This window comes from Streptomyces caeruleatus, assembly GCF_001514235.1.
GTDB lineage: Bacteria > Actinomycetota > Actinomycetes > Streptomycetales > Streptomycetaceae > Streptomyces > Streptomyces caeruleatus.
The window spans coordinates 476,660-532,847 of record NZ_KQ948924.1 but is presented as its reverse complement, the minus strand read 5'-3'; the positions used below and the strand labels follow the sequence as shown (position 1 = coordinate 532,847).

Here is a 56,188-nt window from a genome sequence, read left to right as displayed (position 1 = left end):
GCCGGCATCTACCTCCGCCTCCTCGACCGCATCGAGCGCGACCCCGAGGCCGTGCTGCGCGGCCGGGTCTCGCTGCCCGGGCGGGAGAAGGCGTACGTCGCCGTGCGCGGCCTGTCCGGTCTGGACGCCCGGCATGTGACCCGGCGAACCGTCAGTCGTACCGTCAGGAGGCGCGCCTGATGGACATTCCGGCCCAAGGTGATGCCACCGGCGAAAAGCGGCGGGCAACCCTCCGCTGCCGGGTCGCGTCCCTGACTGAGACGACCGGCCGTGCACCGTTCAAGTACCGGCACGGCGGTCGCGCTGGGGAGGGTGCACGATGACCGACGGCACGCGACCGGAGGGGTCGCTCGCGGACATCCCGGGAGACGGTGCCGGGAAGGACGCCGTCGTGGTCGGCGGCGGGCTCGCCGGCATCACCGCCGCGCTCGCGCTGGCCGACGCCGGAGTGCGCGTCACCCTGGTCGAGGGCCGGCCGAGACTGGGGGGCCTGGCCTTCTCCTTCCAGCGCGGCGACCTGACCGTCGACAACGGACAGCACGTCTATCTGCGCTGTTGCACCGCCTACCGCTGGTTCCTCGACCGTATCGAGGGCACGGCGCTGGCACCGCTGCAGGACCGTCTCGACGTACCCGTGGTCGACCTGGCGCGGCCCGTGGGCCGCCGGCTCGGCAGGCTGCGGCGCGACGCGCTGCCCGTACCGCTGCACCTGGGCCGGAGCCTGGCGACATATCCGCATCTGTCGCTGGCCGATCGCGCGAAGGTCGGGCGTGCCGCGCTCGCGCTCCAGGGGCTCGACCTCGCCGATCCGAGCCTGGACGCAACCGACTTCGGCAGCTGGCTGACCGCGCACGGCCAGTCGGCGCGTGCCGTCGAGGCCCTGTGGGACCTGGTCGGGGTCGCCACCCTCAACGCGGTCGCGGGTGACGCCTCGCTGGGGCTCGCCGCGATGGTGTTCAAGACCGGTCTGCTGTCCGACCCGGGCGCGGCCGACATCGGCTGGGCGCATGTCCCGCTGGGCGAACTGCACGACCGGCTGGCCCGCAAGGCGCTCGACTCCGCGGGCGTGCGTACCGAGGTCCGTACACGCGTCACCTCCATCTCCCCTGACGAGAACGGACGTTGGAGCGTCCAGGTTCCCGGCGAGACGCTGCGGGCGGACGCGGTCGTGCTCGCCGTGGCCCAGCGCGAGGCCTACGACCTGCTGCCCGAGGGTGCCCTCGACGCCCCGGAACGACTGCTGGAGATCGGCACCGCGCCGATCCTCAACGTCCATGTCGTGTACGACCGCAAGGTGCTCAGCAGCCCGTTCTTCGCGGCGCTCGGTACCCCGGTGCAGTGGGTGTTCGACCGGACCGACGCCTCCGGGCTCAGGGAAGGGCAGTACCTCGCGCTGTCCCAGTCGGCCGCGCAGGACGAGATCGACGAGCCGGTCGCCGGGCTGCGCGAGCGGTATCTGCCGGAGCTGGAGCGGCTGTTGCCCAGGGCGCGCGGTGCTCGGGTGAAGGACTTCTTCGTGACCAGGGAGCGTACGGCGACGTTCGCTCCCACCCCCGGCGTCGGGCGGCTGCGGCCCGACGCCCGTACCAAGGCACCCGGCCTCTGGCTGGCCGGAGCGTGGACCGCCACTGGGTGGCCCGCGACCATGGAGAGTGCGGTCCGCAGTGGCGTGAGCGCGGCCGAAGCCGCGCTGGGCGCTCTGGGCCGGCCCCGCCCCCGTCACCTCTTCGATGTCGAGGAGGCGGCGTGATGCTGAACCAGCGCCCGGCGGCAGGCCCCCGCACCCCCGGTACCGCAACAAGAGGAGAGACCGTGCCCACTGTGCCCCCGGCCGAGAAGGCCGCTCGAGAGACCGCGGTGGACGTGGCCGCGCTCCTGGAGCGCGGGAGGACCCTGGCCACACCGGTACTGCGGGCGGCGATCGACCGCCTGGCCGCTCCCATGGACACCGTTTCCGCCTACCACTTCGGCTGGATCGACGCCGACGGCAAGCCCACGGCCGGCGACGGCGGCAAGGCCGTACGCCCTGCCCTGGCGGTGCTCTCCGCCGAGGTCACCGGCGCCACGCCCGAGGTCGGCATCCCCGGCGCCGTCGCCGTCGAACTGGTCCACAACTTCTCCCTGCTCCACGACGACCTGATGGACGGCGACGAACAGCGCCGCCACCGCGACACGGTGTGGAAGGTGCACGGCCCGGCCCAGGCCATCCTCGTCGGCGACGCCCTGTTCGCCCTCGCCAACGAGGTCCTGCTGGAGCTCGGCACCGCCGAGGCCGGCCGCGCCACCCGCCGTCTGACCACCGCCACCCGCGCCCTGATCGACGGCCAGGCGCAGGACATCTCCTACGAGCACCGCGACCGGGTCAGCGTCGAGGAGTGCCTGGAGATGGAGGGCAACAAGACCGGCGCCCTGCTCGCCTGCGCCAGCTCCATCGGCGCGGTGCTGGGCGGCGCGGACGACCGCACCGCCGACACCCTGGAGAAGTACGGCTACCACCTGGGCCTCGCCTTCCAGGCCGTCGACGACCTCCTCGGCATCTGGGGCGACCCGGACTCCACCGGCAAGCAGACCTGGAGCGACCTGCGCCAACGCAAGAAGTCCCTGCCGGTCGTGGCCGCGCTCGCTGCGGGCGGCTCCGCCTCCGAGCGGCTCGGCGAGATGCTCGCCGCCGACGCCAAGAGCAGCGACTTCGAGAACTTCTCCGAGGCGGAGTTCGCGGCCCGCGCCGCCCTCATCGAGGAGGCGGGCGGCCGCGAGTGGACCGCCGACGAGGCACGCCGTCAGCACGCCGTCGCCGTCGACGCGCTCGACGCCGTCGACATGCCCGACCGGGTGCGGGCGCGGTTCACGGCGCTCGCCGACTTCGTCGTCGTACGGAAGAGATGAGCACCAACGGGCGAAAAGAGATGATCAGTATCGGTCGAATAGCCCTCGCGTAGTCGCCGGCCGGTGTGGTGGGAACCAGCACACCGGCCGACGGCGGACCCACAGCAGACGCAACTCCAGGAGCACTGCACGAAGGGGAAGCCATGACAGCGACGACCGACGGAAGCACCGGGGCTCTCCCGCCCCGGGCAGCCGCGGCCAGCGACACCGACAGTGAGACCCCCGTGGCGGCCGGGGTGCACGAGGCCGCCCAGCGCGCGGTTCGGCGCGCCACCGACTTTCTGCTGACGCAGCAGGACGCCCAGGGCTGGTGGAAGGGCGACCTCGAGACGAACGTCACCATGGACGCCGAGGACCTGCTGCTCCGTCAGTTCCTGGGGATCCGCGACGAGAAGACCACCCGGGCCGCCGCGCTCTTCATCCGCGGTGAGCAGCGCCGGGACGGCGCCTGGGCCACCTTCTACGGCGGTCCGGGCGAACTCTCCGCCACCGTCGAGGCGTACGTCGCCCTCCGGCTGGCCGGCGACGCGCCGGACGCACCGCACATGGCCAGGGCGTCGGCGTGGATCCGTGAGCGGGGCGGGATCGCCGCCTCCCGGGTGTTCACCCGGATCTGGCTGGCCCTGTTCGGCTGGTGGAAGTGGGAGGACCTGCCCGAACTCCCGCCGGAGCTCATCTACTTCCCCAAGTGGGTGCCGCTCAACATCTACGACTTCGGCTGCTGGGCCCGGCAGACCATCGTCCCGCTGACGATCGTCTCCGCGAAGCGCCCGGTACGGCCCGCGCCCTTCCCGCTCGACGAACTGCACACCGATCCCGCCGACCCCAACCCGCCCAAGCCCCTTGCCCCGGCCGCGAGTTGGGACGGGGCCTTCCAGCGGCTCGACAAGGCACTGCACCAGCTGCGCAAGGTCGCTCCGCGCAGGCTGCGCAGAGCCGCCATGAACGCCGCCGCCCGCTGGATCATCGAGCGGCAGGAGAACGACGGGTGCTGGGGCGGCATCCAGCCGCCGGCGGTGTACTCGATCATCGCCCTGCATCTGCTCGGCTACGACCTCGAACACCCCGTCATGCGCGAGGGGCTGGCGTCGCTGGACCGTTTCGCCGTGTGGCGAGAGGACGGGGCGCGGATGATCGAGGCGTGCCAGTCGCCGGTCTGGGACACCTGCCTCGCGACCATCGCGCTCGTGGACGCCGGGGTGCCGGCCGATCATCCGCAGCTCGTCAAGGCCGCCGACTGGATGCTGGGCGAGGAGATCGTCCGGCCCGGCGACTGGGCGGTCAAGCGACCCCAACTGCCGCCCGGCGGCTGGGCGTTCGAGTTCCACAACGACAACTACCCCGACATCGACGACACCGCCGAGGTCGTCCTCGCACTGCGCCGGGTCAAGCACCACGACCCGGAGCGCGTCGAGAGGGCCATCGGGCGCGGGGTGCGCTGGAACCTCGGGATGCAGTCGAAGAACGGGGCCTGGGGCGCCTTCGACGTCGACAACACCAGCCCGTTCCCCAACCGGCTCCCGTTCTGTGACTTCGGCGAGGTCATCGACCCGCCGTCGGCGGACGTCACCGCGCACGTCGTCGAGATGCTCGCGGTCGAGGGCCTGGCCCACGACCCGCGCACCCGGCGCGGCATCCAGTGGCTGCTCGCCGAGCAGGAGCCGGACGGCTCGTGGTTCGGACGCTGGGGCGTCAACTACGTCTACGGCACCGGGTCGGTCGTACCCGCCCTGGTGGCGGCCGGTTTCCCCGGCTCGCACCCGGCGATCCGCCGCGCGGTGGCCTGGCTGGAGTCCGTCCAGAACGACGACGGCGGCTGGGGCGAGGACCTGCGCTCCTACAAGTACGTCAAGGAGTGGAGCGGCAGGGGCGCCTCCACCGCCTCGCAGACCGCGTGGGCGCTGATGGCGCTGCTGGCGGCGGGGGAGAAGGAGTCCAAGGCCGTCGAGCGCGGCATCGAGTGGCTCGCGGCCACCCAGCGGGAGGACGGCTCCTGGGACGAGCCGTACTTCACGGGCACCGGCTTCCCCTGGGACTTCTCGATCAACTACCACCTCTACCGTCAGGTCTTCCCGCTCACCGCACTCGGCCGGTACGTCCACGGAGAGCCCTTCGCCGACAAGGCCGGTGCGGCTCTCGCCGAGGTCAAGGGGAGCTGATGAGCCCAGAGCCCGCCCCGGCCCCGCTGCTGATCGCCTGCGCGCTCGGCATCGAGCAGTTCGCCCTGCGCGCCGGTGACCGCGGCGGGGCCGACGGGCCGGTGACCGTCCTACGGACCGGCATGGGACCCCGGGCGGCGGAACGCTCCGTCACCCGGATGCTGGCCGACCCGGCCCTCAGCGGGGCCGCCGTGCTCGCCACGGGCTTCTGCGCGGGGCTCGCCCCCGGGATGCACCCCGGTGACCTGGTGGTCGCCGAGGAAACCCGGGATCCGGCGGGAACCGTTCCGTGCGTCGGAACCGACCTACTCGTCAAAGAACTCAGGCGTGCCGTCCCCGGCCGCACCGTCCACACCGGACCGCTCACCGGCTCGGATCACATCATCCGAGGTCAGGAGCGGTCCGATCTGCTCACGACCGGCGCAATCGCGGTCGACATGGAGTCGGCGGCCACGCTCCTGAGCGCCGTACGCGCGGGCGAGCGCCCGGTTGCGGCCGTCCGGGTGGTCGTGGACGCTCCAGAACATGAACTCGTCCGGATCGGCACGTTGCGCGGTGGAATATCGGCTTTCCGCGTCCTTCGTGTCGTTCTACCCGCATTCTACGAATGGCACCGTTCTTTGCTGCTCCCCAGGAGGTGAGCCAGATGGCCATGCCGCTGCGTCAGTCCATCAAGGTCGCTACTTACTTGGCCGAACAGAAGCTTCGCAGGCGTGACAAGTTCCCGCTGATCGTCGAGCTGGAACCGCTCTTCGCCTGCAACCTCAAGTGCGAGGGTTGCGGCAAGATCCAGCACCCGGCCGGAGTCCTGAAGCAGCGCATGCCGGTGGCCCAGGCAGTCGGGGCCGTGCTCGAATCCGGTGCGCCGATGGTGTCCATCGCCGGCGGCGAACCCCTGATGCACCCGCAGATCGACGAGATCGTGCGGCAGTTGGTGGCCAAGCGGAAGTACGTCTTCCTGTGCACCAACGCCATGCTGCTGCGCAAGAAGATGGACAAGTTCACGCCCTCGCCCTACTTCGCCTTCGCCGTGCACATCGACGGCCTGCGCGAGCGCCACGACGAGTCGGTGGCCAAGGAGGGCGTGTTCGACGAGGCCGTGGAGGCGATCAAGGAGGCCAAGCGGCGCGGCTTCCGAGTCACCACCAACTCGACCTTCTTCAACACCGACACCCCGCAGACCATCATCGAGGTGCTCAACTACCTCAACGACGACCTCAAGGTCGACGAGATGATGATCTCGCCCGCCTACGCCTACGAGAAGGCACCCGACCAGGAGCACTTCCTCGGCGTCGAGCAGACCCGCGAGCTGTTCAAGAAGGCCTTCGCGGGCGGCAACCGCAGGAAGTGGCGGCTCAACCACTCGCCACTGTTCCTCGACTTCCTCGAGGGCAAGGTCGACTTCCCGTGCACCGCCTGGGCGATCCCCAACTACTCCCTCTTCGGCTGGCAGCGCCCCTGCTACCTGATGAGCGACGGATACGTCCCCACGTACCGGGAGCTGATCGAGGACACCGACTGGGACAAGTACGGCCGCGGCAAGGACCCGCGCTGCGCCAACTGCATGGCGCACTGCGGCTACGAGCCGACCGCAGTCCTCGCCACCATGGGCTCGCTGAAGGAGTCGCTGCGCGCGATGCGCGAGACGGTCTCCGGGAACCGGGAGTGAGGCCATGACCGCCATCTCCTTGGGCGTCCCCGAGGTGCCGGCCCGCCCGATCGCCGAGCGGCGCGTGTCGCGGCAGATCCAGGTCGGGCCGGTGGCGGTCGGGGGCGGGGCCCCGGTGTCGGTCCAGTCGATGACGACGACGCGTACGTCCGACATCGGCGCGACCCTCCAGCAGATCGCCGAGCTGACGGCGTCCGGCTGCCAGATCGTGCGGGTGGCCTGTCCGACGCAGGACGACGCGGACGCGCTCTCGACGATCGCCCGCAAGTCGCAGATCCCGGTGATCGCGGACATCCACTTCCAGCCGAAGTACGTGTTCGCGGCGATCGAGGCCGGCTGTGCCGCGGTGCGCGTCAATCCCGGGAACATCAAGCAGTTCGACGACAAGGTCAAGGAGATCGCGCGGGCCGCCAAGGATCACGGCACCCCGATCCGGATCGGCGTCAACGCGGGCTCGCTGGACCGGCGGCTGCTGCAGAAGTACGGCAAGGCGACGCCGGAGGCGCTCGTGGAGAGCGCGCTGTGGGAGGCGTCCCTCTTCGAGGAGCACGACTTCCGGGACATCAAGATCTCGGTCAAGCACAACGACCCGGTCATCATGATCGAGGCCTATAAGCAGCTGGCCGCCCAGTGCGACTACCCGCTCCACCTCGGCGTGACCGAGGCCGGCCCGGCGTTCCAGGGCACCATCAAGTCGGCCGTCGCCTTCGGGGCGCTGCTGTCACAGGGCATCGGCGACACGATCCGGGTCTCCCTGAGCGCCCCGCCCGCCGAGGAGGTCAAGGTCGGCCTCCAGATCCTGGAGTCCCTGAACCTCAAGCAGCGGCGCCTGGAGATCGTCTCCTGTCCGTCGTGCGGGCGGGCTCAGGTCGACGTGTACAAGCTGGCGGACGAGGTCACGGCCGGCCTGGAAGGCATGGAAGTGCCGTTGCGGGTAGCCGTCATGGGCTGCGTCGTCAACGGCCCCGGCGAGGCGCGGGAGGCGGACCTGGGGGTCGCCTCCGGCAACGGCAAGGGGCAGATCTTCGTGAAGGGCGAGGTCATCAAGACCGTCCCCGAGTCGAAGATCGTCGAGACCCTGATCGAGGAGGCGATGAAGATCGCCGAGCAGATGGAGCAGGACGGGGCCGCATCGGGCGCCCCCGCCGTCACGGGGAAACCGGCCGTGACGGTGAGTTGAGGCAAGGCACGGACCGAGAGGGGGCCCGAGCGTGACGATTCTGGAGAGCATCCGGGGACCACGTGACCTGAAGGCGCTGTCCGAGACGGAACTCGGTGATCTGTCCCATGAGATCAGGGAGTTCCTGGTGCACGCGGTCGCCAGGACCGGCGGACATCTCGGGCCCAATCTGGGGGTGGTGGAACTCTCCATCGCGCTCCACCGGGCCTTCGAGTCGCCGGTCGACCGCATCGTCTGGGACACCGGTCACCAGAGCTACGTACACAAGCTTCTGACAGGGCGTCAGGACTTCTCCAAGCTGCGCGGCAAGGGCGGCCTGTCCGGCTACCCCTCGCGCGAGGAGTCCGAGCACGACATCGTCGAGAACAGCCACGCCTCCACCGCGCTCGGCTGGGCCGACGGCCTCGCCAAGGCCCGCGAGGTACAGGGGGAGAAGGGCCATGTCGTCGCGGTGATCGGCGACGGGGCGCTGACCGGCGGTATGGCCTGGGAGGCGCTCAACAACATCGCGGCCGCCAAGGACCGACCGCTGATCATCGTCGTCAACGACAACGAGCGCTCGTACGCCCCGACCATCGGAGGGCTCGCCAACCACCTCGCGACCCTGCGCACGACCGACAGCTACGAGCGGGTGCTGGCCTGGGGCAAGGACGTACTGCTGCGGACCCCGCTCGTCGGGCACACGATCTACGAGTCGCTGCACGGCGCGAAGAAGGGCTTCAAGGACGCCTTCGCACCACAGGGCATGTTCGAGGACCTGGGCCTGAAGTACGTCGGCCCCATCGACGGGCACGACATCGGGGCCGTCGAGTCGGCGCTGCGCCGGGCCAAGCGCTTCCACGGGCCCGTACTGATCCACTGCCTCACGGAGAAGGGGCGCGGCTACGAACCCGCCCTCGCCCACGAGGAGGACCACTTCCACACCGTCGGGGTGATGGACCCGCTGACCTGCGAGCCGCTCGCGCCGTCGGGCGGGCCCTCCTGGACGTCGGTGTTCGGCGAGGAGATCGTGCGGATCGGTGAGGAGCGGGAGGACGTCGTGGCGATCACGGCGGCCATGCTGCACCCGGTCGGGCTCGGCAAGTTCGCGGAGCGGTTCCCGGACCGGGTCTGGGACGTCGGGATCGCCGAGCAGCACGCGGCGGTGTCGGCGGCCGGGCTCGCGACGGGCGGGCTGCACCCGGTCGTCGCCGTCTACGCCACCTTCCTCAACCGGGCCTTCGACCAGCTGCTGATGGACGTCGCGCTGCACCGCTGCGGGGTGACGTTCGTGCTCGACCGGGCCGGCGTCACGGGCGCCGACGGGGCTTCCCACAATGGCATGTGGGACATGTCGATCCTCCAGGTCGTGCCGGGGCTGCGGATCGCCGCGCCGCGCGACGCCGACCAGCTGCGGGCACAGCTGCGGGAGGCCGTGGCGGTGGACGACGCGCCGACCCTCGTACGGTTCCCGAAGGAGTCCGTCGGCCCGTCGATCCCGGCCGTCGACCGGCTGGGCGGCCTCGACGTTCTGCACCGGGACGCCGGCGATCCGGAGGTGCTGCTGGTCGCCGTCGGCGTGATGGCGCCGGTGTGCCTCCAGGCCGCCGAACTGCTCCAGGCGCGCGGCATCGACTGCACCGTCGTCGACCCGCGCTGGGTGAAACCCGTCGACCCCGCACTCGCGCCTCTCGCCGCCCAGCACCGGCTGGTGGCCGTCGTCGAGGACAACAGCCGCTCCTCCGGCGTGGGCGCCGCCGTGGCGCTGGCGCTGGGCGACGCCGATGTCGACGTGCCCGTACGACGGTTCGGCATCCCGGAGCAGTTCCTCGCGCACGCCAAGCGCGGCGAGGTGCTCGCCGACATCGGGCTCACACCCGTCGAGGTCGCCGGACGGATCAGCGCGAGCCTTGCCCTCAAGGACGCCGAGGGCAGCCTGCCTGGCCCTGAAGAGGCCGTCGGCGGCCAGGACGGCCGTACCGTCGCGCCAGTCAAGGAGAAAGCCGAATGACCACGGAGTTCGACCTCGGCCACCTCCTCGCCGAGCGCGGGGCCGAGCGCTACGAGCTGCACGGCAGGTACCTGAACCACCAGCTCCCGCGCATGCTGCACACCATCGGCTTCGACAAGGTGTACGAGCGGGCCGAGGGTGCCTACTTCTGGGACGCGGACGGCGACGACTACCTGGACATGCTCGCCGGGTTCGGGGTGATGGGCCTGGGACGCCACCACCCCGTCGTCCGCAAGGCGCTGCACGACGTCCTCGACGCCCAGCTCGCCGACCTCACCCGCTTCGACTGCCAGCCGCTGCCCGGACTGCTGGCCGAGAAGCTGCTCGCGCACAGCCCGCATCTGGACCGGGTCTTCTTCGGCAACAGCGGCACGGAGGCGGTGGAGACCGCGCTGAAGTTCGCCCGGTTCGTCACCGGGAAGCCGAGGGTGCTGTACTGCGACCACGCCTTCCACGGGCTGACCACCGGTTCCCTGTCCGTCAACGGCGAGTCCGGCTTCCGGGACGGCTTCGCCCCGCTGCTGCCCGACACGGCCGTACCGCTCGGCGATCTCGACGCCCTGGCACGGGAGTTGAAGAAGGGCGACGTGGCCGCCCTGATCGTCGAGCCGATCCAGGGCAAGGGGGTGCACGAGCCCCCGCCCGGCTATCTGCGGGCCGCCCAGGAACTGCTGCACCGGCACAAGGCGCTGCTCATCGCCGACGAGGTGCAGACAGGGCTCGGCCGTACCGGCGACTTCTACGCCTACCAGCACGAGGACGGGGTCGAGCCGGACCTGGTGTGTGTGGCCAAGGCGCTGTCCGGGGGCTATGTGCCGGTGGGCGCCACCCTCGGCAAGGACTGGATCTTCAAGAAGGTCTACTCGTCCATGGACCGGGTGCTGGTCCACTCGGCGAGCTTCGGGTCCAACGCGCAGGCCATGGCGGCCGGGCTCGCCGTGCTGTCCGTCATGGAGAACGAGCAGATCGTCGCGAACGCGCGGGCGACGGGCGAACTGCTCAGGTCCCGGCTCGCCGCGCTGACCGACAAGTACGAACTGCTCGCCGACGTGCGTGGCCGGGGGCTCATGGTCGGCATCGAGTTCGGCCGGCCCGACTCGCTGAAGCTGCGCGGTCGCTGGACCATGCTCCAGGCCGCCCGCAAGGGCCTGTTCGCGCAGATGGTCGTCGTCCCGCTGCTGCGGCGGCACCGGATCCTCACCCAGGTCTCCGGCGACCACCTTGAGGTGATCAAGCTGATCCCGCCGCTGATCATCGGCGAGCGGGAGGTGGACCGGTTCGTCGACGCCTTCACCGATGTGATGGACGACGCGCACAGCGGTGGCGGGCTGATGTGGGACTTCGGGAAAACACTGATCAAGCAGGCGGTCGCCAACCGCTAGCCACGGCTCTGAGACGGTGAGTCCGCACCGCCTTTTGCCTGAGAGGCAAGAAATTTGCCGCAGAGGCAAGGCTCGGGCTGAATGGGGAGCATGAGCTCTCCCGAAAACGAGCCGGAGGCCGATGCGACGGGGCCGGTCGACGCCCTGCCCGTCGTCGCGCCCCAGCTCCGCGCGCTGCGCCGCCGCGCCTCCCTCACCCTGGAGGCCGCCGCCCGCTCAGCCGGGCTGTCGCCCGCGCATCTCTCCCGTCTGGAGACCGGGCAGCGCCAGCCCTCGCTGCCGATGCTGCTCGCGCTCGCGCGTATCTACGGTACGACGGTCTCCGAGCTGCTCGGCGAGACGGTCGCCGACCGGGACGCCGTGGTGCGCGCGGCCGACATGGAGCCGACCGCGGCCGGCGGCTGGACGTACTGGCAGGCGGGCGCGCCCGGGCGCGGGATGCAGGCCCTGCGGGTCCATGTGCCGTACGGCTCGCAGGGCGACATCGTGCGTGTGCATCCGGGGGAGGAGTGGCTCCACGTCCTCGACGGCAGGCTGCGGCTGCGCCTCGGGGACACCACGCACCGGCTCGCGCGCGGCGACAGCGCACACTTCGACTCGCTCACCCCGCACCGCATCGCCGCCCAGGACCCGGGCGGGGTCGAGCTGCTGTTCGTCCACACCCTGCTGCAGAGCCCCACGGCCACGCTGTGCCTCGGCCCCACCCCTGGAGAGATGCCATGAGCAACCTGGAGGAGAAGTTCCCGCGCGCCCTGTGGGTGCGGCTCATCATCTACATCGCGGTGGGGCACGTCTTCGCGGCCTTCATCTACCTGCTGTTCGAGGTGGGCGCGAAGTAGGCGCAGGCGTGTGGCCGGACGTCGTCAGTCGAGCAGGCGCTCCCGCAGCCGCTCCCGGAGCTCCGGGGTGATCCCCAGGCCCTGCTCCAGATAGGCGTCCACGCCGCCCCACGTCTCGTCGATCGTCTCGAAGGCCGCCGCCAGATACTCGGCCCGGGCGTCGAACAGCGGGCTGAGCAGCTCCATGACCTCGGGTGAGTAGGCCGCCGCGTCGCTGCCGCTGCGGCGCACCTTGTAGCGGCGGTGCTTGGCGTTGGACTCCAGGTAGTCGGCGATGATCGCCTCGCGCTCGACGCCGAGGGCGAGCAGCGTCACGGCGATCGACAGGCCCGCGCGGTCCTTGCCGGCCGCGCAGTGCATCAGCGCGGGGACGCTGTCCTCCGCGAGCGCGTGCAGTACCTGGGAGTGCTCGGCGGTGCGCTCCTTGATGATCGTCCGGTAGGAGGCGATCATCCGGCCCGCGCCCTTGCCGTCCGCGAGGATCTGCCGCAGCTGTTCGATGTCGCCGTCGCGGACCATCTTCCAGAACTCCGCGCCGTCCGCGGGGTCGGACAGCGGCAGGTTCACATTGCGCACCCCCGGCAGCTCCACATCGGCGCCTTCGAGCTTCTGGTCCGCCGCGTTGCGGAAGTCGAAGATCGTGTGCAGCCCGAGGGAGCCGAGGAAGGTCGCGTCGTCGTCCGTCGCGTGCGCGAGGTGGCCGCTGCGGAACAGGACCCCGTGCCGCACCCGCCGTCCGTCCACGGTCGGCAGTCCGCCCACGTCGCGGAAGTTACGAACTCCGGCCAGTTCGGGCTCGGTCGACGGGATCTGCTGCGTCACGGGGGCTCCTCCCAGTCGTCCCCGGCGGCGCGGCTCGGCAGTGCGGCCGACGGGGTGCGCTCTCGACCATACGACATGGCTTCCTGGGGCAATGAGTTGTCCACAGGCGTTGCCTCAGGAGCGCGCGGGCCTTGATGATGTTGGTACTTGATCGCACCTGTTCGTCTCTGTGAGGGCTTGATGCTGGAGATCTCCGACAACGGCCGTACCTGGCTCCTGACCGGGCCGACCAGCAGTTACGCCGTCCATCTGACCGACGCCGACGAGCTCCTGCACCTTCACTGGGGACCGCGGATCGCGCTCGCCGACGCCGAGGCCCTCGCCGTACGGCCGCTGCCGGAGTACTGGCCCTTCGAGTCCCCGCTCGACGGACGCGAGGAGTACCCGGTCGAGGGCGGCCCCCGCTTCGTACGACCCGCCCTGTCCGTGCGCACCGAGGAGCGGCGCGGCACCGAGTGGGGTTTCGAGCGGTACGAGACCGAGGGCGACGAGCTGCGGTTGCGGTTCTGTGACGACGGGCTGACCGTCACCCTGCACTACCGGATGCGCGGGGACGTCGTGGAGCGCTGGGTGACCCTGGACAACCAGGGGCCCGCCCTGGAGCTGCTGCGCGCCGACTCGGCCACCTGGACGCTGCCGGACCGGGAGGAGTGGCGGCTGTCCCAGCTGCACGGCCGCTGGGGCGCCGAGTCCCGGCTGGCGCGGGCTCCCCTCACCTACGGTGAGAAGGTCATCGGCAGCCGCCGCGGGCACACCGGCCACCAGCACCTGCCGTGGGTCGCCCTCGACACGGACGCCACCGAGGAGCGCGGCGAGGTCTACGGCTGCGCCCTCGGCTGGTCCGGGTCCTGGCGCATCGCCGTCGCACAACTCCCCGACGCGCGCGTACAGATCACCGGCGGGGCCGGACACGACGACTCGGGCCTGCTGAGGCTGGCGCCGGGGGAGTCCTTCACCACGCCCGTCTTCGCCGGTCTGTGGAGCGACGGCGGCTTCGGCGGGGCGAGCCGCGCCTGGCACGCGTACCAGCGCGCGTACGTGATCCCGGACGCCGACCAGGACCGGCCGGTGCTGTTCAATTCCTGGGAGGCGACGGAGTTCGACATCTCCGAGGAGCAGCAGAGTCTGCTCGCGCGGCGGGCCGCGGCCATCGGTGTCGAACTGTTCGTCGTCGACGACGGCTGGTTCGGGACGCGTACCAGTGACCGGGCGGGCCTCGGCGACTGGACGCCCAACCCGGACCGCTTCCCGTCCGGTCTCAAGCCGCTCGCCGAGTACGTGCACGCGCTCGGCATGCAGTTCGGCATCTGGGTCGAGCCGGAAATGGTCAATCCGGACAGCGAGTTGTACCGCGCCCATCCGGAGTGGGTTCAGCATCAAACGGGACGAAAGCGGACGGAATTCCGCAATCAGCTCGTACTCAACCTCGCGCGTGACGACGTCCAGGAGTACCTCTGGGAGCGGCTCGACCAGATCCTCTCCAGTGCCCCGATCGACTATGTGAAGTGGGACTTCAACCGCTGCTTCACCGACGCCGGCTGGCCAGGCGAGCCGTACCCGCAGCGTCTGTGGGTCGACCATGTGCGCGCCCTGTACGGTCTGCTGGACCGGCTGCGCGCGGCCCACCCCGGCGTCGCCTTCGAGTCCTGCTCGGGCGGCGGCGGACGGATCGACCTCGGCGTGCTGAGCCGCACGGACCAGGTGTGGACCTCGGACAACACCGACCCCCTGGACCGGCTCGCCGTCCAGCACGGCTTCAGCCAGCTCCACCCGGCCCGGGCCATGGCCGCCTGGGTCACCGACAGCCCGAACGCCATGCTCAACCACCGGGCCAGCTCCCTGCGCTTCCGGTTCGTGAGCGCCATGGCCGGGGTGCTCGGCGTCGGCGGCGACCTCACCCGGTGGACCGAGGAGGAACTCGCCGAGGCCCGGGAGTGGGTGACCCTCTACAAGGAGATCCGGCCTGTGGTGCAGCGCGGCGACCAGTACCGGCTGCGGGAGCCGCGGGGCGGGCTGAGTGCGGTGCAGTACGCACTTGGGGATGAAACGGTCGTTTTCGCCTGGCTTCAGGCGCAGAGCTTCGGCGAGCCCGTCCCGGCACTGCGCTTGCGCGCCCTCGACCCGACAGTGTCGTATGAATGCCTTGAAACGGGCGAAATTCACCGAGGTGCCGTACTGGCGCATCACGGACTTCGCACCGGCTTGCGTGGCGACCTTGATGCGACGGTTATCCGGCTGCGTCGCATCTAGGGTTTCTGTCCGAATTGGCGCCTTCGTTCCAACTCGCTCTGGAGTAAAGGAAGGTGGAGCCACGTCACGTGAGGAGCGTCATATCCGTGACCGTGCGTCGCCCGTCATGTCCATGTAATGCACGTGCTTTTCAAGGGGTTTTGGGTCCGGCGAAGCCCCGATAATTCACGCAGGGTGACGGGTAATTCCCACAAGGGATCAACAGGAACGCATTCGGACGGAACCCCTCACTTGTTCCCTTGCGTCTTCCTCGCTTACGTTCGCCACCAATCCGGACGGACGCCGAATCCTGCCGCCGACCGGAGTCCGCGCAAACTCACCCGTGAACGGCAGGAGCGGGGGACCCACAGGTACAACCGCCTGTTCCGGTCTCCTGGAACAGGCTTGGGGTCAAGTCGCGTCCCGACGTGACCGGGCATCTCCAGCCCGCACCCGACAGCTCACCTCGTAGGCGCCGGAGAGGAATTCGCCATGCCCGCGAAGGGTAAGCACCGCCGCCCGAAGTCCCTGCGCTTCACCCGCTCCATCGCCGTCGCCGGAACCGGTGGAGCCGCTCTCGCTCTCCCGCTCATCGGTGCCACCGGCGCCCACGCCGCTCCCTCGCAGTCCGTTTCGGAAAAGGCCGTTCAGTCCCTTCCGGCCGCCGAGAAGAAGGCCGTCGAGAAGAAGGCCTCCGACAAGAAGGCCGGCCCGCGGACCTATTCGGTGAAGGTCGGCGATTACCTCTCGAAGATCGCCGACGAGCAGAACGTCACCGGTGGCTGGAAGAAGCTCTACGCCGACAACCGCGAGGCCGTCGGCGCCGACCCGTCGCTGATCCACCCCGGCCTGAAGCTCTCGCTCAGCGGCAAGAAGGCCACGACGAGCGCCCCCAAGTCGTCGTCTTCCTCCTCGTCTTCCTCCTCCGAGTCGTCCGCCGACTCGACCGCCTCGAAGTCCTCCGCGGCGCAGAAGACCACGACCACCCAGAGCGCCGAGAACGCCGCCACCTCCAGCGGCTTCTCCGCCCCCGTCTCCGGCGCCTCCGTCGGCACCGGGTACAAGGTGGCGGGCAGCATGTGGTCGAGCGGCTACCACACCGGCGTCGACTTCGTCGCGCCCACCGGCACCCCGCTGAAGGCGGTCGGCGCGGGCACCGTCGTCTCGGCCGGCTGGGGCGGCGCGTACGGCAACCAGGTCGTCATCCAGCTCGCCGACGGCTACTACGCCCAGTACGCCCACCTGTCGTCGCTCTCCGTCTCGAGCGGCCAGACCGTGACGGCGGGCCAGCAGATAGGCCTCTCCGGCGCGACCGGCAACGTGACCGGCCCGCACCTGCACTTCGAGATCCGCACCACGCCGGACTACGGCTCGGACCTCGACCCGGTCGCCTACCTCCGCTCGAAGGGCGTCGCCATCGGCTGACGCGGCACGCCGCCCGAACCACCTGCCTGACACGCAACCGAAGGCCGGACCTCGATCCCCGGGTCCGGCCTTCGGTGCGTGCGGAAGAGGTGGCCCGGGACCGGTCGGGATGTCGACAGCGCGGGGGTGATGAGGGGAGAGTGATCTCCGATCGGTTGGAGCAAGCGCTTTCTACGTCATCGCCCCAGCGAAAGAGCCCTTCCCGTGACGACCACGCGCAGAGCATTCGGAGTCCTGGTCGCAGGTGCCGCCCTCGGGGCGCTCGCCCCGCCGGCGCGGCGAGTGCGGCCCCGGCCCGCCGCCGGCTGATCGCCCACGACGACTTCTGCCACGGCCTCGGCCAGTGGGTGACCGAGTTGCAGGACGGCGGCACCGTCACCGCCGCACGCGGTGTGCTGGAGATCGACGTACCGAGCGGGGCGACGGTGTGGTTCAAGAAGCGGCTCGAAGGACCGTACGTCCTCGAGTACACGGCCACCGCCGTCTCGGCCGGCGGTCCCAACGACCGTGTCTGCGACCTCAACAACTTCTGGAACGCCCTCGACGTCCGCTCCCCGGACGACCTCTTCGCCACCCCGCGCAGCGGCGCGCTGGAGGACCACGTCAAGACGTACTACGCCGCCTACGGCGCCAACTACAACACCACGACACGACTGCGCCGGTACGTCGGCGAGGCCGGGGTCCGGCCGCTGATCTTCGACTACACCGGCCAGGAGCCGTACACCAGTGGGCACTTCGCCTTCCGGACCGTGTGGAGCCACTTCCGGGTCAGCGACTTCCGAGTATGGCGGCTGCGCCCACAACACCCCTGATCGGAGGGATATTCCACGTTTGGTGAACCCTTTAGAAGTGGCTTATCTCACCGCTAGTCAACCCTTGCCTACGGTCGCGTAGGTCACATTCGAAGGTGAATCATGTGCCGATGTGGCAGACGATTCGAAGAGTGACAGCAGATCAGTGATCGGGTCGTACGTTGCGGTGGGGGACAGCTTCACCGAGGGCGTCGGCGACCCCGGCCCCGACGGGGCGTTCGTCGGCTGGGCCGACCGGTTCGCGGTCCTGCTCGCTGACCGGCGCCCCGAGGGCGACTTCAATTACACGAACCTCGCCGTACGCGGCAAACTGCTCGACCAGATCGTCGAGGACCAGCTTCCGAGGGCCGTCGAACTGGCCCCGGACCTGGTCTCGTTCTGTGCGGGCGGCAACGACATCATCCGACCCGGAACCGACCCCGACGAGGTGGCCGAGCGCTTCGAGCGGGCGATCATCCGGCTCACCTCCGCCGTCGGCACCGTCATGGTGACGACCGGCTTCGACACCCGTGGCGTGCCCGTGCTGAAACATCTGCGCGGCAAGATCGCCACATACAACGGTCATGTGCGGGCCATCGCCGACCGGTACGACTGTCCGGTGCTCGACCTGTGGTCCCTGAAGACCGTTCAGGACCGACGGGCCTGGGACGGCGACCGGCTCCACCTGTCTGCCGACGGGCACACGCGCGTGGCGCTCCGCGCGGGCCAGGTCCTCGGCCTGGAGGTGCCGGCCGACCCCGACCAGCCCTGGCCGCCGCTCCCGCCCCGCGGCACCCTGGAGATCCGCCGGGACGACGTCCACTGGGCGCGTGAGTACCTGGTGCCGTGGATCGGGCGGCGCCTGCGCGGCGAGTCGTCGGGGGACCATGTGACCGCCAAGGGCGCGCTCTCCCCGGACGACATCAAGATGCGGATCGAATCGGTGGCTTGAAGCGCCGCTTCGTTCAGGTGGGGGCCGTGTCCTGTCCGGGGGCGCGGCCCACACGGCTGTCGTGGCCGCGATGAACCGGCCGCGCGTTGATCGACGACCTCACCGCGCCGACGCCGTCAACGCCTCCCGCTCCAGCCCCAGTTCCCGGGCCAGCGCCTCGTCCACCCACTCCTGGGCACGCGCGCGTGACACCGCGCCGCGGTACGACGTCAGCTGTACGGCGAGCCCGTCGAGGAGGGCCGTGAGCCGCAGGGCCGTGCCGGTGGGGTCCGCGCAGACGAACTCGCCCGCGGCCACGCCCTCCGCGATGACCTCGGCGATGGCGCCCTTCCACTGCCGGTCCAGGTCCCGCGTGACCTCCTGCAGCGCGGGCTCACGCAACGCCCCCGCCCAGCCCTCGATCCACAGCCGCCAGCCCTTGGCCTGACCGGTCGGCGCATACCAGCGCACGGCCGTCCGCAGCCGTCGCAGCGCCGTCGTACGGCGGCCGAGGATCTTGCGCAGCTGGGTCAGGTCGCCCTCCGCCGCGTGGGTGAACGCGGCGGCGACCAGCTTCTCCTTCGTGGCGAAGTGATAGAGCACCAGCGCGTTGCTCACGCCGAGCGCCGAGGCCACGTCGGCGATCCGCACCGCCGCCACGCCCCGCGCCTCTATCTGCTCCACAGCGGCCCGCAGCAACTCCTCGCGCCGCTCCGCCACGCTCAACCGCACTCTCGCCACCCGGTCACCCTAAGGCCTCGCCACGGGCGGTTCCCGGGCCGAGGCCGGGGCAGGGCCCCTCGACCTGCGTCACCGATGCCGGCCGAACCGCTCGGCGATCACCGGCAGCCGGTCCTCCGCGATGGCGTGCGCGGCCGCCCGGGGCGTCGTGCCGTCGGCCTCCGCGCGGGCCAGGGTGAGGTCGGTCAAGGCGCGCATCGAGCGCCGGGTGTGGGCGAACGCCTCCTCCGCGGAGGGGCCGATGTCGCCGAACAGCGTCCACCACCACCAGGCGTTGGTGCACGAGTTGACCACGACGTCCGGCAGCACCGTGACGCCCCGCGCGGCCAGCGCCTCCTCCGCGTCCGGCCGTACCGGCATGTTGGCCGCCTCCGCGATCCAGCGGGCGGTGACGCGCCCCTGGTTCGCGGCGTCGATCGCATACGAGACGGCCGCCGGGACCAGCACCTCGGCCTCGACCGACAGCCAGGCCTCGCCCGGCAGTTCGCGGTCGCCCCGGCGCAGCGCGGCGCGGTCGACAGTGCCGTAAGCGTCCCGCGCCGCCAGCAGGCTCTCGACGTCGAGACCCGCCGGGTTGGCGATCGTGCCCTTGATGTCGGCGACGGCCACGACCGTGAGCCCCGCGCGCGTGAGGAAGCGCGCCGTGGCCCCGCCCATCGTCCCGAGGCCCTGCACGGCGACACGGGTCCGCCAGCACGGCACACCGGCCCGGTCCAGCGCCGTGAGCACCGACTCGGCGACCCCGCAGCCGCCGACCAGCTCGTCCAGCCCGATGCCGTCCACCTCGACCGCGAACGCCTCCGCGAGCCGCCGACGCGCGCCGGCCTCGTCGTCCAGCAGCGGATACACGGCCTGCACGGACGAGACGAGCCCCGCCTCGGCCGCCGCCCGGTCGACCACGTCCTGGGTGAGCCCGAGGTCCTCACCCGTCGTCCAGAAACTCTCGATGTACGGCCGCATCGTCCGCAGATAACGCACCAGGAGCCCGTACGCCTCCGGATCCCGGGGATCGCAGTCGATGCCGCCCTTGGCGCCGCCCAGCGGGACGTACCGTGCCTCGGGGTCGTAGTGCAGCGCTTCCTTCAGGCTCATGCCGCGGGCGAGCCCGGCGACCTCGTCCGACGTACAACCCGGCCGCATGCGCAGCCCACCGCTGCACACACCGCGCACCAGCCGGTCGATGACCAGGAAGCCCTGGCGGCCGGTGACGTCGTCGGTCCAGGTGAGCGACAGCAGGGGGGTGGTCATGGGGTCTCCGGGGGAGGGGCGGGAGCCGCGTGCCGCGCGCTTACTGAACGATGGGTCAGTATCGGAGGTGGGTGGGGACATGTCAACGTAGGGGCGGAGCGGAATGGACCAGGGGGTGTCCGGGGTTGTCGGAGGGGCCGACCATAATGGAATTTCTCACCGACTCCACCTGGAGGTACCGTGGCCGGTTTCCGTTTCCCGAGCTCCGGGCTGCGTGCCCTGCGGCCCGAGGCCTTCGGTGTGGACCCGAGCGGTGAGCGCATGGCGCGCATCCGCAGATCGCCGCACTTCCGGGACGGGGTCTTCCAGAACCCCGGGGGCGTCGCGCGCACCAGACCGTCCGGATCGATGCTGGAGTTCGCCAAGGTCTTCTTCGACCGGGACACCCGGCCCCGCCGCGCTCCGAAGTCCCCCGTGCCGATCCACCCCACCACCTACGCCGACCTGGCGAAACCGCCCGTCGGCGGACTGCGCCTGACCTGGATGGGGCATTCCAGCGTCCTCGCGGAGATCGACGGGCACCGGGTGCTCTTCGACCCCGTGTGGGGCGAGCGCTGCTCGCCGTTCCCCTTCGCCGGGCCCAAGCGGCTGCACCCCGTGCCACTCCCTCTCGCCGCGCTCGGGCCGGTCGACGTCGTCGTCATCTCGCACGACCACTACGACCACCTCGACCTGCCCACGATCAAGGCGCTGGTCGGCACGGACACGCTGTTCGCCGTACCGCTCGGCGTCGGCGCCCACCTCGAACACTGGGGCGTTTCGGCCGACCGGCTGCGCGAGCTGGACTGGCACGAGACGACGAAGATCGGCGGCCTCACCCTGACGGCCACCCCGGCCCGCCACTTCTGCGGCCGGGGCCTGCGCAACACCCAGCACACCCTCTGGGCGTCCTGGGTCGTTGCCTCGGACGAGCACCGGATCTACCACAGCGGCGACACCGGATACTTCGAGGGCTTCAAGGACATCGGCGCCGAACACGGCCCGTTCGACGCCACGATGATCCAGTTGGGCGCCTACTCGGACTTCTGGCCCGACATCCACATGACGCCGGACGAGGGCGTCCGGGCCCACCTCGACCTGCAGGGCGGCGATCCGGCCGCGGGCGTCATGCTGCCCATCCACTGGGGCACCTTCAACCTGGCGACGCACCCGTGGGCCGAACCGGCGGAGCGGACCATGCGGGCCACGCACAAGGCCGGGGTCACCATGGCGGCGCCCGTCTGCGGCGAGCCCTTCGAGCCCGCCTCGGTGCCGCCCGTGACGCCGTGGTGGCGTGCGGCGGCCGAGGAGCCCGCCGGGGGATGGCCGACCTGGCCGCCGGTCGCGCCGGGGCCGGACGCGACCGACGCGACCGACGCGCCTGACACGCCGGACACTCCGGAGAAGCCTGACAGCGTGGCGGTCGGGTAGCGCGCCCCCGGCTTTGGCGGGCCCCGTCGGTTGTGCACCGGCAGGGCCCGCCGTGGTGTGTGCGGGCAGTGCCGGACTCGTTCGGGCGCCCCATCGGGCGCCCGCTGTTCTTCCGGCGCCCTTCCGAAGTGGTTCGCGCGGGGCGCGTGGGAGCTCTTCAGGGCGCTCGCACAGTCTTGTGCGCGGATACGGCCCGTGACGTGACCGGGGTCGCTGAACGGTGCGCGTGCAGTGCTGAATCGTCCCGGCCGGGGCTGCCGCGGCGAGGGAATCAGGGGCCCGCGACGCATGCGGCGGCTGAAGCGCCCCGCCGCTCGACTTTGCTTCCTGAGCACTTCTGACCAGGTCCGATCGTTCGATAGCTCGTTGTGGGCGAACGGTGGAGCTGGTTATCGGTCTGTCGTACGAGACCTCATACCAGAGCGGGACGCTGCCTGCGGGACTTTGTCAACTGCCCACCGCACTTGATGCGGAGGCGACTACTGTCAGTGTCCGTTGGGCGACACGGAGCCGAATTCGTCGGCTCCGTCGACCGACATCGCGATGGCGCATGCCCCGGGCCGCGCAGACCGCGCGCACTCCCAAGGCCCCGACCGACGGACCAGTACGAGGACCCTGATGTCTCAACTCCGCGCCCCGGCCGCGCGCGCAGACCGCCGTGAGGGCGGACGGCACGGGCGCCCGGCCGCCCGCACCGCCACCGCGCTGCCCGAGACCCATATACGGCCCCAACTGCTGCGCCTGGCAGTGCTGCCACCAGTCGCGGTGACCCTCAGCGCCTGCGCGGCCGTGCTGTTCGTCGTGCGCTCCACCGGGGCACGGCCGAGCCTCACCCTGTGGGCCGTGCTGGCCGGCGCTGTCTCGGTGACCGTGGCGGGCATCCTGATCGCCGCGGTCGCCGCCAACCGCACCGCCAGATCAGTGAGCGACCGCATCGGAGCACTGCGCCGCAACAGCGCACGCGGCGAGGCCGATCTGCGCACCCTCGTCGAAGCACTGCGCCGCGGTGACGGCCCGCCGAAGCGCAAACCACGTAGCGGTCCGCCCGACGGCGCCGACGACTTCGAACTGCTCGCCTCCGACCTGGCCCGCGCCCACGACGGCGCCGTCAGCGCGGTGGTCCAGGCCTCACAGCTCTCCAGCCAGGCGGGCAGCGAACAGAAACTCGAGGTCTTCGTCAACCTCGCCCGGCGCCTCCAGTCGCTCGTCCACCGCGAGATCTCCATCCTCGACGAGCTGGAGAACGAGATCGAGGACCCCGACCTGCTCAAGGGCCTCTTCCACGTCGACCACCTCGCCACCCGCATCCGCCGCCACGCCGAGAACCTCGCCGTGCTCGGCGGCGCCGTCTCCCGCCGCCAGTGGAGCAACCCGGTCTCCATGACCGAGGTGCTGCGCTCGGCCATCGCGGAGGTCGAGCAGTACTCTCGGGTCAAGCTCGTGCCGCCCATCGACGGCACCCTGCGCGGACACGCCGTCGCCGACGTCATCCACCTGCTGGCCGAACTGGTCGAGAACGCCACGGTGTTCTCCGCCCCGCACACCCAAGTGCTGCTCCGGGCCAACCTCGTGACCTCGGGCCTCGCCGTCGAGGTCGAGGACCGCGGGCTGGGCATGCCCGTCGGTGAGCAGAACCGTATGAACGCCTTGCTCGCCGACCCCGACCAGGTCAACGTCGCCAGCCTGCTGGCGGACGGACGCATCGGACTGTTCGTCGTCTCCCAGCTCGCCAAGCGGCACGGCATCCATGTGCGGCTCCAGACCAACATCTACGGCGGCGTCCAAGCCGTACTCGTCGTGCCGCAGGGGTTGTTGGGGGCGGAGCCGGAGGGCCGGCGTGGCGGTGCGCCGCGGGCGCAGGATCCGGCAGGGGTGGCCGGTGGCCGTGCGGGTGCCGGTGCCGGTGGCGGTGGCGGTGTCGGCCCGGGTGCCGGCGGGGCCGTACCGTCGCGCCCCACGCAGCAGGCGCGTTCGCAGCAGGCCTCCGTGCCGCCGCAGCAGCATCGGCAGCCCACGTCGGCCGGATCCGCCACCTCCTCCGCCGCCGCGGCATCGGTCGCGTCGGAGGGCGGGCAGCGGGGTGTGGCCGAGACGTCGGCGGGCGTGCCACCTCGGCAACAGCCGCAGCCCCAGCCCCAGCCCCAGCCGCAGCCGCAGTCCGGTGGCTGGAGTGCGCCCTCCGGCGCTCACAGCAACGGGCCGGCCCCGCTGCCCGTGCGCGGCGCTCGTGAGGAGCGGGCCAACCCGGCGGAGGCCGTGCCGGGCATCAGGCCCGACGAACGTCGGATCGTCGCCGAGAACACCGTCGCGCCGCCGACCCCGCGCACCGGAACCGTCCGCGGCACCATGGGCAAGCCCCAACTGCCCCGGCGCCGGGCCCAGGAACACATCGTGCCCCAGCTGCGGAGCGCGCCCGTGCCACGTCAGGAGACCGACGAGCCTGCTGGGCACGACCCGGGACTGATGGCCGCGTTCCAGCGGGGAATCGGGCTCGCCGAGACGCAGCAGCACATGGAGTCCGCGCAAGGGGAGTCGGCGCACATGGAGTCGGCGCACATGGAGTCGGCCCACATGGACGCAGCCCACATGGACTCGGCACACACCGCCAGCACTCAAGGCACCACGTCCGCCTACACCCCCTCACCGAACCAGCCCCCCGCCCCGGATCCGACCCGCCTGGAGTTCATGCGCCCGGCGTCGGTCCACCTGGAGGCGACGGGCCTCGACGCGGGGCGGGTGCAGCCAGCTCAGCAATCACAGCCCACACATCTGCGCCCGGCGTCCATGGACCCGTCCCACCTCACCGAGACCCACCCCGGGCCCACCCCCGGCCCCGACCACACCCCCTGGCACGACGGGAGCGCACCGGCCGGATGACCACGACCGTGACCAGCTCGACGTCCGCCTGGCAATCCACCCCCACCCCCACCCCCAGCGCTCCCGCTGACCTTCGTACCTCAAGGAGTCGATCCATCATGGCGAGCGAAGCGCCGACCGCTCATGTCTCCGATCTCGACTGGCTGATGAGCGGCCTCGTGCAGCGTGTCCCGCACACCACCAGTGCGGTGCTCCTCTCCTGCGACGGGCTCGTGAAGTCGGTTCACGGCCTCGACCCGGACAGCGCGGACCACATGGCCGCCCTGGCTTCCGGCCTGTACTCCCTGGGCCGCAGCGCCGGGGTCCGGTTCGGCGACGGCGGAGACGTGCGCCAGGTTGTCGTCGAACTCGCTTCGACCCTGCTCTTCGTCACGACCGCCGGTTCCGGCACCTGTCTCGCCGTGCTGGCCGGCCGCGAGGCCGACGCGGCGGTGCTGGGCTACGAGATGGCGATGCTGGTCAAGAGCGTCCGCCCCTACCTGGTCACCGCACCCCGGCAGCACTCCGTCGAACCCTCGGCGATGAGGCCTTGAACGTGACGGCGGCCGGCGACGGGCCCTGGCTCGACGACGCGGCCGGACGGCTGGTGCGCCCTTTCACGGTCAGCAACGGCCGTACCCGGCCCACCATCGCGCTCGATCTGATGTCGCAGGTCATGGCCACCGGGGCGACCCCCCTCGGCTACCTCGGCCCCGAGCACGAGCAGGCACTCGACCTGTGCCGCGCCCCCGTCTCGATCGCCGAGGTCGCCGCCCACCTGAAGCTGCCGGCCGCGGTCACCAAGGTGCTGCTGTCGGACCTCGTCGACTGCGGGGCGCTCACCACCAAGCCCCCCGAGTTCCACCACAACCCGACTGACCGGGCCCTTCTGGAGGCAGTGCTCGATGGACTACGACGACAGCTCTGACCCCTTCCCCACCGCACTGAAGATCTTGGTGGCAGGAGGGTTCGGGGTCGGCAAGACGACTTTCGTCGGCGCGGTGAGCGAGATCGCGCCACTCAGCACGGAGGAGCTGCTCACCACGGTCAGCGCTGCGACCGACAACCTCGAAGGCATCGAGAACAAGGTCGAGACGACGGTGGCCATGGACTTCGGCCGCATCACGCTCGATCCGGAACATGTCCTGTACCTGTTCGGCACGCCCGGACAGGAACGGTTCTGGTTCATGTGGGACGAGCTCTCGGAGGGCGCGCTCGGCGCGGTCATCCTCGCCGACACCCGGCGCCTGGAGGACTGCTTCGCCGCCGTCGACTTCTTCGAGCAACGAGGCCTCGGCTTCATCGTCGCGATCAACGAGTTCGACGGCTCCCACCGCTACGACCCGGAGGAGGTCCGAGCAGCGATCGATCTCGACCCGCAGATCCCGGTCGTCCGCTGTGACGCCCGGATCTCCAGCTCCGGTGTCCAGACCTTGCTGACCCTGGTCCGGCACCTCATCGCCCACGCGCCGGCACCCGCGCCGAGTCACGGCGCCCACATGTGACATCCGCACACACCAGCACGGAGCCGCATATGACCTACGCCCACAGCGACGGAATCCGCCCATGAGCCACGGCCCACCCCACCCGGTCGCTCGCCTGCTGCTCACCCCCGAGGACAAGGAGGCCCCCGCCCGCGCACGGCGGCTGTTCCAACTGGGTCTGGGGGAACACCCCGATCCGGCCCTGGACGTCTTCGCGGACCACCTCGCCGAGCTCACCGGGGCGCCGTACGCCATGGTCAACTTCATCGGCGAGAACCGGCAGTTCTTCGCCGGTCTGCATGTGCGGCCGACCGTGAGCCTCGCCCGGAGCGACGACACCAAACCGCAGCTGGGCCGCCATATGGCGCGCGACCATGGGTTCTGCCCCCATGTGGTCGTCCGACACAAGGCGCTGGTGCTGGAGGATGTCCGCGACTATCCGAGGTTCGCCGGGAACCCGATCGTCGACGAGTTCGGCATCCGCTCCTATCTGGGTGCCCCGCTCATCGACTCCACGGGGATGGCGCTGGGCACGGTGTGCGTCGTCGACGTGGAGCCGCGGCCGTGGGGGAAGGCGGGCCTGGAGACCATCAAGGCGTCCGCCGCGGAGCTGGCGATGCGGCTGGAGCGACGGGCGGCGGACGGGCTGCCCCTCTAGCAGCCGGGGCCGGGGCCGGGGCTGAGGGCGTCCTTCGAGGGTGGGCGGAGGGCGTGAAGGAAAGCTGTGGCGCCGCTTAAGAAAACCTCGATGGACCTGGGCGCCGCCGTACGGCAGATTCAGGTGCGATTCCACCCCCCTCCCCGGCCGCGGGCGCCTTCGGCATGCCCGCGGCCGGGACTCACGCACAGGAGCCGTACCGTGAAGGCGCTGGTCAAGGAGAAGGCGGAGCCCGGGCTCCGGCTCGCGGACGTGCCGGAACCGGCCGTCGGACCCGGTGACGTACTGATCAAGGTGCTGCGCACCGGCATCTGCGGCACCGATCTGCACATCCATGCCTGGGACGGCTGGGCACAGCAGGCGATCCGCACTCCGCTCGTGCTCGGGCACGAGTTCGTGGGCGAGGTCGTCGAGGTGGGTCGCGACGTCGGTGACATCGCCGTCGGCGAGCGGGTCAGCGGCGAGGGCCACCTGGTGTGCGGCAAGTGCCGCAACTGCCTGGCCGGACGCCGCCATCTGTGCCGGGCCACGATCGGCCTCGGGGTCGGACGGGACGGTGCCTTCGCCGAGTACGTCGCGCTGCCGGCCGCCAATGTGTGGGTGCACCGGGTGCCCGTCGACCTCGATGTGGCCGCGATCTTCGACCCGTTCGGCAACGCCGTGCACACCGCGCTCTCGTTCCCACTGGTCGGCGAGGACGTCCTGATCACCGGCGCCGGCCCGATCGGCCTGATGGCGGCCGCCGTGGCCCGGCACGCGGGCGCACGCAACGTCGTGATCACCGACGTGAGCGAGGAACGGCTGGAGCTGGCCCGCAAGATCGGCGTGAGCCTCGCGCTGAACGTGTCGGAGGCGACCATCGGCGACGGGCAGCGCGCCCTCGGCCTGCGCGAGGGCTTCGACATCGGCCTGGAGATGTCCGGCCGTCCCGAGGCGATGCGCGACATGATCGCCAACATGACCCACGGCGGACGTATCGCCATGCTCGGCCTGCCGGCGCAGGAGTTCCCGGTCGACTGGGCCCGGATCGTCACCTCGATGATCACCATCAAGGGCATCTACGGCCGGGAGATGTTCGAGACCTGGTACGCGATGTCCGTGCTGCTGGAGGGCGGCCTCGACCTCGCCCCCGTGATCACCGGCCGGTACGGCCACCGCGACTTCGAGGCGGCGTTCGCCGACGCGGCGAGCGGCCGTGGCGGCAAGGTCATCCTCGACTGGACCGTCTGAGCCACCGCGCACGCCTTCCCCGCGTAAGTCATCTGCTTTTTCTAGGAGCTTTCCGATGTTCGACTCCGTGCGCGACGACCTGCGCGCCACCCTCGACGAGATCCGCGCCGCCGGTCTGCACAAGCCCGAGCGGGTCATCGACACCCCGCAGTCCGCGACCGTCAACGTCAGCGCGGGCGGTCGCCCCGGCGAGGTCCTCAACTTCTGTGCCAACAACTACCTCGGCCTCGCCGACCACCCCGAGGTGGTCGCCGCCGCCCACGAGGCGCTGGACCGCTGGGGCTACGGCATGGCGTCGGTCCGCTTCATCTGCGGCACCCAGGAGGTGCACAAGCAGTTGGAGGCACGGCTCTCCGCGTTCCTCGGCCAGGAGGACACGATCCTGTACTCCTCCTGCTTCGACGCCAACGGCGGCGTCTTCGAGACGCTGCTCGGACCCGAGGACGCGGTCATCTCCGACGCCCTGAACCACGCGTCGATCATCGACGGCATCCGGCTGTCCAAGGCCCGCCGATTCCGCTACGCCAACCGCGATCTGGCCGATCTGGAGCGGCAGTTGAAGGACGCCGCCGCCGCCCGCCGCCGCCTGATCGTCACCGACGGCGTCTTCTCCATGGACGGCTATGTGGCGCCGCTGGCCGAGATCTGCGACCTCGCCGACCGCTACGACGCCATGGTCATGGTCGACGACTCGCACGCCGTCGGCTTCGTCGGCCCCGGCGGCCGCGGCACCCCCGAGCTGCACGGCGTCATGGACCGCGTCGACATCATCACCGGCACCCTCGGCAAGGCGCTCGGCGGCGCGTCCGGCGGCTATGTCGCGGCCCGCGCCGAGATCGTCGCCCTGCTGCGCCAGCGCTCCCGGCCGTACCTGTTCTCCAACACCCTCGCCCCGGTGATCGCGGCGGCCTCCCTCAAGGTCCTCGACCTGCTGGAGTCGGCGGACGACCTGCGCGTCCGGCTGGCCGAGAACACCGCGCTGTTCCGCCGCCGGATGAACGAGGAGGGCTTCGCCATCCTCCCCGGCGACCATGCCATCGCGCCCGTGATGATCGGTGACGCGGCGGTCGCCGGCCGGATGGCGGAGCTGCTGCTGGAACGCGGTGTCTACGTGATCGGCTTCTCCTACCCCGTGGTGCCGCAGGGCCAGGCCCGCATCCGCGTCCAGCTGTCCGCCGCGCACTCGACGGACGACGTCAACCGCGCCGTGGACGCCTTCGTCGCGGCCCGGGCGGAACTGGAAGGCTGACGTCCGGCTCGCTCCGGATCTTGCGATAATCGATCTCATGATCGAAGCGCGGCGGCTCCACATCCTGCGTGCGGTGGCCGACCACCGCACGGTGACGGCGGCTGCCGCCGCGCTGTATCTGACCCCCTCGGCGGTCTCCCAGCAGCTCACGGCCCTGGAACAGGAGACCGGCCACCGCCTCGTCGAGCGCGGCGCCAAAGGCGTACGGCTGACCCCGGCCGGCGAGATCCTGCTCAACCACACCAACGCCGTCCTCGCCCAGCTGGAGCGGGCGGAGGCGGAGCTCGCGGCGTACGACTCGGGCGCGGCCGGCACGGTCACCGTCGCCTCGTTCGCGACCGGCATCGCCCAGGTCGTCGCCCCGGCGGTGACCCGCCTCGCCGGGACGTCCCCGGGCATCCGCATCCGCGTTCAGGACGCCGAGGGTGACGCCAGCCTGCCGATGGTGCTGGACCGGCAGGTCGACATCGCGGTGGCCGTCGAGTACCGGGGCGCACCGCCCGCCGACGACCCGCGCCTGGCGCACGTACCGCTGTACGCCGAGCCCTTCGACGCGGTCGTCCCGGTGAGCCACCGGCTCGCCGACACCCCCGAGGTCCCTCTCGCAGAGCTGGCCAAGGACCCCTGGATCGGCCCGTACCCCGGCAATCCCTGCCATGACGTGGTCGTCCTGGCCTGCGAGAACGCCGGGTTCCAGCCCCGCCTCGAACATTCCTCGGACGACTTCCGAGCGGTCGTCGCCCTCGCCTCGGCCGACGCGGGCGTGGCCCTCGTGCCGCGCTCGGCGCTGCGCGGCATGGACCTCACTGGGGTCGTCGTACGTCCCGTGGACGGGGTGGCGCCCACGCGCCGGGTGTTCGCGGCCGTACGGCGAGGCGCCGAGGGGCACCCGTTGATCCGGCCGGTACTCGCGGCGCTCGGCGAAGTCGCGGGGGAGTGAGCGGCCCGTAACACCGGTGTCTCATATCTGGGATAGCTTCCCGGATATGAGACAGGTGGATATGAAGCAAGGAAGTGCGGACGGAGTCGAAGGCATGGACCCCGTCGATGCCCGTCTCGGCGGGCGTCTGGCCGAATTGCGGGCCGAACGGGGCTGGTCCCTGGGCGAGTTGGCCGAGCGCAGCGGCATCAGCCGCTCGACCCTCTCCCGTGCGGAGCGTGCCGAGATCAGCCCTACCGCCTCGCTGCTGAACCGCCTGTGCCATGTGTACGGGCGGACCATGTCCCAGCTGCTCAGCGAGGTCGAGGCCGAGACGGCGCTGCTGGTGCGGGCGGCCGAGCAGCCGGTGTGGGAGGACCGCACCTCCGGGTTCGTACGCCGATCGGTGTCACCGCCGCACACCGGGCTGCGCGCCGAACTCGTCGAGGGACGGCTCGGAGCGGGCGCCGACATCGCCTACGACCGGCCGCCCGTGCCGGGGTTGGAGCAGCACATCTGGGTGCTGGAAGGGGCCCTCGATGTGACGGTGCAGGAGACCGGGCACCATCTCGACGCCGGGGACTGTCTGCGAATGCGGGTATGGGGGGCCATGCGGTTCCGGTGCGCCGGGCCCGAGGCGGTGCGGTACGTGCTGGCGGTGGTGCTGCCGTGATCGTGACACGACTGGACGAGGTCCAACTCCTGGGGCTGACCGAGGACTTGGCCGACCTGCTGGTGGACACCGTGACGGACGGGGCCTCCGTCGGATTCCTGGGCCCCCTCGACCGTACGGCGGCCATGGCCTGGTGGAAGGAGCGCGCCGCCGCCGTGGCCACCGGTCAGCTGGCCGTGTGGGCGGCACACGAGGACGGGCGGACCGTCGGCACGGTCGGTCTGGCCTTCGCCGACAAGCCCAACAGCCGCCACCGGGCCGAGCTGGTCAAACTGATGGTGCACCGGGACGCCCGGGGCCAGGGCCTCGGCCGCACCCTCCTGACGACCGCGGAAGAGGCGGCGATCAGCGCCGGGGTCACCCTCCTCCACCTGGACACCGAGACCGACAGCCTCGCCGAGCGCCTGTACGGCTCGGCCGGCTGGACCCGGGCCGGAGTGATCCCCGACTACGCGGCCAGCCCCGACGGAGTTCTGCGGCCGGCGACGATCTACTACAAGCACGTGTGACCCGGCGAGGCAGGCGCGGCGGGGCGAGGTGGCAGGGACGGGCGCGGTGGCAGTGCCGCGTGGAACACTCGGCGCCGTCGATCGACCACACGGCAGCCGTACACCGAGGGGGATTGACTGCCATGGGCGTGAGCATCTCGTTCGTCAGCGCGACGACGGAGGAGCTGGACAGGGCTGAGGAGGACCCGAGTTGGGCCGACCAGTTCCCTTGCGACCTGTACTCCGGCCGGTTCCCGATACCCGGTCGCCTCTACGGCGGCCCCGGCACTACGACCCGGAGCGGATGGCGAAGGCGTTCATGAACTTCAGCTTCTAGGACCCCGTTCGCGGAAATCCCTCTCACCAGGTGATTGTCAGTGCCGGCGGCTACCGTGCGTGTCATGCCGGATGCCGAAGACGTACGCCGTATCGCCCTCTCTCTGCCGGACACGACGGAGAAGATCGCCTGGAGCATGCCCACCTTCCGGGTCGCGGGCAAGATGTTCGCCACGCTGCCCGAGGAGGAGACGTCCATCGCCGTGCGCTGCCCGAAGGAGGAGCGCGACGAACTGGTGATGGCCGAGCCGGGCAAGTTCTGGATCGCCGACCACGAGGCGCAGTTCGCCTGGGTGAGGGCCCGGCTGACCGCCCTGGAGGGCGAGGACGAGCTGCGTGACATCCTCGCCGACTCCTGGCGTCAGGCGGCACCCACGAGGCTGCTGGACGCGTATCCGGAATTGGGGCTGCCGACGGGGGAGTGAAGAGCCGAAGCACACCCGGTGTGGCCGCGCGACCTCGGCCTGTTCTCAAGCCGGTGGGCACGCGGTGGGCACGCTGCGGCCGGCGAGCTCGCTGAGGTCGGTGGCCGCGCATAAAGGAGTGCGCGACCACCGACCCGAGTGCGGTACTGTTTCCATGCACGTTCGGCCGGGGGAAACCCCAGGTCAGGCGGGCACCGGGACGTGGCGCAGCTTGGTAGCGCACTTGACTGGGGGTCAAGGGGTCGCAGGTTCAAATCCTGTCGTCCCGACGGTGCGAAGGGTCTTCGCAGGCGAGAGCCTGTGAGGGCCCTTTTTGCTGGGCGGCCGCGCGCTCAGTCCGTCGCGGCGCCGAACCAGGTGGGCAGATGGATGAGCAGCTCCCGCTGGTCGTCGCCGACCCACGCGACGTGGCCGTCCGGCCGTAGCAGTACCGCGGGCACGTCCAGCTCCTCGCTGACGTCGACGACGTGGTCGACCCGGTCCGACCAGCCCGCCGCCGAGAGCCTGCCGGTCTGGTCGAGGAGCAGTCCGCGTCCTTGGTGCATCAGCTCGTACAGACGGCTCTGCTTCAGCCGCACGTCCCGCAGCCGGCGGCCGAGCAGCTCGTGGCCCTCGCCGAAGTCGTAGCGGACCCCGGTCGCGATGATCTTCTCGGTCAGATACCGGCTCACGTCGTCGAAGTCCATCAGCTCCGACAGCAGCCGACGCACCGCCTGGGGGCCGGGCTCGTCCGACATCAGTTCCATCTGGGCCCGGGTGTTGACCAGCACGTCGGCGGCCACCGGGTGCCGCTCGGCGTGGTAGCTGTCCAGCAGCCCCTCCGGGGCCCAGCCGGCCACCGTGGCGGCCAGCTTCCAGCCGAGGTTGAACGCGTCCTGGATGCCGAGGTTGAGCCCCTGTCCGCCGACCGGCGGGTGGATGTGCGCCGCGTCGCCGGCCAGCAGCACCCGGCCGTCCCGGTAGCGCTCGGCCAGCCGCGTGGCGTCGCCGAAGCGGGACAGCCACCGCGGCGAGTGCACGCCGAAGTCGGTGTCGGCGAACACCCGCAGCTGTCGCTTGAACTCCTCGAGGGTCGGCGGGGCCGAGCGGTCGTCGGCCACCCCCTCGGCGGGCACGACCACGCGGAACACGCCCTCCCCGACAGGCCCGAGGCCGAACCGCTTCTGGGTCTTGCGGACTTCGGTCACCACGGCGGTCACCGTCTCCGGCGGCGCGGTCACCTCCATCTCACCCAGCAGCGTGTCGACCCTGCTCGGCTCGCCGGGGAAGCCGACGCCGAGCAGCTTGCGCACCGTGCTGCGGCCGCCGTCGCAGCCGACGAGGAGACGCGAGCGCAGGTGCGTACCGTCCGCCAGCTCGACCGTCACCCCGTGCTCGTCCTGGCTCAGCCCGACCAGCTCGCAGCCGCGCCGGATCTCGGTGCCGAGCTCCACGGCCCGCTCGGCCAGGAGGCGGTCGGTGGTGGTCTGCGGGATGCCGAGGACGTACGGATGCGCGGTGTCCAGCCGGTCGGGCGCGGGCTTGTGGATACCGGCGAAGAACCCGCCGAGCGGGTGCTGCTGCCCCAGGGCGAGGAAGCGGTCCAGCAGACCGCGCTGGGCCATCACCTCGATGCTGCGTACGTGCAGGCCCAGCGAGCGCACGAACGGGGGCGGTTCCGCGTCCCTCTCCAGCACGACCACGTGCACCCCGTGCAGCCGCAATTCGGCGGCGAGCATCAGGCCGGTCGGTCCGCCGCCGGCCACGATCACGTCGATCATCACAACACCCATTTCCGCAGGTACTGGCTTCGGCCGGAGATTCTGCGGCATGACGGGGGCCTTGCCGCAAGCCCCCCGGTGCGCTATATGTTGAGAGTGGCAAGGAGTGGGTGACCTCCTTGCCTTTGTCTTTGCCGGGGCGTGCGGCCGCATTCGTGGCTTGCGCACGTCGGCGGCCGGGTCCGGTGCCTGCCGTTCATCTCCCTGCGGCACCATCGGAGGTGTTCCGCCCCACCGTCACATCGGGAGTACGCCATGCCCCGCTCCGAAGCCCGCGTCGCCACCGACCGCCCGCAGCGTTACGCCAAGCAGCTCGCGTCCCACCTGGGCCGACGCAGCGAGACCAGCTGGGACGAGGCGACGGGGGAGGGCCGGATCGTCTTCCAGGGCGGGACCGGCACCCTGACCGCGGCCGAGGGCGCGCTGCTGCTGTCGGTGGAGGCCGACGCGGAGCGTCTGGCGCTGTTCGAGGACGTCGTGGGCCGGCATCTCGTCCGCTTCGGCGCCAAGGACGAACTGGTGGTGGAGTGGCACAGGGACAGCGGCGAGCCCGGCACCACCCAGCGCAAGGGCGACGAGCCCGACGCGGCACACCGCCCGGACTGAGCGCGCGCTCTACGACCGCCGACCCCGGGCCGTCACCCGCAGCCCCGTCGGCAGCGGCGCGGCTCGCCTGTCCGGGGCCGACGGCGCCGGACAGGCCCTCCCCCGGGACCGGTCAGACCACGCAGCCCACATGCGCCAGCGCCTGCTTCAGCAGCACCCCGTGTCCGCCCGGCATCTCGCTCTGCACCGCCGGGGACAGCGCCTCCTGCGGGCTGAACCAGACCAGGTCCAGGGCGTCCTGGCGGGGGCGGCAGTCACCGCTGACCGGGACGACGTAGGCGAGGGAGACCGCGTGCTGGCGCGGGTCGTGGTACGCCGTGACGCCCTGCGTCGGGAAGTACTCCGCGACGGTGAACGGCTGCAGGGACGTAGGTACCCGGGGCAGCGCGACCGGGCCGAGGTCCTTCTCCAGGTGGCGCAGCAGGGCGTCGCGGACCCGCTCGTGGTGCAGTACGCGGCCGGAGACCAGGGTCCGGCTGACCGTTCCGTCCGGTCCGATGCGCAGCAGGAGGCCGATGCTGGTGACCTCGCCGCTGTCGTCGACGCGCACGGGCACGGCCTCGACATACAGGATCGGCATGCGGGCGCGTGCCTGCTCCAGCTCGTCGGACGACAGCCAGCCGGGCGTGGTTTCGGTCATGTCAGACATTGCTTGATCATACTTTCCGGGAATTGCGAACGCTCAGTCGCGGTGCGGGCGGGGTTCGGGGGCGGGGGCGGGGGCGGGGTCGGGTAAGGGAAGTCCGTAGAGGCGGCGGGCGTTGTCGCCGGCCGTCCACGCCGCGATCCGCAGCGCGTCCGGCAGGCTCAGGTCGTCGGCGTCCACGCGGTCCTGGAGCAGCTCGCCCAGACCGCGGCGGAACGCCAGCGCACCGAGCGCGTAGAACTCGGCCAGACCATACGCGTCGGAGCTGTACAGCAACTTGCGGAACGGGGTGATCTCCAGCGCCTCCGCCAGGACCGCTCCCGACCGGGCGGGGCCGACATGGTGCAGGGTGAGGCCCACGTCCAGGTACACCTGTTCGAAGACCGCCGCCAGGAACGCGGCCTGGCGCTGGTAGGGCCAGCAGTGCAGGAGCAGGACGGGGATCGTGCCCTTGGTCAGGTGCAGCCAGTCCGTCAGATGCGTCGGGTCGACCCGGTGCAGACGGATGTCGCTGTCGCCGAAGCCGGTGTGCAACTGGAGGGGGAGGCCGAGGTCGACGGCGGTCCACAGCAGATGCCGGACCAGGACCGGGTCCACCAGCCGTCCGCCGTCCGCCAGCCACTGCCTGGCCGCCGCGGTGACCAGCGCGTCCGAGGTGCGCGCCGGGTCCAGGTCGAAGCCGGTGCGGTAGGCGGCCACCGACTTCACGGCCACGACGCCGGGCCGCCGTACGGCCTCCTCGGCGGCTGTGCGGAACGCGGTGGCGTACGCGTCCGGTTCGACCCCGGCCGCGGCCACCGCCTCGGCGATCACTTCCAGCCGTACGACCTCGTACGCGGTCGCGTCGGCCGTCTCGGCCAGTTCCCGGGGCGTGGTGATCGGATGCGGGGTGTACCCGGTGTCGACGCAGAAGGCCCGTGTCCCCGCGGCGGCCAGAAACCTCCGGTTCACCTCGTCCCCGCCCAGCTCCGCACGCCGGGCCAGATACGCGTCGGCGGGGGCGTGGCGGGGGAGGTCCAGCAGGGGTGCGCAGTGGCGGCGTACGGACACGCCGACCGGGGTGTCGAAGGGCGAGACGCCGGGCCAGGGCTCGCTCTCGGTGAGCAGGGACTCGAAGCCGTCCCGGTCCAGGTCAGCGGTGACGACCCCGTGGCAGTGGTGGTCCACCAGCGGCAGCGCCGCCAGCGTCTCGTGGACCGGTCCCGGGGCGCTCACGTCAGTACTTCCAGCGGTAGGCCGCCGCCACCCGGTCGTCGTCCAGCCCGGCCACGGAGGCGAGTTCTCCCTGCCGTACGGCGATGACGGCGTCGGCGAGGACCGGGCCCAGCGCGGCGCGCAGCGGCTCGTTCGCACGGAACTCCTCGACGGCCTCGCCGAGGGAGGTCGGCAGCCTCCGGACACCTCTGGCGGCTGCCTCCCGCGCACTCAGACGGGCCGGATCGCCGGTGGTCTCCTCCGGCAGGCGGGCGTCCGAGGCCAGTCCGTCCAGGCCGGCGGCGATCAGGCAGCCGAGGGCGAGGTACGGGTTGGCGGCCAGGTCCACCGGCTTGACCTCCAGGTTGGCCGCCTGGTCGTGATGGCCCGCCGTGCCGGTGACGACGCGCAGCCCCGCCTCGCGGGTCTCGCGGCCCCACGCGGTGAACACCCCGGCCCACTGCGAGGGCCTCAGACGCAGGTGGCTCGCCGGGCTCGGGGCGGTCACCGCGGTGAGGGCGGAAAGGTGGGTGAGCACACCGGCCGCGAAGGACTCGGCCTCCGGGCGCATGCCGTGGCGGCGGTCACCGCCCGCGTGCAGGTTGACGCCGTCGCGCCAGACGGAGAGGTGGACGTGGCCGCCGTTGCCGACGCCCTGCCCGAGGACGGCGGGGGCGAAGGACACCGCGAGGCCGTGGCGTTGCGCCACCGCCCGGATCGTCTGCCGTACCAGCACGCTGCGGTCGGCCGCCGCCACCGGGTCCAGCGCGGCCACCGACAGCTCGAACTGCCCGGCCGCGTACTCGGGATGGAGCTGGTCGACCTCCACACCCTGCCGGGCGAGCGCCGCCAGCAGATCGGCGGCGCAGTCGCTCAACTCGACCTGGCGGGTGGCGCCGTACGCCGGACCCGTCACCGCCGGAACGAACTCGCCGTCGACGCCGGGAGGCCGGGCGACGGCCCACTCGATCTCGATGCTCGCCCGGAAGGTGATGCCGTGGCGCTCGGCGGCCTCCCGGACCGTCCGCCGCAGGAAGGTGCGGCTGCACGCGGGATGCCGCTCGCCCTCCTGGGAGATCCGGTCGACCGGCGCCCACGCCCAGCCGGGCTGAGCGGACAGCTCCACCAGCGGGTCGAGGTCGGGGTAGAGGCGCAGGTCGCCGTCCGGGGAGCCGAGGACGTCGGTGGTGACGATGGAGTCGTTCGCGAGGAACGTGTCGAACACCGGTGACATACCGACGCCCCAGGCGGCCGCCGAGGCCAGCTTCGCCGTCGGGATCGTCTTCACCCGGCCGACGCCAGCCGTGTCGACGTAGGCCAGGACGATCCCGTGCACGCCCCGCCCGGACAGCTCGCCGCTCAGCGCGCCGGCCCGCTCCACGTCACCGGGACGCCCTCCCGGGACGGGATCGGCAAGGGTGGTCATACGGTCTCCCGGTCTCCTCGACGAGCTCGGCCGGTCCGCGCCGGTCCGTGCGGTCCCTGCTGGGCGTCAGGGTTTCACGGCGACCGCGCCGTACTGCGGCACCGGAGCGGGAGAGTCGGCGGCCCGCCACTGCGAGCAGGACACCATGCCGGGCTCCAGCAGCTCCAGGCCCTCGAAGAAGGCGGCGATGTCCGGGCCGCTGCGGGCCGTGATCGGCGGCGTGGCGTTCTCGTTCCAGAACTTCATCGCCGGGATCTGGCCCTCGCCGCCGAGCGCGGAGTCGAAGGTCGGGTGCGTCAGGACCAGGTGGCTGCCGGAGGGTACGGCGGCCAGGACGCGCCGTACGATCTCGCGGGCCTTGTCGTAGTCCAGGACGAAGTTGAGGATGCCCAGCATCATCACGGCGACGGGCTTGGTGAAGTCCAGGGTCTGGGCGGCGCGTTCGACGATGGCGTCCGGGTCGTGCACATCGGCGTCGATGTAGGCGGTGACGCCCTCGCGGGTGCCGGTCAGCAGGGTGCGGGCGTGCACGAGGACGATCGGGTCGTTGTCGACGTACACGATCCGGGAGTCGGGGGCGACGCGCTGGGCGATCTCATGGGTGTTGTCCGCCGTCGGCAGCCCGGTGCCGATGTCCAGGAACTGCCGCACGCCACGCTCCTCGGCCACGAAGCGCACGGCCCGGCCGAGGAAGTCGCGGTCCGCGCGGGCGATGTCCCGGATGATCGGGAACATGCCGGCGACCTGCTCACCGACCTGCTGGTCGACCTCGTAGTTGTCCTTGCCGCCGATCCAGTAGTTCCACACGCGCGCGTTGTGCGCCACACCGGTGTTCAGCCTCGCCGACCCGCCCGACGGGGTGTGGCCATCACTCACGACTCGTCCTCTCCTCGCACGCACGACCGAAACCGGCCATCGCCGCCATTGTGCCGCCCCGTTGATCACGCTGTCCTGGGAATCGGCAGAGCGAGCAGGGTGGTTGGCGGGTCGGAGGGCGGTGCGAGGAGGGAGAGCTGCCGCTATTCGATCTCGCTGGGGCTCGCGGCCGGCGTCTTGCCGGCCAGGACGTCCTTGAGGCGCTGGGTGCCGAGCTGCACCGCCTGCTCCATGGAGTCGTGCTCGTCCCCGTCGAGACCGCCCGAGGTGACGGTGATCGCGTCGTTGCCGACGCGTACGGCGGCGACGTCCAGGGTCAGCGTGGCGTCGTTGCCGTCGGTCTCGCCCCGCACCGTCACGCGCAGGCCCTCACGGGCGTCGCCCACGTCGGGCAGCGAGGTGTCGACGACCTGGACGGTGCGTTCTTCGCCGTTCTCGGTCATCGTGAACTGGTCGCACTTGTCCGGCAGTTCGGCCATCCAGTTCAAGGCGCCCTGCGGATCGGTCCGGTCGTACGCGGCGACCTGGTACAGCAGACGTGAGTCGCCCTGGGTGAAGCCGCGCAGCGCGTTCGCGCCCGAGGGCTTGCCCAGCAGGTCGTCGTCGAAGAGGGAGTCCATGAGCCGCTGGCAGTCGGCGGCGTCGGCCTTGGCGGTGAGGAAGTCCGAGACGTCGACCGTGCCGATGAGCAGGCTGTCCTGCCAGTTCTCGGCCTCCGTGTCCTTGACCTGCGTCCAGTCGTCCTCGATGTCCGCCTCGGTGATCAGCGCGGTCTGCGCACCGGACTCGGTGAGGACCGCGTTGGGCGAGCCAGTGGGTGAGGTCGCCGGCGAGGTGGTCGGCTGCTTGCGGGCCGCGGGTGAGGCCGTGACGCCCGAGGACCGTGAACCGTCCTTGTCCTCGTCGGAGGAGCAGGCCGCCGTGGTCACCAGGGTGCCCGCGACCACGGCCGAGGAGAGGACGCGGACGAGTCGGGTCGGACGACGGGTCATCGGAGTGCCTCCTGAGAACGTGACGAATGTCCTCAGGGCACCACCGCACCCGGCGGCCCACCACCGGCACCGGCCCGTTCGAGTGAGCCCCCGCGGCGGGGCCCGCGCCTCACCCGCCCGGCTGCCCGTGTCCGTGCTGCCAGGCCCAGGCCGCGATCTCGACGCGGTTCCGGGCGGCCAGTTTCAGCTGGACGCTGGACAGGTGCGTCTTGACCGTGGACAGGGAGACGTACAGCTCGGCGGCGATCTCCGCGTTCGTGCGGCCGAGGGCGACCAGGCGGACGACGTCGAGTTCGCGGTCGGTGAGGGGTTCCGTGGGGGCTGCGACCGGCCTCACCGGCGCGGCGGAGACGGCCTGCGGGGCGGTGACGTGCTTGAGCAGGCGGACCGTGACCGACGGCGAGATCAGCGAGTCACCGGCCGCGGCGGCGCGGACCGCCTCCGCGAGGAGGGTGGGCCCCGAGTCCTTCAGCAGGAACCCGCACGCGCCGCCGCGCAGCGCCCCGTAGACGTACTCGTCGAGATCGAAGGTCGTCACGACGACGACCCGCATCGGGTCGGCCACCTCGGGCCCGGCCAGCAGCCGGGTCGCCTCCAGACCGTCCAGCTTCGGCATCCGGATGTCCAGCAGGCACACGTCCGGCCGCTCCCGTCGGGCCAGCGTCACCGCTTCCTCGCCGTCGGCGGCCTCGGCGACCACGGTGATGTCGGGCTGGGCGTTGAGGAAGAACCGGAAGCCGGTGCGGACCATCTCCTGGTCGTCGGCGATCAGGACGCGGATGGGGGCGCCGGGCGGGGTCGGGGCGGTCATGGCTCGATCATGCCTTACGGGGTTCGCGCCTAGGGGGTGCATGCCTTACGGGGTTCGCGCCCAGGGGGTGCATGCCTTACGTGGGTCGCGCCCAGCGGGTTCGTGCCTTCCGGAGACCGCGGCGAGGAACCTGCTGCGCTGCATCGCGTACTCCCGATCTCCCGATGCCCCGATGGCTCGATGTCCGTGGTGAGGATGCGGCTCCAGCCTTGCCCGTGCGCCCGGGCGCGCGCCTCGGCCGTAAGGCCGGCGTCGGCCGACGTCAGTGGGCGTCCCCTCGGCCGAACGGCCGATCCCGCCCTGCCCGGCCTCACCTACCGTGATCGGCATGAAGTCCGTGTCCCCCCGCGGCTGCGCCCGGGGCTTCGCCGTCGGCGTTCTGCTCGCCGCCTGTGTCGTCGACGTCCTCTACGCGGGTGCCGACGGTACGAGCGTGCTGCCGACCGCGAGCCCCGTCTGGCCGACCCTGGCGATGCTGCTCGTGGGACTGTCCGCCGTGCTGTGGCCTGCCGGGCGGCGGCCCGAGTGGCTCACACCGCGGGTGCGTACCGCTGTGCCCGCACTCGCCTCGATCCTCTACTCGGCGGCCGCGCTCGCGGCGGGCGCGACCAACCTGTTCGGGCCGGGCGAGGTCCTGATCCTGCTGTGCCTGCTGTTCGTCGCGGTACGGCACTGCCCGCCCCGCTCGGCCTGGGGGTGCGGCGCCCTCGATGTGGGCGCGCTGCTGCTGTTGCCGGTCCGGTATCTGGGGGCATGGAACGACGAGGCGCTGACCTTCGTCGTGGTCGGCCTGGTCCTGGTCGGTGTCTTCGCCGGACTCGCGGGCTATCTGCGCTCGCTGGACTACCGGCGTACGGTCGCCGTCAGCGAGACCCGGCGCGCCGAGCGCCTGGCCATCGCCGCCGACCTGCACGACTTCGTCGCCCACCATGTCACCGGGATCCTGGTGCAGACGCAGGTGGCCCGCATGATGGCGCAGGCCCAGCCCCAGGTTCAGGCCACGGGCCGGGCCGAGTCTCAGTCCCAGTCCCCTTCCCAGTCCCCTTCCCAGGCGCAGGAGCTCGACCCGGTCCTGGCCGGCATCGAACGCGCCGCGACCGAAGCTCTCGCCTCGATGCGCCGCACCGTCGGCGTGCTGCGCCACACCGGGGACGGCACCGAGGCGGCCGACCACCGCCCGGTCGGCGACCTCGCCGGCATCGCCGAACTGGCCGACGGCTTCGCGAGCCCGGTCCAGCAGGTCACCCTGCACCGCGACCCCGCCCTCACCGACGACCTCCCCCACGAGGTACAGGCCGCCGCGTTCCGCGTCGTCCAGGAGGCACTGACCAACATCCGCCGCCACGCGGCCGACGCCGCCCACGTCGAGGTCCGGCTGCGCGACGACGCCGGACACCTGGAAGTCTCCGTCACCGACGACGGCCGCGGCGGCACCCAACTCCCGGCAGCCGCACACGGCGGCGGCTTCGGCCTCGTCGGCCTCAAGGAACGCGTCACCGCACTGGGCGGCGAACTGCACACCGGACCACGCACCGGGGCCGGGTGGGAGGTACGCGCGGTGCTCCCAGCCGCGAAACGCTGAGGCTCGTCAGTGGGGGGCGTGGCGCGAGGGGTCGCCTGCCTGCCGGTCTGGCGCTGTGACCGGCCCCAGCTGTTCAATGAGGCTGCACACTTGAGGGCATCGACTTAATGCTCCCGAGAACCGGGGGAGGAGCCGTCCGTGTCACCCGCCGCCGCACCACCCCTTGGAGCACGTATCCGGCAGGTGCGCCTCGCGCGCGGGATGAGCCTGCGCGCTCTGGCCCGCGAGGTCGGCGTTTCGGCGAGCCTGATCTCCCAGATCGAGACCGGCAAGAGCCAGCCCTCCGTGAGCACGCTGTACGCGATCACGACCGCCCTCGCGATCTCCGTCGAGGCGCTCTTCGACGCGGGCGAGCCCGCGGCCGTGTCCCCGCTCCAGGGCACGGCCCCCGGCACGACCGCCCCCGGCGCGACCACCCCCAGCACGGCCGCCCCCAGCACGGCCCCCGGCGCAGCCCCGGGCACCGTCCTGCACGCCCTCGCCGCCTTCGCCGCCGACCCCGGTCGCCGTATCGGTCCGCTGGTCACGCCGGACGACCGGGAGGTGCTGGAGCTGGACTCGGGTGTGGTGTGGGAGCGTCTCGGCCATGTTCCCGGCACGGACGTCGACTTCCTCCAGGTGACGTACCGGCCGGGCGGCGCCTCCTCCAGCTCCGGCGGCCTCATGCGTCACCCGGGCACCGAGTACGGCTACCTGACCTCGGGCGAGCTGGTCCTCACCCTCGGTTTCGACGAGTACACCCTGTGCCCCGGCGACGCGGTCTGCTTTGAGTCGACGACCCCGCACCGCTACCGCAATGATGGTGACGTACCGGCCGTGGGCGTCTGGTTCGTGTTCAGTGACACTTGACACTCGCGGCGTACGGTCGTTCACTCCGAAGTGGGGGTGGTCGCCATGGCGATCCGCACATTCGGACCCAATGCCGTCGACTGGGAAGAGCGCGTCGACCTGGACCGGCTGCGCAGGCAGCGGCTGGCCCGCCTCAACGAGACCCTGAACCGCTCCGAGCTCGGCGCGGTGCTCACTTTCGACTTCGCCAACATCCGCTACATGACCGCCACGCACATCGGCACCTGGGCGATGGACAAGCTGATCCGTTTCGCCCTGCTGGTGCGCGGCGGCGAACCGATCGTCTGGGACTTCGGCTCCGCCGCCCGGCACCACCAGCTCTACAACCCGTGGCTCGACCACAGCGACGGCAAGGGCGGCCCGCCGACCGGCGCCCGCGCCGGCATCTCGACCCTGCGCGGTGCCTTCCACCCGGACGCGGGCATCGCCGAGGACGTGGCCGCGAAGATCGCAGCCGAGCTGCGCGAGCACGGTCTCGCGGGCGAGCCGCTCGGCATCGACGTCGCCGAGATGCCGATCCTCACCGCCCTGCGCGCCGAGGGCATCGACGTCGTCGACGGACAGCAGGTCTTCCTGGAGGCCCGCCGCATCAAGACCGGCGACGAGATCTCCCTGCTGACCCAGGCCTGCGCGATGGTGGACGCCGCGTACGAGGAGCTGTACGGCCATCTGCGGCCCGGCGTGCGCGAGAACGAGTGCGTCGGCGTCGTCAGCAAGGTGCTGTACGACCTCGGCAGCGAGTACGTCGAGGGCGTCAACGCGATCTCCGGCGAGCGCTGTTCACCCCACCCGCACGTCTACAGCGACCGTCTGATCCGCCCCGGCGACCCCGCCTTCTTCGACATCCTGCACAGCCACCTCGGCTACCGCACCTGCTACTACCGCACCTTCGCGGTCGGCAGCGCGTCCGGCGCCCAGCGCGACGCCTACGTCCGCTGCCGGGAGTACATGGACCAGGCCATCGCGCTCGTCCGCCCCGGCGCCACGACCGCCGACATCGTCCAAGTCTGGCCGAGTGCCGAGGAGTTCGGCTTCGCCGACGAGACGGCCGCGTTCGCGTTGCAGTACGGCCACGGCGTCGGACTCTCCATCTGGGAGAAGCCGATCTTCAGCCGACTGGTCTCCCTCGACCATCCCGAGGTCCTCGAAGAGGGCATGGTGTTCGCCCTGGAGACCTACTGGCCCGCCGCCGACGGCTGGTCCGCCGCCCGGATCGAGGAGGAACTGGTCGTCACCGCCGACGGCTGCGAGGTCATCACCAAGTTCCCGGCGGAGGAACTGCTGGTGGCGGGCCGCAAGTACTGGACGGTGGGCGGCGAGCTGAACACCCGACGCGAGTCCCAGTCCCACCTCAACACCACCCGCGGTAACGGGGCAGGCTGATGGAACCGGCCGAACTCCTCGCCTCCTACGAGCAGATGATGGTCATCCGCCGTACGGAGAAGGCCGCCCACGACCTGTTCCTGCAGGGCCTCGTCAAGGGCACCACCCACCTCGCCGCCGGGCACGAGGCCGTCGCCGTCGGCGCGAGCGCCGCCCTGCGGCCCGACGACTACGTCTTCGCCACCTACCGGGGCCACCATCACGCCATGGCCCGGGGCGCCACCCCGCAGGAGTGCCTCGCCGAACTCATGAGCCGGGCCACGGGGCTGTGCGGGGCCAAGGGCGGCTCCATGCACCTGACCAAGGCGTCCACCGGCATGCTCGGCTCCTACGCCATCGTCGGCGCCCACCTCCCGATGGCGGCCGGCGCCGCCTGGTCGGCCAGGCTGCGCGGCACCGAGCAGATCGCGGTCGCCTTCTTCGGCGACGGCGCCACCAACATCGGCGCCTTCCACGAGGCGCTCAACCTGGCCGCCGTATGGAAGCTGCCGGTGCTGTTCGTCTGCGAGAACAACCTGTACATGGAGTACACGCCGATCGCCGACGTCACGGCCGTGCCACGGCCCGCGGCAGACCGGGCGCCCGCGTACGGCATCCCGGGCGAGGTGGTGGACGGCAACGACGTCGTCGCCGTGCAGGACGTGGTGGCCCGGCTCGCGGGGCGGGCCCGGGCGGGAGACGGGCCCGCGCTGCTGGAGGCGCTGACCTACCGGCACTTCGGGCACAGCCGTGCCGACCCGGCGACCTACCGTCCGGCCGAGGAGGTCGAACGCTGGCTGAAGCACGACCCGTTGGACCTGGCGCGGGGGCGGCTCGTCGAGATGGGAGTCCCGGAGGCGGTGGTCGCCGAGGCGGACGAGCGGGCGACTTCCCTCGTGGCTAAGGCCGTCGAGGCGGCGAAGGCGGGGCCCGCGCCCGATCCGCGCGAGGCGCTGACCGACGTATGGGCGGACGGGGGTGCGGCGTGGCGGACGTGATCACGTACCGGGAGGCGGTCGCCGAGGGCATCGCGCGGGAGATGCGGCGCGATCCGGCCGTCGTGTGCCTGGGTGAGGACATCGGCGAGGCCGGAGGGGTGTTCAAGACGACCGTCGGGCTGTTCAAGGAGTTCGGGCCCAAGCGGGTGTGGGACACGCCGATCTCCGAACAGGCCATCGTCGGGGCGGCCATGGGAGCCGCGATGACCGGGATGCGACCGGTAGCCGAGATCATGTTCTCCGACTTCCTGGCCTGCTGCTGGGACTACCTCGCCAACGAGATCCCCAAGGTGCGGTACATGACGGGCGGTCAGGTCACCGTCCCGCTCGTGGTGCGCACCGCCAACGGCGGCGGGCTCGGCTTCGGCGCCCAGCACTCCCAGGCCACCGAGAACTGGGCGCTGACCGTGCCAGGCCTGAAGATCGCCGCACCGGCGACCCCCGCCGACGTGGTCGGCATGATGGCGGCGGCGATCCGCAGCGACGACCCGGTCGTCTTCTTCGAGCACAAGGGCCTCCTCGCCACCAAGGGCCCGCCCCCGCCACCGGACCACGTCGTCGAGCTGGGCCGCGCCGCCGTCGTCCGCGAGGGCGCCGACGTCACCCTCGTCGCGCTCGCCTCGATGGTGCCGGTCGCGCTGAAGGCGGCCGAGCTGCTGTCGGGCGAGGGCATCGAGGCCGAGGTCCTCGACCTGCGCTGTCTGGTGCCGCTGGACGTCGCCACCGTGCTCGCCTCGCTCGGGCGTACCTCGCGGCTCGTCACCGTCGAGGAGAACCCGTACCAGGGCGGCTGGGGCGCGACGCTCGTCTCCGTCGTCGCCGACGAGGGGTTCGCGCTGCTGGACGCGCCGGTCCGGCGGCTGGCGGGGGAGTGCGTCCCGCTGCCGTTCGCCGACGCCCTCGAAGAGGAGGTCATCCCCACCGTCGACAAGGTCGTGGCGGCCGTACGCGGTCTCGCCGCCTACTGAACACCCCATGGGAGGAAGAACGATGCGCCATCGGATACTCCTGCGCGCAGGACACGTGCTGTCGATGGACCCCGACATCGGGGACCTCCCACAAGGGGACGTCCTCATCGAGGACGGGAAGATCACGGCGGTCCGGCCGGAGATCAGCGCCGACGCCGAAGTGCTCGACATGACCGGCCGGATCGTGATCCCCGGGTTCGTGGACACCCACCGGCACACCTGGGAGGCGCCCATCCGCAACGTCGCCCCCGACGCCACCCTCGACGACTACTTCGTCGACATCCTGGACACCTTCGCCCCGCTCTACACCCCCGAGGACGTGTACGCGGGCAACCTCGCGGGATCCCTGGAATGCCTGAACGCCGGCATCACGACCCTCGTCGACTGGTCGCACATCAACAACACGCCCGCCCACCCGGACGCCGCGATCCAAGGGCTCACGGAGTCCGGCATCCGCGCCCAGTACGCGTACGGCAGCGCCAACACCTCGCTCGCCGACTACTGGTTCGAGAGCAAGATCGCGGTCCCGGGCGACGACGTACGACGGATCCGCAGCACCTACTTCTCCTCCGACGACGGCCTGCTGACCATGGCCCTGGCCACCCGCGGCCCCGGCTTCTGCACCGACGACGTCGTCACCGCCGAGTGGGGCCTCGCCCGTGAGCTCGGCATCCCGATCACCGTGCATGTGGCGATGGGCCGCCTGGCGGGCCGCTTCGGCATGGTCAAGCAGCTCCACGGCCTGGGGCTCCTCGGCTCCGACACCACCTACGTCCACTGCTGCTACTTCCATGAGGACGAGTGGCAACTGGTCGCCGACAGCGGCGGTACGGTCTCGGTCGCCCCGCAGGTCGAGCTGCAGATGGGGCACGGCTGGCCGCCCGTGATGAAGGCCATCGAGTACGGTCTGCGGCCCTCGCTCAGCATCGACGTGGTCACCACCGTGCCTGGCGACATGTTCACCCAGATCCGCGCGGCCTTCGGCGCCGAGCGAGCCCGTGTCAACGCCGACTGCTGGAAGGCCAACCTGCCTGTCCCGGAAACTATGTTGACGGCACGTCAGATGCTGGAGATCGCGACGCGCAACGGCGCCCACGTCGCCGGCGTCGAGGACCGCACCGGCTCCCTGACCCCAGGCAAGCGCGCCGACGTCGTAGCGATCGACGCCACCGCGCTGAACGTAGCCCCGGTGCACGACGCGGCCGCCGCCGTGACCCTGTCGGCCGACGTCTCCAACGTCGACACCGTCATCGTCGACGGCGTGATCCGCAAGCGCGACGGCAGGCTCCTCGCCGACCTGGACCGGGCCCGGCGCCTGGTCGAGGAGTCCCGCGACCGGCTCCTGGCCGCGAAGGAGGCGAAGAGCGCCGCATGACCCGACACCTGGTGCGCCGCGCCGCCAACCTCCCCGAGCAGCCGTACGACGAACTCGGTTATCGGCGACGGGAGTTGGTCGGTGAGGGCGACGGCAGCACGCACACCGGCTTCGGCCTGTGCGGGATACGGCCCGACGGGAGGGTCGCCGCCCATGTGCACTCGTACGAGGAGAGCTTCCATGTGCTCTACGGGGCCGTGATCCTCGACGTGCCCGAAGGGGCGTACCTGCTTGAGGAGGGCGACTACGGCCTCCTCCCGGCCGGCGTCCCGCACGCCTGGCGCGGCGCCGGGGACAGGGGCGGACGCTGGGCCGACATGCTCGCTCCCGTGCCGCGGGCGCGCTACGGGTACGACACCCAGCCGGTGCCCGCGCTCCCCGCCCGCGACCCCGTCCGCATCGACGTCCGCGACCCGCGCACCCGGTCGTTCGGCCACTTCGAGGCCGCGCAGATGGACCCCGGCAAGCAGTCACAGGACCTGCTCGCGGTGTCGGCGAGCATGCGCACCGCGCTGCTGGTATACAGCGGGATCACCGTGAAGATGATGGTCGACAGCGACCTGGGCGCGGTCGCCTCGACGATGTTCATGGTGCAGTACGCGCCCGACGGTGCCGCGGGCACACACGATCACCCCTTCGAGGAGACGTACCTGTTCCTCGAAGGGGAGGCGGACGCGGTGTTCGACGGCGAACGGTACCGGCTGGGGCCCGGCGACTGCGCCTGGGCGGGCGCCGGTTGTGTGCACGGCTTCGCCAACGCCGGTCAGGGGCCGTTGCGTTGGCTGGAGACACAGGCGCCGCAGCCGCCGCCGCGCCACTCCTACCGGTTCACCCGGGACTGGGAGTACCTGAGGGAGGCCCTGGAGTCATGAGCAGTGTCCTCGTGGTGGGCGGTACGTCCGGGATCGGGCTGGAGTTCGCCAGGATGCGGGCCGGGCGCGGCGACGACGTCGTCCTGACCGGCCGTGACGCCGAGCGCGCCGGCACCGTCGCCCAGGAGATCGGCGCCCGGGGCCTCGCCCTCGACCTCGGCCGGCCGAAGGAGATCGGCGCCGCGCTGACCGGCGTCGGACGGCTCGACCATCTGGTGATCGCGGGTGTCTCCCGCGACGACAACAAGGTCACCGAGTACGACATCGACGCCGCACTGCGGCTCGTCACCCTCAAACTCGTCGGGTACACCGAGGTCGTGCACGTGCTGCAGGACCGGCTCCACGCCGACAGCGCGATCGTGCTCTTCGGCGGACAGGCCAAGGAGCGGCCCTACCCGGGAGCGACGACGGTGGCCACGGTCAACGCCGGCGTCGGCGGCCTGGTGAACACCCTCGCCGTCGAACTCGCGCCGATCCGCGTCAACGCCGTCCACCCGGGCGTCGTCGGCGACAGCCCCTACTGGCAGGCCAAGCCGGAGAAGGTGCTCACCACCCTGCGCACCGAGACCCCCACCGGGCGGCTCGCCACCATGGCCGACGTGGTCGACGCCGTGGACTTCCTGCTGCGCAACGGGTCGGTGAACGCGGTCGAACTGAGCGTGGACGGGGGCTGGCTGTTGGGCTGAGCCGCCCCGGCCTCACTCGCCCGTCTGCCCCGTATCGTCCTGCGGTCCCTGTCCCGTCGTACCCGCTCCCGTCGCACCCTGGACGGCCGCCTTGACGGTCTCCTCCAGCAGACCGAGGGAGATCTTCTCGCCGGACGCCCGCACGGTGAACGGCTCCTCCCCGGGCTTCGTGACGGCCACTTCGACGGAACGCTTCTGATCCCGCTCCAGCCACAACCTGATCAGGTTGACGACGGCACTTCCCGCGCCGGGCGCCATGAGGACGAGCACCAGCTCCGTCAGCGCGCCCTTCTCACCGGCGACAGGTGTACCGCGCTCCTCGGCGACGACTCCCGCGACGCCGTCGACCTCTTCCAGGAACTCGTCGTAGGCATGCTCGGCCAGCGGGTGGTCGGGATCGATCCCGGCCACGTCGAGTCGTACCGCAACTTCCGTTCGCTGCACCATTTTCCCTCGTCCCCCTCGTCAAGCGAGTAGCCTGAGCGCGATCATAAGGGGGGCGGGGGTGCCATGTATCGGGCTCTACTGATCTGCAACTCCGTGTATCCGTTCGAGCCGGTGAAACTACCAAAGCTGCTCGGGCCGGTACGCGACGGACTGGCCATGTGGTCTGCGCTGACCGATACGGAAAAGGGCGGACTCTTCTCTCCCGAGGACGTGGAAGTCCTCTTCGAGTGCGACAAGGACGAGATCCTGAAGACGGCCAACCGGTTCTTCCAGATCTGTGATCCGGATGACGTGCTGCTCTTCTATTACAGCGGCCACGGAAAGACGAGCAGGTCGAATCTCCACCTCTGCGCCCGCGACACCACCATCGAACTCCTTCCGTCTTCCAGCGTCTCCGGCAATGAACTCAAGAGCTACATGGAGACGAGCCCGTCGCAGAACGTCATCGTGATCCTGGACTGCTGTCATTCAGGCGCCTTCAAGGGCGATCCGCCCAAGGTGTCGCCCGGGCCGCTCGCGGGCAAGGGGCGCTTCGTCGTGACGGCCTCGAGTGCCTCGCAGCGGGCGGCCGACGCCTCGGAGGCGGGTCACCCCAGTCCGTTCACCCGCGCTCTGGTCGAGGGGCTCCGGCACGCCGAGCCGAGATCCGTCGAAGAGGGCACCCTGGTCGTGGAGGACGTCTACAACTACGCGCTTCAGACGCTTCCGAAGGACCTGCCGAGACCGCTGCGCAGAGTCAACGGCGTGGGCGACGCCGTCATTGCGAAACGACCGGAGAGGCCGGCTCAGGAGACGGTGTCGCAGGCCGTGCCGCACCAACCGGACCCCTCGCCCGGCCCCTTCCTCGACTGGCTGCGTCGCCGGGGATTCGCCGGCCCCGGTCTCGCCGAACCCTCCCTGGGGAACCGCTTGTCCTGGAGAGTGTTCCTGCTGGCCGCCTCCCTCGTGGGACTGTTCGCCTATCTTTCCTGTCAGACCTGGTACAGCGAAATGGCATACGGTTACTACGACTGGTCTCCCGAGACGGAATTCTTCTTCCTCGGCTGCGGTGCCCTGGCCGCCCTGTGCGTACTCGCCTGCCTATTCGAAGGCCTGGGACCGAAAAATTCCGCGTGGGCCCAGCGGCTCCGCCGCGCGACAGGTTTCGCATTCGGAGCTCTGTGGTTCGAATCCGTGACCCGGATCGGCCTGAACTACGAGGAACAGGCGTTGCTGCAAAGCGTCATGATGTTCTTCTGCATAGCCGCCGTCCTGGACAGACTGCACGACTCACTGTTCTTCGCCGGAGCACTCGTCTCCTTCGCGGGAGTGATCGTCCCGGCCGAGAACCTGGGCTACGGCGACTTCGACATCAACGTTCTGTTCCAGGCGCTGGCCAGCACGATCATGTTGGCGCTCTGGTACTTCGGAGCCACGGACCGCCACTTCGCCGCCATGGCCGCCGTCAGCCTCGCGCTGGGCGGCGCGGACTTCCTCACGCACGGCTCCGTGCCGGGTGTCAGCCTGTTCGGATCGTCCCTTGCCCTGCTGAGTGCCGTCCTGGGGGACGGTGCCAGGCCGGCCGACGGCTCGCGCTCCCTGATGCGCCGCGGGGCGGCGTCCCTGACCGTCAGCTCTTGACGCCGACGCCGCCGTACAGCGACACGGGCCCTTCGTCGCCGCTTTCCCCCTCTGCCGAGAGCCGCCAGTCCGACAGGGAGACGATCCCCGGTTCCAGCAGGTCGAGGCCCTTGAAGAGGCGGCCCACTTCGGCGTGCGAACGGGCCACCAGCGTCACGCCGCTCGCGGTGTAGGCCTCGATGCCCCGCCGGACGTTCTCCGGATCGAAGTCCGCCGTCATCGCCGACAGCACCAGACAACTGCCCGGCGCGAGCGCGCCGACCAGCGTGTCCACCAGGCGATGGGCGCCGTCGTCGTCCGCGATGAAATGCAGCAGCGCGATCAGGGAGAGGGCGACCGGGCGGTCGAAGTCCAGGACGGACGCGGCCTGTTCGAGGATCCGCTCCGGTTCGCGGGCGTCGGCCTGCACGTACTCGGTCACACCCTCGGGGGTGCCGCGCAGCAGGGCCGCCGCGTGCGCGAGGACGATCGGGTCGTTGTCGACGTACACGACGCGCGCGTCCGGGACGACGGACTGGGCGATCTGGTGCAGGTTGGGCTCGGTCGGGATGCCGGAACCGATGTCGAGGAACTGCCGGATCCCCGTCTCCCGCACGACGGCCCGAGTGGCCCGCTCCATGAACCGGCGGTTGGCCCGCGCATGCCGTGGGGCGTCGCCCTGAAGCCCGGCGATCCGGCGGCCCAGTTCCTCGTCGACGGGGTAGTTGTCCTTGCCGCCGAGGAACCAGTCGTAGACCCGGGCCGGGTGCGGCCTGCTCGTGTCGATCCGCGATACGGCCGGCTCGGTCCCGGTCACGCAGGCCTCCTGTGCTCGACGAACGGGGCGTCCGAGCAGTCTTCCACGATCACGCGGCGCGGCGGAGGCTGTCTTCGGCCACCTCCGCGGCGTCGCTCACGGCTTCAGCGGATCGTGGCCGATCGTCATCAACTGGTGGCGGCGGCGCGTCTGTTCGGGCTCGGGCTCGTTGTCGAGGTCCGCCTCCTCGGTGACGGTGTCCACCACGTCGTACATCACCTGGATGTCGTCGTCCGTGAGGTCCGTGCGCCGTTTCTGGAGGATGGCGAGAACGTGCTGGCCGGTCGGCGTGCCCGCCTGGTCCGGCAGTGGTTCGGTCTCCTCGTCCGCGTCACTGATCCGCAGCCACGCGGCCAGCTCCTGCGAGGTCATGTTCACCACGCGGTGGAAGTCCTGCCACAGCGTGTCGAGTTCCAGGGCGTCGGTCATGGTTGCCCCTCCTTGCCGATGCGTTGCCGAGTGCGCCGCGTGTACGGCGTACGGCTCTTCCCGTACGGCTCTTCCCGTACGGCTCTTCCCGTACGGCTTCTCCGTACGGTCGGTCACTCGTCGCGCGGCCAGTTCTCGGCGTCGAACATCCAGCGCTGCTTCTCCAGCTCGCTCGTGATGGCGATCAGCAGGTCCTGTGTCACCGGGTCCGGCTCGGCCGTCGCGTCGATGCGCTCGCGCAGTCGCTCTATGGCCGCCGCGAGGGAGTCCACCACCAGCTGGACCACCTCCGTGTCGCGCAGCCAGCCCTCCTTGGGACCGGGCAGCGTGTAGGCCGCGGCGATGGTCTCCGGGCGCCCGTCGGGCGGCAGGCCGAGGGCCGCGGAGCGTTCGGCGACCGTGTCGGCGAAGGAGCGGGCCACGGACACCACGTCGTCGAGTTGCAGATGGATCGAGCGGAAGCGCGGGCCCACGATGTTCCAGTGCGCCTGCTTCCCGATCAGCGAGAGTCCGAGGAGATCGACGAGCGTGCTCTGCAGGGCCTCCCCGGCGACCCGGCGGGCCGGTTCGGGCAGCGTGCTCTTGACGACAGTCATACCGGGCTCCTCCTTATGGTCGTTCTTGTCTTTCTGGTCCTTGTCCTTCCGGCTTGGTCATGGCCGGTACGGCGCGGCGCGGCGCCGCGCCACCCCATGGCCGCGCGGGTGCCCCGGGGGAGCCGCCGCAAACGCGTCGCGTCTCAGTGTGCGAGCGCACCGTCCAGGAAGTGGACCAGGTCCGTGAGGACGTCCCCCTGGTTCGTCTCGTGGAAGACCTCGTGCCGGGCGCCCGCGTAGATCCGCTCGGTCGTCTCGTCCGCGCGCAGCTCCTCGATGCCGACGCGGCTGCCGGGGAGCGGGACCAGACGGTCGTCGGCGCCGTGCAGCCACAGCAGCGGCAGCTGCCCGATGCCGCCGTTCCTGGACTCGGTGGACACGGTGTCGAGCATCCGGGCGAAGGCCTCCACGGTGGGCCGCTTCATCGGCCCGTGCCAGACCAGCGGATCCGCCGCGTACGCCGCGCCCACGCCGGGGTCACGGGAGAGCGAGGCCGGGCTGATGGGCGTGGCGGGGATCTCGTCGAGGGCGAGCAGCCGCCGGGGCAGCTCCCAGTCGCCGATCACGGGGCCGGACAGCACCAGGGCGGCGAGCCCGGCGCCGTGGAGCTGGGCATAGCGGGCCGCGATCAGGCCGCCCATGGAGTGCCCGATCATGACGGCCGGCAGGTCCGGATGCGCGGACCGGGCCAGCCCGACGGCCCTGTGCACATCGGCGACCACGTCCTCGAAGTCCTCGATCACCACGCGCTCACCCGCCGACCGCCCGTGTCCGACGTGATCGGGTCCGAACACGGCCGCGCCGTGCGCGACCAGGGCCTTCGCCGGCTCGGCGTACCGGCCGACGTGCTCGCCGTAGCCGTGCACCACGAGCGCCAGGTATCGGGCCCGAGGGTTCGGCCACTCGCGTACGACGATCGTTCCCCGGTGCCCCTCGATGGCGTGCTCGCGCGCGTCGGCCATGTCTCCTCGCCCCCTCCGGCTGCGTCGGTGAAGGTTCCCGGGGATCTTCCCAGGGCGCGGCGGGTCGGTCTATAGTCCAAAACTAGCGGTGCTAATTAATTCGGTGTCGGCACGGTGCCGATCCGTACGGTCCGGTCAGGAGTCCTGTCGTGCGTCCCGTCCACTTCGCGGCCGCCCGCCGCACCCCCCTCGGCAAACTGCGCGGAGCGCTGTCGTCGGTCCGCCCCGACGACCTCGCCGCGACCGTGATCCGCGGCCTCGTCGCGGACGTGCCCGCGCTCGATCCGGCCCGGGTCGACGACGTCTACTGGGGCGCCGCCAACCAGGCCGGCGAGGACAACCGCAACGTCGCCCGCATGGCCGCGCTGCTCGCCGGCCTCCCGGAGTCCGTGCCCGGCGCGACCGTCAACCGGCTGTGCGCCTCCGGCCTCGAAGCGGTCACCCTGGCCGCCCGCACCATCGCGGCCGGCGAGGCCGACATCGTCCTCGCCGGCGGCTCCGAGTCGATGAGCCGCGCTCCCTTCGTCCTGCCCCGCCCGGACGAGGCGCTGCCCCACCGCATCGAGACCGCCGACACCCGGCTCGGCTGGCGCCTGGTCAACCCGGCGATGCGGGAACTGCACGGCCTGCTGTCCATGGGCGAGACGGCCGAGGAGGTCGCCGAGCGCTACGGCGTCCCGCGCGAGCGGCAGGACGACTTCGCGCTGCGCAGCCACCAACGGGCCGCCGTCGCCCGCAAGGACGGCCACTTCGACGACGAACTGCTCCCGGTGCGGCGCCCCGACGGGGTGCTGGTCGACAGTGACGAGTGCATCCGTGAGGACACCTCGTACGAGAAGCTCGCCCGGCTGAAGCCCGTCTTCCGGGACGGCGGCACGGTCACCGCGGGCAACGCCTCCCCGATGAACGACGGCGCCGCCGGACTGCTCCTGGTCAGCGAGGAGGCGCTCAACGAACTCGGCCTCGAGTCCCTCGGCCGCTATGTCGCCGGCGCCTCGGCCGGCGTCCACCCCGACGTGATGGGCATCGGCCCCGTCCCCGCCACCCGCAAGGCCCTCGCCCGCGCCGAGTGGGCGATCGGCGACATCCAGGAGGCCGAGTTCAACGAGGCGTTCGCGGCCCAGGCCCTTGCGTGCGTGGACGCACTCGGCATCGACCCCGAGCTGGTGAACCCCAGCGGGGGCGCCATCGCACTGGGGCACCCGCTGGGCTGCTCGGGCGCGCGGATCCTCACGACGCTGCTGCACCGGATGCGGCGGACGGGAGCGGAGCGGGGGCTGGCGACGATGTGTGTGGGAGTGGGGCAGGGGAGTGCGGTGCTGGTGGAGAGGCACTAGCGATCCGGCGGAGCAATCTCCCAACTGGCGAGACGCTCCTTACGGCCCCGGTTAGGTGCGCATAGCATCGGTCTCCGCATGGACACGATGACTCTCTGGCACATCACCGGTGGGGAGTTCGCGGCGCTCGCCTTCGCGGCCCTGCTCGTCGGCTTCTCCAAGACGGCCGTGAGCGGCGCCAACACGGTCAGCCTCGCGATCTTCGCCGCCGTGCTGCCCGCCCGCGCCTCCACCGGAGTGCTGCTGCCGATCCTGATCGCGGGGGACGTCCTCGCCGTCCTCACCTACCGTCGGCACGCGCACTGGCCCACCCTGTGGCGGCTGTTCCCCGCGGTCGCGGCCGGCGTCGTCTTCGGCACGCTGTTCCTGATGTGGGCCGACGACGGGATCGTACGGACCTCGATCGGCGCGATCCTGCTGCTGATGGCGGGCGTGACGGTGTGGCGCCGCCGCACGGCCGAGCAGGAGGCGGAGCCGGACTCGGTGACCAGCAGGGCCGGGCGGGTCAAGGCCCGCTCGTACGGCGTGCTCGGCGGCTTCACCACCATGGTCGCCAACGCCGGCGGCCCCGTGATGTCGATGTACCTGCTGTCGGCCGGCTTCCGCAAGCTCGGCTTCCTGGGGACCTCCGCCTTCTTCTTCCTGATCGTCAACGTCTCCAAGGTGCCCTTCAGCGCCGGGCTCGGCCTGATCGACGGCTCCTCGCTGCTGCTCGACGCCGCGCTCGTGCTGTTCGTCGTGCCCGGTGCGTTGCTCGGCAAATGGGCTGTGAACCGAATCAACCAGCGGTTGTTCGAGCAGTTGGTCATCGCGGCGACGGTCGTCGGCGGCCTCCAGCTACTCCTGCGCTGACTCGCTCGATTCCGGCGCAGCCGGCCGGCGCCGCCTCGAAGAACGCGGCCGACGCGGTCGATCGGCCCCGCATCCCTCAGGGCGCGATCCCGACCCCGTCGATCCTGCTCCACGCCCGTTCCTGAG

General features: G+C 71.1%; 55 protein-coding genes, 1 tRNA gene, 1 pseudogene and 1 riboswitch (2 of these 58 cut by a window edge). Of the genes and pseudogenes, 41 read left to right on the top strand and 16 right to left on the bottom strand.

Annotated elements, in window-relative coordinates; genetic code table 11:
• The 12 genes from hpnD to AQJ67_RS02360 form a co-directional block, all read left to right on the top strand.
• Positions 1–180 carry the end of a presqualene diphosphate synthase HpnD gene (hpnD, locus tag AQJ67_RS02410; RefSeq protein ID WP_062716265.1) on the top strand. Its footprint begins 783 nt before the window's first position, so only the last 180 of its 963 coding nucleotides appear in the window; its start codon lies off the left edge, out of view; its stop codon occupies positions 178–180.
• Positions 180–323: a DUF6380 family protein gene (locus tag AQJ67_RS48895; RefSeq protein WP_244190343.1), complete on the top strand. Its 144-nt coding sequence runs from the start codon at positions 180–182 to the stop codon at positions 321–323. Before hpnD ends, AQJ67_RS48895 begins: the two co-directional genes overlap by 1 nt.
• Complete coding sequence (gene hpnE / locus AQJ67_RS02405) at positions 320–1,750, top strand: hydroxysqualene dehydroxylase HpnE (RefSeq protein ID WP_062716264.1); 1,431 nt, start codon at positions 320–322, stop codon at positions 1,748–1,750. The genes AQJ67_RS48895 and hpnE overlap by 4 nt, the downstream gene beginning before the upstream one ends.
• Positions 1,751–1,812: 62 nt before the next feature.
• Complete coding sequence (locus AQJ67_RS02400; protein ID WP_062716263.1) at positions 1,813–2,886, top strand: polyprenyl synthetase family protein; 1,074 nt, start codon at positions 1,813–1,815, stop codon at positions 2,884–2,886.
• A 143-nt stretch (positions 2,887–3,029) separates the two neighbouring features.
• Entirely contained in the window at positions 3,030–5,045 is a 2,016-nt protein-coding gene (shc, locus tag AQJ67_RS02395) for a squalene--hopene cyclase (RefSeq protein ID WP_062716262.1), read from the top strand.
• Positions 5,045–5,686 carry a 5'-methylthioadenosine/S-adenosylhomocysteine nucleosidase family protein gene (locus tag AQJ67_RS02390; protein WP_062716261.1) on the top strand — a complete coding sequence of 214 codons (642 nt, stop codon included), beginning with the start codon at positions 5,045–5,047 and terminating at the stop codon, positions 5,684–5,686. Before shc ends, AQJ67_RS02390 begins: the two co-directional genes overlap by 1 nt.
• Before the next feature lie 5 nt (positions 5,687–5,691).
• A complete protein-coding gene (gene hpnH, locus AQJ67_RS02385) occupies positions 5,692–6,714 on the top strand; it encodes an adenosyl-hopene transferase HpnH (protein ID WP_062716260.1) in 1,023 nt (340 codons plus the stop codon).
• A 4-nt stretch (positions 6,715–6,718) separates the two neighbouring features.
• Positions 6,719–7,894: a flavodoxin-dependent (E)-4-hydroxy-3-methylbut-2-enyl-diphosphate synthase gene (ispG, locus tag AQJ67_RS02380; RefSeq protein ID WP_062716259.1), complete on the top strand. Its 1,176-nt coding sequence runs from the start codon at positions 6,719–6,721 to the stop codon at positions 7,892–7,894.
• Positions 7,895–7,925: 31 nt separating this feature from the next.
• Positions 7,926–9,884: a 1-deoxy-D-xylulose-5-phosphate synthase gene (gene dxs / locus AQJ67_RS02375; protein ID WP_062716258.1), complete on the top strand. Its 1,959-nt coding sequence runs from the start codon at positions 7,926–7,928 to the stop codon at positions 9,882–9,884.
• The gene (locus AQJ67_RS02370; protein WP_062716257.1) at positions 9,881–11,266 is read left to right on the top strand and encodes an aspartate aminotransferase family protein; all 1,386 of its coding nucleotides are present in this window, start codon (positions 9,881–9,883) and stop codon (positions 11,264–11,266) included. The genes dxs and AQJ67_RS02370 overlap by 4 nt, the downstream gene beginning before the upstream one ends.
• Before the next feature lie 90 nt (positions 11,267–11,356).
• Entirely contained in the window at positions 11,357–11,989 is a 633-nt protein-coding gene (locus AQJ67_RS02365; RefSeq protein ID WP_062716256.1) for a helix-turn-helix domain-containing protein, read from the top strand.
• Positions 11,986–12,105: a DUF6126 family protein gene (locus AQJ67_RS02360; RefSeq protein ID WP_048579905.1), complete on the top strand. Its 120-nt coding sequence runs from the start codon at positions 11,986–11,988 to the stop codon at positions 12,103–12,105. Before AQJ67_RS02365 ends, AQJ67_RS02360 begins: the two co-directional genes overlap by 4 nt.
• A gap of 24 nt (positions 12,106–12,129) precedes the next feature.
• On the opposite strand, the gene AQJ67_RS02355 is transcribed toward AQJ67_RS02360, so the two are convergent.
• On the bottom strand, positions 12,130–12,927 hold the full coding sequence (locus AQJ67_RS02355; RefSeq protein ID WP_062716255.1) for a tyrosine-protein phosphatase: 798 nt from the start codon (positions 12,925–12,927) through the stop codon (positions 12,130–12,132).
• Positions 12,928–13,107: 180 nt separating this feature from the next.
• Between AQJ67_RS02355 and AQJ67_RS02350 the strand changes: the two genes are divergently transcribed.
• The 4 genes and pseudogenes from AQJ67_RS02350 to AQJ67_RS02335 all read left to right on the top strand — a co-directional run bounded on the left by AQJ67_RS02350 (position 13,108) and on the right by AQJ67_RS02335 (position 18,324).
• On the top strand, positions 13,108–15,177 hold the full coding sequence (locus tag AQJ67_RS02350) for an alpha-galactosidase (RefSeq protein WP_062716254.1): 2,070 nt from the start codon (positions 13,108–13,110) through the stop codon (positions 15,175–15,177).
• Between the two features lie 299 nt (positions 15,178–15,476).
• A riboswitch (cyclic di-AMP (ydaO/yuaA leader) is annotated at positions 15,477–15,646 on the top strand.
• A 2-nt stretch (positions 15,647–15,648) separates the two neighbouring features.
• On the top strand, positions 15,649–16,581 hold the full coding sequence (locus AQJ67_RS02345; RefSeq protein WP_062716253.1) for a LysM peptidoglycan-binding domain-containing M23 family metallopeptidase: 933 nt from the start codon (positions 15,649–15,651) through the stop codon (positions 16,579–16,581).
• A 204-nt stretch (positions 16,582–16,785) separates the two neighbouring features.
• A pseudogene (locus tag AQJ67_RS02340) lies at positions 16,786–17,393 on the top strand (DUF6250 domain-containing protein).
• 145 nt (positions 17,394–17,538) lie between these two features.
• The gene (locus AQJ67_RS02335) at positions 17,539–18,324 is read left to right on the top strand and encodes an SGNH/GDSL hydrolase family protein (protein WP_062716252.1); all 786 of its coding nucleotides are present in this window, start codon (positions 17,539–17,541) and stop codon (positions 18,322–18,324) included.
• Positions 18,325–18,423: 99 nt separating this feature from the next.
• Here AQJ67_RS02335 and AQJ67_RS02330 read toward each other — a convergent pair whose 3' ends face one another.
• Together AQJ67_RS02330 and AQJ67_RS02325 are read right to left on the bottom strand one after the other, a co-directional pair.
• Entirely contained in the window at positions 18,424–19,044 is a 621-nt protein-coding gene (locus AQJ67_RS02330) for a TetR/AcrR family transcriptional regulator (RefSeq protein WP_107122765.1), read from the bottom strand.
• 69 nt (positions 19,045–19,113) lie between these two features.
• Complete coding sequence (locus AQJ67_RS02325; RefSeq protein WP_062716250.1) at positions 19,114–20,292, bottom strand: Glu/Leu/Phe/Val dehydrogenase dimerization domain-containing protein; 1,179 nt, start codon at positions 20,290–20,292, stop codon at positions 19,114–19,116.
• A gap of 180 nt (positions 20,293–20,472) precedes the next feature.
• Between AQJ67_RS02325 and AQJ67_RS02320 the strand changes: the two genes are divergently transcribed.
• From AQJ67_RS02320 to AQJ67_RS02255, 13 genes are all read left to right on the top strand, one after another.
• Positions 20,473–21,702, top strand: coding sequence for an MBL fold metallo-hydrolase (locus AQJ67_RS02320; protein ID WP_062716249.1), 1,230 nt, complete (start codon positions 20,473–20,475; stop codon positions 21,700–21,702).
• 618 nt (positions 21,703–22,320) lie between these two features.
• Entirely contained in the window at positions 22,321–24,579 is a 2,259-nt protein-coding gene (locus AQJ67_RS02315) for a sensor histidine kinase (protein ID WP_062716248.1), read from the top strand.
• A 98-nt stretch (positions 24,580–24,677) separates the two neighbouring features.
• Positions 24,678–25,112, top strand: coding sequence for a roadblock/LC7 domain-containing protein (locus AQJ67_RS02310; RefSeq protein WP_062716247.1), 435 nt, complete (start codon positions 24,678–24,680; stop codon positions 25,110–25,112).
• 2 nt (positions 25,113–25,114) lie between these two features.
• Positions 25,115–25,486, top strand: coding sequence for a DUF742 domain-containing protein (locus AQJ67_RS02305; protein WP_062716246.1), 372 nt, complete (start codon positions 25,115–25,117; stop codon positions 25,484–25,486).
• Positions 25,464–26,063, top strand: a complete 600-nt coding sequence (locus AQJ67_RS02300; protein WP_062716245.1) for a GTP-binding protein — start codon at positions 25,464–25,466, stop codon at positions 26,061–26,063. Before AQJ67_RS02305 ends, AQJ67_RS02300 begins: the two co-directional genes overlap by 23 nt.
• 61 nt (positions 26,064–26,124) lie before the next feature.
• The gene (locus AQJ67_RS02295; protein WP_062716244.1) at positions 26,125–26,700 is read left to right on the top strand and encodes a GAF domain-containing protein; all 576 of its coding nucleotides are present in this window, start codon (positions 26,125–26,127) and stop codon (positions 26,698–26,700) included.
• 201 nt (positions 26,701–26,901) lie between these two features.
• Positions 26,902–27,930, top strand: coding sequence for an L-threonine 3-dehydrogenase (tdh, locus tag AQJ67_RS02290; RefSeq protein WP_062716243.1), 1,029 nt, complete (start codon positions 26,902–26,904; stop codon positions 27,928–27,930).
• A 55-nt stretch (positions 27,931–27,985) separates the two neighbouring features.
• A complete protein-coding gene (locus AQJ67_RS02285; protein ID WP_062716242.1) occupies positions 27,986–29,179 on the top strand; it encodes a glycine C-acetyltransferase in 1,194 nt (397 codons plus the stop codon).
• A 37-nt stretch (positions 29,180–29,216) separates the two neighbouring features.
• A complete protein-coding gene (locus AQJ67_RS02280; protein WP_062716241.1) occupies positions 29,217–30,119 on the top strand; it encodes a LysR family transcriptional regulator in 903 nt (300 codons plus the stop codon).
• Positions 30,120–30,180: 61 nt separating this feature from the next.
• On the top strand, positions 30,181–30,771 hold the full coding sequence (locus AQJ67_RS02275) for a helix-turn-helix domain-containing protein (RefSeq protein ID WP_062716240.1): 591 nt from the start codon (positions 30,181–30,183) through the stop codon (positions 30,769–30,771).
• Positions 30,768–31,280, top strand: coding sequence for a GNAT family N-acetyltransferase (locus tag AQJ67_RS02270; protein ID WP_062716239.1), 513 nt, complete (start codon positions 30,768–30,770; stop codon positions 31,278–31,280). The genes AQJ67_RS02275 and AQJ67_RS02270 overlap by 4 nt, the downstream gene beginning before the upstream one ends.
• A gap of 380 nt (positions 31,281–31,660) precedes the next feature.
• A complete protein-coding gene (locus AQJ67_RS02260; protein ID WP_062716237.1) occupies positions 31,661–32,020 on the top strand; it encodes an MmcQ/YjbR family DNA-binding protein in 360 nt (119 codons plus the stop codon).
• A gap of 195 nt (positions 32,021–32,215) precedes the next feature.
• A tRNA-Pro gene (locus AQJ67_RS02255) sits at positions 32,216–32,289 on the top strand.
• A gap of 63 nt (positions 32,290–32,352) precedes the next feature.
• Here AQJ67_RS02255 and rox read toward each other — a convergent pair.
• Complete coding sequence (gene rox / locus AQJ67_RS02250; RefSeq protein ID WP_062716236.1) at positions 32,353–33,780, bottom strand: rifampin monooxygenase; 1,428 nt, start codon at positions 33,778–33,780, stop codon at positions 32,353–32,355.
• A 255-nt stretch (positions 33,781–34,035) separates the two neighbouring features.
• Between rox and AQJ67_RS02245 the strand changes: the two genes are divergently transcribed.
• Positions 34,036–34,386 carry a DUF2218 domain-containing protein gene (locus AQJ67_RS02245; RefSeq protein WP_062716235.1) on the top strand — a complete coding sequence of 117 codons (351 nt, stop codon included), beginning with the start codon at positions 34,036–34,038 and terminating at the stop codon, positions 34,384–34,386.
• A 112-nt stretch (positions 34,387–34,498) separates the two neighbouring features.
• Here the strand turns inward: AQJ67_RS02245 and AQJ67_RS02240 are convergent, their stop codons facing one another.
• The 6 genes from AQJ67_RS02240 to AQJ67_RS02215 all read right to left on the bottom strand — a co-directional run bounded on the left by AQJ67_RS02240 (position 34,499) and on the right by AQJ67_RS02215 (position 40,331).
• Positions 34,499–35,026 (bottom strand): NUDIX hydrolase family protein, encoded by a 528-nt coding sequence (locus AQJ67_RS02240; RefSeq protein ID WP_062716234.1) that lies wholly within the window; start codon positions 35,024–35,026, stop codon positions 34,499–34,501.
• A gap of 42 nt (positions 35,027–35,068) precedes the next feature.
• Positions 35,069–36,247 (bottom strand): amidohydrolase family protein, encoded by a 1,179-nt coding sequence (locus tag AQJ67_RS02235; protein ID WP_062716233.1) that lies wholly within the window; start codon positions 36,245–36,247, stop codon positions 35,069–35,071.
• Position 36,248: 1 nt separating this feature from the next.
• Complete coding sequence (locus tag AQJ67_RS02230; RefSeq protein WP_062716232.1) at positions 36,249–37,652, bottom strand: type I glutamate--ammonia ligase; 1,404 nt, start codon at positions 37,650–37,652, stop codon at positions 36,249–36,251.
• A gap of 66 nt (positions 37,653–37,718) precedes the next feature.
• The gene (locus tag AQJ67_RS02225; protein ID WP_062716231.1) at positions 37,719–38,528 is read right to left on the bottom strand and encodes an SAM-dependent methyltransferase; all 810 of its coding nucleotides are present in this window, start codon (positions 38,526–38,528) and stop codon (positions 37,719–37,721) included.
• A 143-nt stretch (positions 38,529–38,671) separates the two neighbouring features.
• Positions 38,672–39,520, bottom strand: coding sequence for a hypothetical protein (locus tag AQJ67_RS02220; RefSeq protein WP_062716230.1), 849 nt, complete (start codon positions 39,518–39,520; stop codon positions 38,672–38,674).
• Positions 39,521–39,629: 109 nt separating this feature from the next.
• Entirely contained in the window at positions 39,630–40,331 is a 702-nt protein-coding gene (locus AQJ67_RS02215) for a response regulator (protein ID WP_062716229.1), read from the bottom strand.
• A gap of 328 nt (positions 40,332–40,659) precedes the next feature.
• On the opposite strand from AQJ67_RS02215, the gene AQJ67_RS02210 reads away from it, so the two are divergent.
• The 8 genes from AQJ67_RS02210 to AQJ67_RS02175 all read left to right on the top strand — a co-directional run bounded on the left by AQJ67_RS02210 (position 40,660) and on the right by AQJ67_RS02175 (position 49,023).
• Positions 40,660–41,913 (top strand): sensor histidine kinase, encoded by a 1,254-nt coding sequence (locus tag AQJ67_RS02210; protein ID WP_062716766.1) that lies wholly within the window; start codon positions 40,660–40,662, stop codon positions 41,911–41,913.
• Positions 41,914–42,051: 138 nt separating this feature from the next.
• On the top strand, positions 42,052–42,762 hold the full coding sequence (locus tag AQJ67_RS02205; protein WP_062716228.1) for a helix-turn-helix domain-containing protein: 711 nt from the start codon (positions 42,052–42,054) through the stop codon (positions 42,760–42,762).
• Positions 42,763–42,807: 45 nt separating this feature from the next.
• Positions 42,808–44,145 (top strand): M24 family metallopeptidase, encoded by a 1,338-nt coding sequence (locus AQJ67_RS02200; RefSeq protein WP_062716765.1) that lies wholly within the window; start codon positions 42,808–42,810, stop codon positions 44,143–44,145.
• Positions 44,145–45,122: a thiamine pyrophosphate-dependent dehydrogenase E1 component subunit alpha gene (locus AQJ67_RS02195; RefSeq protein WP_062716227.1), complete on the top strand. Its 978-nt coding sequence runs from the start codon at positions 44,145–44,147 to the stop codon at positions 45,120–45,122. Before AQJ67_RS02200 ends, AQJ67_RS02195 begins: the two co-directional genes overlap by 1 nt.
• Positions 45,110–46,090, top strand: coding sequence for an alpha-ketoacid dehydrogenase subunit beta (locus tag AQJ67_RS02190; RefSeq protein ID WP_062716764.1), 981 nt, complete (start codon positions 45,110–45,112; stop codon positions 46,088–46,090). Before AQJ67_RS02195 ends, AQJ67_RS02190 begins: the two co-directional genes overlap by 13 nt.
• A gap of 22 nt (positions 46,091–46,112) precedes the next feature.
• Positions 46,113–47,465: an amidohydrolase family protein gene (locus tag AQJ67_RS02185; RefSeq protein WP_062716226.1), complete on the top strand. Its 1,353-nt coding sequence runs from the start codon at positions 46,113–46,115 to the stop codon at positions 47,463–47,465.
• On the top strand, positions 47,462–48,337 hold the full coding sequence (locus tag AQJ67_RS02180; RefSeq protein ID WP_062716225.1) for a cupin domain-containing protein: 876 nt from the start codon (positions 47,462–47,464) through the stop codon (positions 48,335–48,337). The genes AQJ67_RS02185 and AQJ67_RS02180 overlap by 4 nt, the downstream gene beginning before the upstream one ends.
• The gene (locus AQJ67_RS02175; protein WP_062716224.1) at positions 48,334–49,023 is read left to right on the top strand and encodes an SDR family oxidoreductase; all 690 of its coding nucleotides are present in this window, start codon (positions 48,334–48,336) and stop codon (positions 49,021–49,023) included. Before AQJ67_RS02180 ends, AQJ67_RS02175 begins: the two co-directional genes overlap by 4 nt.
• Before the next feature lie 12 nt (positions 49,024–49,035).
• Here AQJ67_RS02175 and AQJ67_RS02170 read toward each other — a convergent pair whose 3' ends face one another.
• Entirely contained in the window at positions 49,036–49,470 is a 435-nt protein-coding gene (locus tag AQJ67_RS02170; protein ID WP_159058702.1) for an effector-associated constant component EACC1, read from the bottom strand.
• 63 nt (positions 49,471–49,533) lie between these two features.
• Between AQJ67_RS02170 and AQJ67_RS02165 the strand changes: the two genes are divergently transcribed.
• Positions 49,534–51,090: a caspase family protein gene (locus tag AQJ67_RS02165; RefSeq protein ID WP_062716222.1), complete on the top strand. Its 1,557-nt coding sequence runs from the start codon at positions 49,534–49,536 to the stop codon at positions 51,088–51,090.
• Here AQJ67_RS02165 and AQJ67_RS02160 read toward each other — a convergent pair.
• From AQJ67_RS02160 to AQJ67_RS02145, 4 genes are all read right to left on the bottom strand, one after another.
• The gene (locus AQJ67_RS02160; protein ID WP_062716221.1) at positions 51,080–51,886 is read right to left on the bottom strand and encodes an SAM-dependent methyltransferase; all 807 of its coding nucleotides are present in this window, start codon (positions 51,884–51,886) and stop codon (positions 51,080–51,082) included. The genes AQJ67_RS02165 and AQJ67_RS02160 overlap by 11 nt on opposite strands.
• Before the next feature lie 96 nt (positions 51,887–51,982).
• Positions 51,983–52,315, bottom strand: a complete 333-nt coding sequence (locus AQJ67_RS02155; protein ID WP_062716220.1) for a DUF3140 domain-containing protein — start codon at positions 52,313–52,315, stop codon at positions 51,983–51,985.
• Between the two features lie 113 nt (positions 52,316–52,428).
• The gene (locus AQJ67_RS02150; RefSeq protein ID WP_062716219.1) at positions 52,429–52,911 is read right to left on the bottom strand and encodes a Dps family protein; all 483 of its coding nucleotides are present in this window, start codon (positions 52,909–52,911) and stop codon (positions 52,429–52,431) included.
• A gap of 143 nt (positions 52,912–53,054) precedes the next feature.
• Positions 53,055–53,873: an alpha/beta hydrolase gene (locus tag AQJ67_RS02145; protein ID WP_062716218.1), complete on the bottom strand. Its 819-nt coding sequence runs from the start codon at positions 53,871–53,873 to the stop codon at positions 53,055–53,057.
• Between the two features lie 149 nt (positions 53,874–54,022).
• On the opposite strand from AQJ67_RS02145, the gene AQJ67_RS02140 reads away from it, so the two are divergent.
• Together AQJ67_RS02140 and AQJ67_RS02135 are read left to right on the top strand one after the other, a co-directional pair.
• Entirely contained in the window at positions 54,023–55,210 is a 1,188-nt protein-coding gene (locus AQJ67_RS02140) for a thiolase family protein (protein WP_062716217.1), read from the top strand.
• Between the two features lie 78 nt (positions 55,211–55,288).
• Positions 55,289–56,062 (top strand): sulfite exporter TauE/SafE family protein, encoded by a 774-nt coding sequence (locus AQJ67_RS02135; RefSeq protein WP_062716216.1) that lies wholly within the window; start codon positions 55,289–55,291, stop codon positions 56,060–56,062.
• A gap of 76 nt (positions 56,063–56,138) precedes the next feature.
• On the opposite strand, the gene AQJ67_RS02130 is transcribed toward AQJ67_RS02135, so the two are convergent.
• Positions 56,139–56,188, bottom strand: partial view of a hypothetical protein gene (locus tag AQJ67_RS02130; RefSeq protein ID WP_208614888.1) — the 3' end only. It continues 1,417 nt past the right edge of the window; 50 of the gene's 1,467 nt are visible here — the last part of the coding sequence; the start codon falls outside the window, past its right edge — the gene reads right to left on this strand; the stop codon is at positions 56,139–56,141.

Excerpts from the sequence above, each read along its gene's own strand:
- AQJ67_RS02135 (WP_062716216.1), top strand. The coding sequence starts at position 55,289 with ATGGACACGATGACTCTCTGGCACATCACCGGTGGGGAGTTCGCGGCG.
- AQJ67_RS02345 (WP_062716253.1), top strand. The coding sequence starts at position 15,649 with ATGCCCGCGAAGGGTAAGCACCGCCGCCCGAAGTCCCTGCGCTTCACC.
- ispG (WP_062716259.1), top strand. The coding sequence starts at position 6,719 with ATGACCGCCATCTCCTTGGGCGTCCCCGAGGTGCCGGCCCGCCCGATC.
- AQJ67_RS48895 (WP_244190343.1), top strand. The coding sequence starts at position 180 with ATGGACATTCCGGCCCAAGGTGATGCCACCGGCGAAAAGCGGCGGGCA.
- AQJ67_RS02370 (WP_062716257.1), top strand. The coding sequence starts at position 9,881 with ATGACCACGGAGTTCGACCTCGGCCACCTCCTCGCCGAGCGCGGGGCC.
- AQJ67_RS02280 (WP_062716241.1), top strand. The coding sequence starts at position 29,217 with ATGATCGAAGCGCGGCGGCTCCACATCCTGCGTGCGGTGGCCGACCAC.
- AQJ67_RS02185 (WP_062716226.1), top strand. The coding sequence starts at position 46,113 with ATGCGCCATCGGATACTCCTGCGCGCAGGACACGTGCTGTCGATGGAC.
- AQJ67_RS02350 (WP_062716254.1), top strand. The coding sequence starts at position 13,108 with ATGCTGGAGATCTCCGACAACGGCCGTACCTGGCTCCTGACCGGGCCG.
- AQJ67_RS02215 (WP_062716229.1), bottom strand. The coding sequence starts at position 40,331 with ATGACCGCCCCGACCCCGCCCGGCGCCCCCATCCGCGTCCTGATCGCC.
- AQJ67_RS02245 (WP_062716235.1), top strand. The coding sequence starts at position 34,036 with ATGCCCCGCTCCGAAGCCCGCGTCGCCACCGACCGCCCGCAGCGTTAC.
- AQJ67_RS02180 (WP_062716225.1), top strand. The coding sequence starts at position 47,462 with ATGACCCGACACCTGGTGCGCCGCGCCGCCAACCTCCCCGAGCAGCCG.
- shc (WP_062716262.1), top strand. The coding sequence starts at position 3,030 with ATGACAGCGACGACCGACGGAAGCACCGGGGCTCTCCCGCCCCGGGCA.
- AQJ67_RS02155 (WP_062716220.1), bottom strand. The coding sequence starts at position 52,315 with ATGACCGACGCCCTGGAACTCGACACGCTGTGGCAGGACTTCCACCGC.
- AQJ67_RS02295 (WP_062716244.1), top strand. The coding sequence starts at position 26,125 with ATGAGCCACGGCCCACCCCACCCGGTCGCTCGCCTGCTGCTCACCCCC.
- hpnE (WP_062716264.1), top strand. The coding sequence starts at position 320 with ATGACCGACGGCACGCGACCGGAGGGGTCGCTCGCGGACATCCCGGGA.
- AQJ67_RS02150 (WP_062716219.1), bottom strand. The coding sequence starts at position 52,911 with ATGACTGTCGTCAAGAGCACGCTGCCCGAACCGGCCCGCCGGGTCGCC.
- AQJ67_RS02300 (WP_062716245.1), top strand. The coding sequence starts at position 25,464 with ATGGACTACGACGACAGCTCTGACCCCTTCCCCACCGCACTGAAGATC.
- hpnH (WP_062716260.1), top strand. The coding sequence starts at position 5,692 with ATGGCCATGCCGCTGCGTCAGTCCATCAAGGTCGCTACTTACTTGGCC.
- AQJ67_RS02285 (WP_062716242.1), top strand. The coding sequence starts at position 27,986 with ATGTTCGACTCCGTGCGCGACGACCTGCGCGCCACCCTCGACGAGATC.
- AQJ67_RS02260 (WP_062716237.1), top strand. The coding sequence starts at position 31,661 with ATGCCGGATGCCGAAGACGTACGCCGTATCGCCCTCTCTCTGCCGGAC.
- AQJ67_RS02220 (WP_062716230.1), bottom strand. The coding sequence starts at position 39,520 with ATGACCCGTCGTCCGACCCGACTCGTCCGCGTCCTCTCCTCGGCCGTG.
- AQJ67_RS02170 (WP_159058702.1), bottom strand. The coding sequence starts at position 49,470 with ATGGTGCAGCGAACGGAAGTTGCGGTACGACTCGACGTGGCCGGGATC.
- AQJ67_RS02360 (WP_048579905.1), top strand. The coding sequence starts at position 11,986 with ATGAGCAACCTGGAGGAGAAGTTCCCGCGCGCCCTGTGGGTGCGGCTC.
- AQJ67_RS02325 (WP_062716250.1), bottom strand. The coding sequence starts at position 20,292 with ATGACCACCCCCCTGCTGTCGCTCACCTGGACCGACGACGTCACCGGC.
- AQJ67_RS02310 (WP_062716247.1), top strand. The coding sequence starts at position 24,678 with ATGGCGAGCGAAGCGCCGACCGCTCATGTCTCCGATCTCGACTGGCTG.
- AQJ67_RS02390 (WP_062716261.1), top strand. The coding sequence starts at position 5,045 with ATGAGCCCAGAGCCCGCCCCGGCCCCGCTGCTGATCGCCTGCGCGCTC.
- AQJ67_RS02240 (WP_062716234.1), bottom strand. The coding sequence starts at position 35,026 with ATGACCGAAACCACGCCCGGCTGGCTGTCGTCCGACGAGCTGGAGCAG.
- rox (WP_062716236.1), bottom strand. The coding sequence starts at position 33,780 with ATGATCGACGTGATCGTGGCCGGCGGCGGACCGACCGGCCTGATGCTC.
- AQJ67_RS02210 (WP_062716766.1), top strand. The coding sequence starts at position 40,660 with ATGAAGTCCGTGTCCCCCCGCGGCTGCGCCCGGGGCTTCGCCGTCGGC.
- AQJ67_RS02275 (WP_062716240.1), top strand. The coding sequence starts at position 30,181 with ATGAAGCAAGGAAGTGCGGACGGAGTCGAAGGCATGGACCCCGTCGAT.
- AQJ67_RS02195 (WP_062716227.1), top strand. The coding sequence starts at position 44,145 with ATGGAACCGGCCGAACTCCTCGCCTCCTACGAGCAGATGATGGTCATC.
- AQJ67_RS02175 (WP_062716224.1), top strand. The coding sequence starts at position 48,334 with ATGAGCAGTGTCCTCGTGGTGGGCGGTACGTCCGGGATCGGGCTGGAG.
- AQJ67_RS02145 (WP_062716218.1), bottom strand. The coding sequence starts at position 53,873 with ATGGCCGACGCGCGCGAGCACGCCATCGAGGGGCACCGGGGAACGATC.
- AQJ67_RS02165 (WP_062716222.1), top strand. The coding sequence starts at position 49,534 with ATGTATCGGGCTCTACTGATCTGCAACTCCGTGTATCCGTTCGAGCCG.
- AQJ67_RS02315 (WP_062716248.1), top strand. The coding sequence starts at position 22,321 with ATGTCTCAACTCCGCGCCCCGGCCGCGCGCGCAGACCGCCGTGAGGGC.
- AQJ67_RS02200 (WP_062716765.1), top strand. The coding sequence starts at position 42,808 with ATGGCGATCCGCACATTCGGACCCAATGCCGTCGACTGGGAAGAGCGC.
- AQJ67_RS02365 (WP_062716256.1), top strand. The coding sequence starts at position 11,357 with ATGAGCTCTCCCGAAAACGAGCCGGAGGCCGATGCGACGGGGCCGGTC.
- AQJ67_RS02230 (WP_062716232.1), bottom strand. The coding sequence starts at position 37,652 with ATGACCACCCTTGCCGATCCCGTCCCGGGAGGGCGTCCCGGTGACGTG.